The organism is Pseudomonas sp. Irchel 3H9, assembly GCF_900187495.1.
Taxonomy (GTDB): Bacteria; Pseudomonadota; Gammaproteobacteria; order Pseudomonadales; family Pseudomonadaceae; genus Aquipseudomonas; species Aquipseudomonas sivasensis.
This window is the reverse complement of the sequence record NZ_FYDK01000012.1, coordinates 1-56,317: the sequence shown is the minus strand read 5'-3', so window position 1 is coordinate 56,317 and position 56,317 is coordinate 1. Positions and strand designations below refer to the sequence as shown.

Genomic DNA, 56,317 nt, shown 5'->3' with positions numbered 1-56,317 from the left:
ATTGTTTGTTCAATAAAGCAACGGGTTGCTTTAAAGGCACTTCGAACTACGGCTACGCTGGGTAATACGCAACTATCCATTCAAAAAAATAAATCCATTTGAATGCTTTTCGCGGGGGTAGTGACTTAAGGAGTGTTTCCTTCATAGTGCTAGTCAACGGATTGACGATGTTGCGGGGTATGCAGGATAGACGGGTTAATCAGTCTTTTTATCGGCATTTTATTGACATTCCTTGTCCGAACACTCGGTGATGGGGTGTGTTTTTGAGTGTAGGAATAAATGTGAGATTTTTCCTGCTTAACGGGAAAACCTTTTTATGACCGAGGTAGGAAAGGGGGACAAAGAGGGCGTGGCAAGGCGCACTAAGTGCCTTGCCACTGGGGCTTTCGCGGGATTAGAAGTTGCCTTTCAAACTCACCGAAAAATTACGCGGTTCGCCATAAAAGTTTCCCCAAGAGGCGGTACCCACGGTGTTGTAGTAGGTTTTATCAAACAGATTGTTGCCGTTGAGCGCTACGGTCCAGGTGTCATCCACGCGGTAGGCCAGGCGCGCATTCCAAGTGGCGTAACCGGGCTGTTCGAGCTTAATGGTCTGCACACGATAGTTGCTGCTCTGGGCGTTGACCCCAGTGCCGACGCTCCATTTCGATAGCGCGCCGTCGAGTTGGTAATCGCCCCACAAACGCAGCATGTGGCGGGGCACGTAGGTGTTGGAAACGCCACCTTCCTTCGCGACTTCGATGTTGCTCAGGGACTTGGTCTGGGTGTAGGTATAGCCGCCGAACAGCTGTAGGCGTTCCAGCACTTCACCACTGATTTCGGCCTCTATGCCCTGGGCGCGCACCTTGCCTTTGTCGGTGTAGCAATAGCCATCGGCGGAGGTCGCGCATTGGGTGGTGTAGTCGGATTCGGCGCCGTTTTTCTCAAGGGCGCGGAACAGCGCCAGGGAGCTGTTGAGGCGTCCGTCGAACCATTCGCCCTTGATGCCCAACTCGTAGTTGTCGCCGATCTTCGGCTTGAGCGCAGCGCCGTCGACGGTAGCGTAGGAACTCTGCGGCTGGAAGATATCCGCATAGCTGGCGTACACCGACAGGTGCTCATTGAGGTCGTAGATCAGCGCGGCAAACGGTGTGACTTCGCCGGTTTCCCGAGTGCGTGCATCCTGCGAAGCCCATTCGCCCCAGGCCAGGTTGTAGGATTGGCGACGGTTTTCGTACCAACTGACGCGGCTGCCGACGATTAACATCAGCGGCTCGGCCAGGCGCAGGCGCAATGTGGCATAGGTGCCGTATTGGGTGGCGGTCTCCTTGACCGTGCCGCCACGGTACATGTTCGGCCAGAAGGTGCTGTCGGCCGGTTCCGGGAAGTGACGATTAGGTTGGTAGATGCTCTGGCGCAAGGCCAGGCTCTGGATCGCGTAGAAATCGTCCTGAGTGCCACGGCTGCCGTTGGCGCCGAGGATCAACTCATGTTCCAGGCCGAAGGCTTCGAACGTGCCATCGACGTAGGCGTCGAGGCCGAAGTCCTTGTGGTTGTAGTCCATCAATGCGGCATAGGAACCGGCCGTGGGTGCCGGATCACCGTAGGCGATCGTGCCTTCGCTGGCAGCGTACTTGGTGTCTTGCAGATTGCGGCTGTGCACCGCCGACACCTTGAGTTTCCAGTCATCGTTGAATTGATGGGTCAAGTCGGCAAAGAACGTGGTACGCCGGCTTTGCCAGTCGTTCCAGGACTGGCCCAGACAAGTGGAGCGGCTGAGGTTGGCGCTTTTGCCATCGGCGTAGCGGGGCAGGCCGCCCCAGCACGGTGTGGCGTCCACGTCTTCGTAACTGGCGCCGACGCCCAGGGTGGTTTCGGGGCTGAGGTCGATGTCCAGCGCGCCGTAGAACGCTTGGTCCTGGCGCTTCTGGATGTCCATGTAAGAGCCGCGCTCCTGCTGGCTGATCGCTGCGCGGCCGCGAATAGTACCGCTGTCATTCAACGGGCCGCCGGTGTCGACGTCGGCGCGGTAGTTGTCCCAGGTGCCAGCGGACAACGACAGGCTGCTGGTGGGATTGGCCTGGGGCCGCTTGCGCACGAAGTTCACCGCGCCGCTGGCGGTGCCGGCGCCCTTTAGCATCCCGGCCGCACCCTTGAGCACTTCCACTCGGTCGTAGATCGCCATGTTGGCGCTGAAACTGTCGGCTTGTACGTAGTCTTTGCCCATGTCCAACGGCACGCCGTCGTACTGGTATTGGCCGAGCATCTTGAAGCCACGGGAATAGAAGTACTTGCCGCCCATGGGCGACTCGTAGGTGGTGATCCCCGGCGTGCGTTCCATCACATCGTCGATGGTGGTGAGGTTCTGGTCATCCATGAGTTGGCGGGTCAGCACACTGACCGATTGCGGCGTTTCCCTCAGGCTGTGTTCGCCTTTGCCAATGGTCACTGCGCCGGTGGTGTACGAACCGGTGCCGTCGGTGATGACGCCCAAGCGCTCGCCGGTGACCATCGTGGCGCCCAGGTTCAGAGCGCCGGTTTCGGCCACTTCGGGCAGCAGCAACCACGTGTTGTTGCCCTGGCGCTGGGCTTCCAGGCCTTGGCCTCGCAACAACTGGCCGAGGGCCTGTTGCGGGTCGAAGCGGCCGTTGAGGCCTGGGCTGGCCTTGCCGGCGACGCTGGTGGCGTCATACGACAGGCTGATACTGGCCTGACGGGCGAACTGGTCCAGCGCATCGGCCAGGGGGCCGGCGGCGATATGCCAGTCGCGGGCCTGGATGTCACTGGCTGGGGTTTGAGCCATCACGGCCAATGGCACAGCCGCGCCACTCAGGCAGGCGCCGAGCAAAGCGGCCTGCGCTGCGCGCTTGAGGGGGGAACGTTGGGAGGGGAACGCTTGCATGACCGCGGGATGCTCCTGAAGGAAGTGAACAGAACCGGCCTGTTGATCGGCCTTTCCTAACAGGTCGAGCGGTAATGCGAATTCACCTCATTTATTTTTGAAGGGTTATACGCGGGGTGAAACAGTCACCCAATAACGGCTGCGGTAGGTGACGTCGACCTTGAGTGAATGCGCCACCAGGCTGAGCACTTGATCGGTATCGTCCAACTGATAGGTGCCCGACACGCGCATCCCGGCCACCGCTTCGCTGCACCGCAGCAGGCCGTTTCGATAGCGGCCCAGCTCGGCGAGGAAGTCATCCAGGCGCATGTTGTGGGCGCTGATCACGCCATCGCTCCAGGCCCAAGGGTCGAGTCCATTGGCGAGGGGAGGGCGGATGCCATTGCGGTCGAACAGCACCTGTTCGCCCGGCTTTATCAACTGCTGTGCGTGGGTGTCGTGACGGTCGGCAAACAGCGCCACGCTGCCCTGTTGCACGGCGAGCAATGTGCCTTGGGCGTCTTCGCGTACCAGGAAGCGGGTGCCAATGGCGCGCAAGTAACCGTCGCGGGTCTGTACCCAGAAAGGTCGGCTGTCGACGCCGGTATTGACCAGGATTTCACCCTGGCGCAGGTGCACCAGGCGCCGCTCTTGATTGAACGCCGTATCGAAAGCGCTGGCGCTGTTGAGCTGGATGTTGCTGCCATCGTTCAGCGCCACCCAGCGTCGTTCGCCGGTGACGGTACGGTAATCGGCCATCAGGGCCGGCAGCGGCGTGTAGTCGCGGCCAAGCCAGGTCAAACCGGCTGCGCCGGCCATCAGCCCGAGCAGTTTCAAGCCATCACGACGGCTGATGCGTTGGCGCGCACCCCGCAGGGCATGGCGCCCGACCTGGGCCGGTAGTTGGCTGAAGTCGTCATTCATCGTCGCCACCCGCTGCCACACTTGCTGGTGTTCGGCGCTGGTGTGCAGCCAGCGGTCAAATGCGGCGGTGCTGGCGTCGTCGGCTGTGTTGAAGCGCAGCGTGATCATCCACTGGATGGCCTGGTCTACGAGGCGCGGGTCATAGTTCGGCATAACGCAACCGATAACAGGCGTGCAGCGCCTTGGACAGGTCGCGCTCCACGGTCGCTTTGGACACGCCCAGACGCAGGGCGATCTGGGCGCAGGTCAGGCCATCAAGTTGGGCCAACAGGAACGCTTCGCGCACGCGCGGCTTGAGTTGGTCGAGCAGGCGGTCGATACGTTCGAGGCTGTCGAGGATCAGCCGCCGGGTTTCCTCCGACGGCACTTCAGCCTGCGGAAAATGCGCGAGGCTTTCGAGGTAGGCACGCTCCAGTTCACGGCGCCGGTACTGGTCGATCATCAGGCTGCGCGCGATGCTGCTCAGGTACGCGCGCGGCTGCTGCACCGTCTGCTGCTTGCGCGCATTGAGCAGGCGCACGAAGGTTTCCTGGGCCAGGTCGGCGGCATGCTCACGGCAACCGGTGCGCCGACTCAACCAGCCGCGCAACCACGAATGATGGGCATGGTACAGCTGGCCGATGGCGGCATGGTCCAGTGGGTGATCGCTCGACATGGGCATCCTGGCGCAGCAGTCTTAATTGATAATGTTTCGCATTCTAGACGTTGGTCGTGGCGTTGAGCAATCACTGGCAAGCAATGTATCCAGCACAATTTTTTGTTTGCCCAAAGCGCGCCGATTAGTCTGCGGGCTTTCCTGGTGGAGGGCTGAGCATGATCGACGTGGCGACCCTGGCGATATTTTCCGGTGCCGTGGTGCTGTTGTTGCTATCACCGGGGCCGAACATGGCTTTTGTCATCAGCCATGGCGTGACCCACGGCTGGCGCGGAGCAATGGCGTCGGCGTTGGGCATCTGTGTGGCGGACCTGCTGCTGACGGTATTGACTGCCAGCGGGGTGACGGCGCTGGTTGCCAGTTGGCCGCCATCCTTTGATGTGATCCGCTATGCGGGAGTGATCTACCTGCTGTGGCTGGTGTTCAAGACCTTGCAGAAAAGCCCTGGCCTGGACATGGCTCACATCAACCGCGTGGCCTTGGGCCAAGTCTGTTGGCAGGCGATGCTCAACAGCTTGCTCAACCCTAAGGCGTTGCTGTTTTTTCTGGTATTCCTGCCGCAGTTCGTAAGGCCCGAGGCCGGGCCCATTGCCATGCAGCTGATGGTGCTCGGCGGGGTGCTGACCGTGATTGCCGGTGTATTTCACGTACTGCTGGGGTGTTTTGGCGGGGCGCTCAGCCGATTCTTTGCCAGGCGTTCGAACAGCGCCTGGCTGCAGAAGTGGGGCTTGGCGACGGTACTGATGCTGCTGGCGGTGCGCCTGGCAGTGATGTCTCGTCCCAACTGATCTTGGGCGGCGGGGAGCCCGCCAGGCAGAGCTAGCGGCGCGCGTCCATGTCAGCCCAACCGCGCCGCCGCCCGTGCGGTGATCTCACCGCGCACCCTGCGCGATTCCAGCGTGCGCTTCTTCGCCTCTTCCAGCACATGCGCAGGCGCCGTCTGCGGGCTGCCCGAATCGAACGGCGGTGCCGGTGCATATTCGATCTGCAACTGCACCAGTTGCGCCGCCGCTTCGCTGTATAACTCGGCCGCCAGCACCAGCGCGAAGTCGATCCCCGCAGTGATTCCACCCCCTGTAAACAGGTTGCCGTCACGCACTACGCGCTCCTGCACCGGGATAGCACCGAGCGGGGCAAGCATGTCGTGGTAGGCCCAGTGGGTGGTGGCCTTGCGGCCGCGCAGCAGACCCGCCGCGCCGAGTACCAGCGAGCCGGTGCACACCGAGGTCACATAGCGTGCGGTCTGGGCCTGGGTCTTGAGGAAATCCAGGGTGGCCGGGTCTTCCATCAGCGCACCCACGCCGGAACCGCCAGGCACGCAGAGCACATCCAGGTTGGGGCAGTCGGCGTAGGTGGTGGTCGGTGTAAACACCAACCCAGTGCTGGAGGTGACCGGCGCCAGGTCTTTCCACACCAGGTGCAATTTCACGTCCGGCAGCGAACCCAGCACGTCATAGGGGCCGGTCAGGTCCAGTTGCTGGATGCCGGGAAACAACACAAAGCCGATCTGCAAGGTCATCAGGGATGCTCCGATAAAGAGGTGGACGGCTTCACTCTAGAGGCCTAGGCTTTGGCGAATACGCCATTGAACCCACGAATTACGCCAATCATGCCCAGAATTGTCCACGTCCTCGCTTTCGATAACGCCCAAGTGCTTGACGTGACCGGGCCGTTGCAGGTGTTCGCTTCCGCCAATGACTTGGCCCGCCAGCGCGGCCTGCCGCTGCCTTATGCGGTCTCGGTGATCGCTGCTCAAAGCGCGCCGGTGATGACCTCTGCCGGGCTGGCCCTGGTAGCCGAACCGCTGCCCGCCGTCGATGCGCCTTGCGATACCTTGGTAATCGCTGGCGGCTGGGGCGTTTATGGCGCCTCCGAAGACTTGGCGCTGGTGGACTGGGTTCGGGAAAAGGCCCGGCATACCCGACGCATGACCTCGGTGTGCACGGGCGCATTTTTGCTGGCCGCCAGCGGCATGCTCGATGGCTGTCGCGTGGCGACTCACTGGACGCGCTGCGAGGAATTGGCGCGCCGGTTTCCTTCGCTGACGGTGGAGTCCAATCCGATCTTCATCCAGCAGGGCGCCGTGTGGACGTCGGCCGGCGTCACCGCCGGCATCGACTTGTGCCTGGCCTTGGTGGAGGAAGATCTCGGCGGCGCGGTAGCGCTGGAAGTGGCGCGGCACCTGGTGGTGTTTCTCAAGCGCCCCGGCGGCCAATCGCAGTTCAGCGTGACCCTGTCCCTGCAAAAGGGCGACAGCCGCTTCGCAGAACTCCACGCCTGGATGGCCGAAAACCTCACTCTGGAATTGAACATCCCGACCCTGGCCGCCCAGGCCGGCATGAGCGAGCGCAGCTTTGTGCGCCACTACCGAGCCGAAACCGGGCAAACCCCAGCGCGCGCCGTCGAGCTGATCCGCGTCGAAACCGCCCGCCGGCAATTGGCAGACAGCAATGCGTCAATCAAACGTATTGCCGTGCAGTGCGGTTTTGGCAGTGAAGAAACCCTGCGCCGCAGCTTTTTGCGGGCCTTGTCGGTCACGCCCCAGGCCTACCGCGAACGCTTTTGCGCACTGGCCTGAACGAAAAGTACACAGTTGAACCAAGGTGCTATGTTGGCCTCCCACCCACAGCGGGCGGGGTTTTTATCGAAGCCTACGGCGGCACCCTCCGAGCTGAGAGCGAGGAGGGGCAGGGCAGCGTGTTCAGCTTCAGGATTGCCGCAGAGCCTTAAGCCCTATCGAGTAGCTCGATGATCGCTGACAGGGTCGCTTGCGGTGCTTCCTGGGGAATATTGTGGCCCACGCCGGGCAACACCTGACGTCGGTAAAAACCGCTGAAGTGCTCCACGTCATCGTCCTCTTCCGGCGGTGGGCCTACGCCGTCATCGGCACCGCACAACGAGATGCTCGGCACCGAGATCGCCGGTTGCATCGCCAACGCCTGCTCGATGGCTTCCAGCGCCGGATCGCCGGGCGCATACATGAAACGGTGGCGGTATGAGTGAATCACCACCTCGACAAAGTCCGGGTTATCGAAGGACGGCGCCGTCTGCCCATACAGGTCCGGCCCCTCGGCCCATGACGGCGACCACAGCGCCCATAGCAATTGGCAGAGCTCGCGACGGTTGGCGGTCAACCCGTCCACACCGCGCTGGGTGTGAAAGTAATACTGGTACCACAACCGATGCTCCGTCACCGGCGCCCGAGGCTTGAGCGACTTGGCGATGTTCTGGATGTTGTAGCCATCCCCGGTCACCAGCCCGCGCACCCGCTGCGGCCACAGCGCGGCGACGATACACGCGGCGCGCCCACCCCAGTCATAACCCGCCAGCGTGGCTTGCGCGATACCCAGCGTATCCATGAACTCCAGCAGATCCTTGGCTAACGCGGCCTGTTGCCCGGAACGCATTACCTGCGCATTGATAAAACGCGTGGGGCCATAACCGCGCAGGTACGGCACCAACACCCGGCAGCCGCGCCCGGCGAGCACCGGAGCAATGGCGTCGTAAGCGCGCGGGTCGTAAGGGAAACCATGCAGCAGGATCACCGGCTCACCGTCGGCAGGGCCGTGGGCTTCATAGGCGATGTCGAGCATGGAGGTTTGCGCGTGGAGCAATGGGGCGGTCAGGGTCATGGTTGGGCTCCGTGGTTGGCCAGCGTTAGCACATTTGAAGGGACGCAAGGCCCTTGTGGTGAGCGGGCTTATCCCGCGCTGGGCTGCGACGCGGCTCTAAAATCAGGCGCCGCGTTCTGTCAGGCAGAATGCGGCGTTTTGATTGGGCCGGTTTCGCCACCCAGCGCGGGGCAAGCCTGTTCGCCACAGCAGTATGTGTCAGCCTTTGCGTTTTTGTAGAGCACAGGCCGCTATTTGGACCGCAGTGAGTCAGTGCCTTACCGGTCACCTCTCAAGGTTGCCATACCGTTTTCTCCCCACTCAATTTACGGTCCAGGAATGTCGCCGCGCTGATCAGGGCCAAATGGCTCAACGCTTGGGGCGTATTGCCCAGATGCCGCGCCTGGCTGTCGAACTCTTCGGCATACAACCCCAGTGGGTTGGCGTAGCGCAGCAATTGTTCGAATTCCAGGTGGGCCTTTTCCACCTGGCCGGCGCGGGCCAGGCATTCGACGTACCAGAACGAGCAAGCGGTGAATGCGCCTTCGGTGCCTTGCAGGCCGTCGATCTGGCTGTCGTCGTTGCGATAGCGGTAGACCATGCCGTCGCGCACCAGGCTTTTCTGGATTGCTTCCAGGGTGCTCAACCAGCGCGGGTCGGTGGCGGCGACGAAGCGCACCAGCGGCATCAGCAGCATCGAGCCATCCAGTGCCGTGCTGCCGATGTGCTGTACAAAATGCCCGCGTTCTTCGTTCCAGAAGTTGCTCCAGATGTCGGCGTAGATCGCCTGGCGCGTCTGGTCCCAGCGTGCGAACGGCGCCGGCAGCGAGCGTTTGGAGGCCAGGCGGATCGCACGGTCCAGGGCCACCCAGCACATCAATCGGGAATGCAGAAAGTGGTGCTGCTCACCGCGCATTTCCCAGATGCCCACATCTTTCTGGTTCCAGATTTCGCAGACCTGATCGGCGACTTCCACGGTGTGTTTCCAACCCTCGTGGGAGATGGCTTCGCCGTACTTGTTGACCAAGTACACCGCGTCCATCAACTCGCCATAAATATCCAGCTGGATCTGGTCGACGGCCTCATTGCCGATGCGCACCGGCCGGGCGCCACCGTGGCCGCTGAAGTGGTCCAGCTCGGTTTCTGGCAACTCCTGACGACCGTCGATGCCGTAGAGGATGTTGATTTTGGTCGGCTTGCCGCAGCAGTCGCTGACGCGTCCTTTGAGCCAACGCATGTAAGCATTGGCTTCGTCGATGAAGCCCAAGCGCATAAAGGCATAGACGGTAAACGAGGCGTCACGGATCCAAGTGTAACGGTAGTCCCAGTTGCGCTCGCCGCCGGGTGCTTCCGGCAGCCCGAAGGTGGCGGCGGCGATAATTGCGCCGTGTTTGCGCGAGGTCAGCAGCTTCAGCGCCAGGGCCGAGCGGTTGACCATTTCGCGCCAGCGCCCACGGTAGTTCGATTGGGCGATCCAGCCACGCCAGAACTTCAACGTGTGGGCCAGCGCCAAGTCGGTACACCTGCTGTCGACGCGTTCATCGTTTTGGCCGCCGAGGACAAATTCGGCGCCTTCTTCCTGAGTCAGGGTAAAGCTCGCCACGGCAGTGTTGTCTTCGAGTTGCAGTGGATGGCTGCTGGACAAACGCAGGCCAGGCTGGCCGTCGGCGCTGAAGCACACGGTGCCGTTATCGAGGGAGGCGGCGGTTGGCGTGCGTGCGTAGTCATGGCGCACGGCGCAGCGCAGGTGGATGTTGGCTTGGCCGCTGACCACGCGTACCCGGCGGATCAACAGCGGCAGGTCATCGGCTTCTTCGCTGATGGTCAGCAGGTCCGTGATTTCCACCACGGCTTCATCGCTGAGCCAGCGGGTTTGCAGCACGTTGGTGTCGGGCAGGTAGATCTGCTCGCGGCGGGCGTTGGGCAAATCCGGGGCGAGTTGGAAGATACCGGCATCGGGGGTGTCGAGCAGCGAGCAAAAGATCGAGGGGCTGTCGAATTCCGGCCAGCAGAAAAAATCGATGCTGCCTTTATCGTTAACCAGCGCCGCGCTGCGCATATCGCCGATGATGCCGTGGGCGTCAATGGCGCTCTGTGGTTCGTTTCTCAAATCAACCTTTTTCAAATCAACCATTGTCACGAAACTCCGGATATAGGCTCATGCCGCCGTCAATGAACAAGGTACTGCCGACCACATAGTCGGAGGCATCGCTGGCCAGCCAGACCACGGCGTTGGCGACGTCTTCCACATCGCCGACCCGGCCATACGGGATCAACTTGAGCAGTTCTTTTTCCGCCGCGCCTTCGGTGGCTGCGCGGTTGATCGCCGTCCGAATCGCCCCTGGCGCAATCCCATTGATGCGGATGCGCTGCTCGCTGACCTCTTGGGCAAGGCTGCGCATCAGCATTTCCACGCCGCCTTTGGACGCGGCGTAATTCACATGCCCGGCCCAAGGGATCAGTTGGTGCACCGAGCTCATATGGATGATTTTGCCCGCCGCCCGGGACACGCCTTCACGGATGCCCTGGCGGTTGAAGATACGCAGGGCGGCGCGGGCGCAGAGGAACTGGCCGGTGAGGTTGACGCCGATCACGCTGTTCCAATCGTCGAGGGTCATGTCGACCACGGCAGCGTCCTTCTGCATGCCGGAGTTGGCCACCAGGATATCCAAGTGGCCAAACGCATCGAGGGTCTGGGCAAACAGCCGTTCTACATCGGCCTCTTTGGACACGTCGGCGCCAATGGCAATCGCCCGCCCGCCGTCGGCGTTGATCTGCGCCGCCAGCGCTTCGGCGGGGGCGGCTTGGCGGTTGTAGTTCAGCACCACGGCAGCCCCGGCCTGAGCCAGAGCCTTGGCCGCACCAGCACCGATTCCGGAACTGGCGCCCGTCACCAGTGCTACTTGTTGCTCTAACGAGATGTGCATTGCCCACCCAGCCTATTAATTCATGAGTTCAATTAGCTGACTGATGGCGCGCAACGGAAGTTCATCCGTGTGGTAGCTGGGAGAAATTGAGCCGACTCGCACTGGTTGTTGTGCGGGTGCTTATATCGACGTATCCGTATCAAACCGCGCGCAATGTGGACGCCATTGAGCGCCAGCGTTTCGACGTGTGGCGCACTGAGAACTCAGAACACCACTATGAGTTCGACCAGTAGCACTACACCCGCTCCAGCGACAACACTGCGGGTTTATACCTGGGCTAGCCGTGTACGTTCTTTTTACAGGCCAGCGTCGGGTTCTAACCAGTATCGTTTGGGAAAAGTCGCAGCTCAGCGAGGGGCTTTGATTTTTTTGGCTATTTCTTACATCCATGCAGCGCATATTGCGGCTGACACAGGAACCGGTACCGACGAAAGCACCACGCATGGGAAAGCTGATGGGCTTCGACGTTACGTTGGAGCGACAAGCTGAAGATCGCGCCCACCGCAATGGAGAAAACTTATGTCGGTATCGATGTCCGATACACACGCTGCTGCTTCATCAACCTCTGCTCGTTCGCAGGACAATGTTGCGCCTCAAGGCAACGCCGAACGGCAGGCGCCCGACCCGAACGGCAACGCGGCTGCGAACGTCAGGTTCCTGTCGCCGGAGAGCCAGGGCGGGCCGGTATTCGGCGATCGCCAGTCGTTGCCGGCCCGTCAGAACCCTTTTGAACGTATGGAGCCTTCTTACAGCGCGCCGGCCACGTCGAATTTCGTGACCTCTTTCAAACACTGGGTAGGCCATTGTTTTTCCGGCTATCGACCACCCTTTCCCGGTTGCAGCAATCCACCACCGAGGCCAAACCCAGGCTGCAGCAATCCGCCACCAAGGCCAAACCCTGGTTGCAGTAATCCGCCACCGAGGCCAAATCCTGGCTGTAGCAATCCACCCCCACGACCCAACCCCACCCCCTGCAGACCCTATCCGATGCCTCCATGTAGGCCTGATCCGCAGTACTCGTTGAAAAACAACGAACAGTTGGCGAAGCAGTTGAGCGACAACTTCAACGCCTTCAGGGACCGCAATAACCCTGGGTATATAAGCGTTGATAGTATCCATGCGATGGCCAAAAAAGGCTGGTCTCCCGATCCCGTCACGAACGCGAACATTCGCCTGGCCAACGAGTTGCTACGTCGTCCAGAACTGATGAGCGCCCTTGACCGGAATACCTCCACCGGTGCGTTGGATGGCCTGATCAATCGGCAAAATGTGAATGCTGTAATCAAGGGAGAAAATTACTTCAAATACAAGAGCGACAAGGAGTTGGCCGGGGAAATGCTTAAGCACTTCAACGAGTTGAAAAGTAATCCCAGGGCCGGCGAACTGAGCTTCCATGACCTCAGGCGGTTGGCGTCACAGTCTCAGACGGGCGATTCTTCCAAGGATCACCTTGTCCAGCTTGCCCAGGAAATTCTCAGACGCAGTGACGTGTTGAAGAAAATGGACAATCTCGCGGGCCGTGATAACGACGGTCGCATCAGCTGGCAAGCGCTCTACCAGCTTTCCCGTTAACCGAAACTCAGACGCCGTTATTGAATGACGGCGTCTGCTTCAATTGTGTCAGGAACTGTTTACGCCGATTTACCACATAGGTCATATGCACCGTCTTTCAAATTCCAAGTGGAGGGCTAGCAAATGACGTCAACCTCGTTTCACTCATCTCAACCCAGCTGTCATGAGTTGTTTCGTGATCCCCATGATGGCGACTCAACTCTGTCCAAAGGCGACATAGCGACGCAAGAGTCCCTGGCCCTGCAGACTGCGCATGCTGTCGAAGCCAGGCGCATGAGGACATTCGCAGGTCAGCACAAATTCCAGGCGCCCGTAGAGGAAGATTTTTGCAGGGGACTGCTCAAGTCCAACCACGCCTCTAGTGATAACGCCAAGCCACTTAAACACTCCAGGCTGATGAATTACCTGACAGCCTGGTGGAGTCGGTAAAGGCGCGCTCGTGGTTTTTTACATGCTGTCATTGGAATTCATTGGTCGTAAGGAACTGTCGTATTCGTCCAGCCACACATGAGGTGCTTGCCTGAGTGGAATCCATTCGATGATTTCGGCCGCCAAGGGGGCGATCACCGTACAGGCAGGGATCGGGAAAAAGTTGGAGAAAACCCATGAAAATCGAGGGTGTACTACCTCATGGTGGGCCTCTGGCACTGGACGGGATGGTTTCGAGACCCACAGCGCCAGCGTCGCTCACCCACGCTGAAACCTGGAATGACGCTCGCCCAGCGCACCCGGAAAACGCGTCGCGCGGGCGATTGCCGTTGCGCGGTACATTGTCGGTGCTGCATCACCGAGCACTGCAGAACCTGTCAGTGACGCGCGCCAATCTTTCGCCTCCCGGGGTGGCGTCCACGGACAGCCAATTAGCAACGGCCCTGGAGAAAGATTTTGGCAGGCTGCACCCATTCCTGAACGAAGGACGTTTGACCTGGTCGTCATTGCGGCGCGTTGCCGCTGAACGTACGGGTCAACACGAGGAGTTGGACCGAACGATTCAGGTGGTCAGTGAAATTCTGAAGCGACCGCGATTGAATGACGCGATCTTGAGCCGCGACGGTGATATTACTCGTGACAGTCTCAGGGCCGCCGCCCAAACATTGCAGGGCAATAGTTCTCCGAGCGTGTTCAGCCAGGATCCGTTCCATGCCCAGAGTAACACCCAGGTGGTGCAGGCCCTGCAGGGCCACTTCGAGCAACTGAGAGACAAATCCCAGGACCGGACGTTTCTGTTTGAGCAGCACCAGTACGTCGAAATCGCCACACTCAAGGCGGTCATGCAGGACCCGTATGCCGTTGACCCGCAGGGTATCCCAGTGCTGGAGCCGTCCACCGGCATGCCCAGGCCCAAGTACAGCGAGCTTTGCGTCTACACCGCAAAGAACATTCTTGAGCGGCCAGGGTTACTGCCTTCACTGGAGCGCGCGAACGGAACGCGACTATTTGGGCCTCCTCAAAAGGAAGGCTGGCTCAGCAACAAAAGTCTCGATCGTTGGCTGGAACAAGACGAAGCTCGCAAGGCGCGCTGATGGTTTACACCTTGAGAATTTTGCCGCTGAGGGACACACCCGCAAGTAACAATGCGATCAGCACGAAGGCGCTGCTCAGGCTGCTGCCATGTGCGATGAAACCGATCACGGCGGGGCCGGCAAGAATCCCGGCATACCCCAGGGTAGTGATGGCGGGCACGGCGATGTGCTCTGGCATCACTGTCTGTTTACCGACGGCGGTATACAGCACCGGTACGATATTCGAACACCCGGCGCCTACCAATGCGTAGCCCAGCAGAGCGGTTTCCCAGGCTGGAAGCAACGTCGCCAGCAACATGCCGGCGGTGGCCAGTGCGCCCCCGATCACGATCACCCGCGTAGCGCCCAGGCGTCGTACGATGGCATCCCCCGTCAAACGGCCGGCGGTCATGGTCAGGGCGAACGCTGCGTAACCCAGGCCAGCGTAGGCTTCGTCAAGTCCGCGTTCGGCACTGAGGAACACCGCACTCCAGTCAAGCACGGCGCCTTCGGCCAAAAACACGATAAAGCACAGACAGCCGATAAACAGCACCACGCCGTGGGGAACAGCAAATGCCGGGCCCGAACTTTCACTGCCGTAGGGCAGCAAATGCGGACCGGCCTTGAGCAGCGCCACCGCCATGATGACGATCACCACCAGGGTCGCTTGGAGAGGCGACAGCCCCAGTCCCAATAACCCGGCAACCCCCGCCGCGCCGACAATACCTCCCAGGCTGAACAAACCATGGAAGCCCGACATCATTGTTTTGCCACTGGCCCGCTCAACAATCACGGCTTGCAGGTTCACCGTGGAGTCCACAGTGCCCAAGCCCGCGCCAAACAGGAACAACGCGGCGATCAGTAACGGTATCGAGCTGACCGTGGCCAGCATGGGCAGGGCCAGGCAGATCATGATCGTGCCGGCGCTCAGCACGCGTCGGCAACCATAGCGCGATGCCAATGCGCCGGCGGCCGGCATGGCGATGATAGACCCCACCCCCAGGCACAACAGCAGCAGACCCAAGGTGCCCTCACTCAGTTCTGCACGAGCCTTGGCGTACGGCACCAGCGGCGCCCACGCAGCAATGCCGAAGCCGGCGATAAAAAATGCAATACGTGTCGACATCTGCTCCAACCGCCCGGGGATCACGGGCGCGGAGGTGGGAATGGCAGTCATGAAAAATCCTTGGTTTTGCGTTCAACGAACGGTGTCCGACGCGACATCCTTGCACATCGGGCCTTGGGGGGCGAGCCGGGTTCCCCGGAGATGACCTGTACTCAGGTTAATTTTTAAAAACCAGGAACCCTATGGATGTCGGCAGCCACAACAGGAGGTGTTGAGCTCGTAGGAGGCGGCCTGGAAGGTGCGTAATCCCTGTGGGAACCGGTGAACCCCGGGTTTCTCGTGGTGGATTACCACCTTCCAGGCCGCCTCCCACAAACGCTATGTTGTGTAATACGCTGCTTGCCCAGCCTGTAGGCAAGTGAGCGGACGAACCGATGAAAATTGGAAGGCGACTAGCACCATGACCCTGTTCTATGACGCACGAGGCAATATTTATGGCGTGACCAGCCCGGCTTTTTTACGAAACCAGGGCATTGAGGTGCCCGACAGCGCCGTGCAAGCCGTTCGTGCTCGCGAGCGTTGGGCAGCCCAGGCCATAACGGCTGAATGCGACTGGAATTCGACGCCGCGTCCCATCAATGCCAAGCCCCACCGCTGTGATGGTTTGTTGGTTGGCCCGTTCCAGACCGAACCGCCGTTTGACCTATTGATCGTGAACACCGACGGCTCCCTGGCTGAGCGCAGTGGCAATGGGTTGACGATTTTCGCCCAGGCCCTCACTGACCAGGGCTTGATGACTGAGGCGTGTGAATTGCGAGTGCATCATGACAAGCCTGATGCAGTGTCGCCGGTGGTGACTCGTGTCGAGCCTGCCGTCTACGAGCACCTCTCGGGATTTTGGCTGGCCTTGGGTTTGCCTGGATTTGGGCCGTCAGCCGTTGGTGCGCAAGAGGTGGAGCAGACAATTCTGGCCGGCACTGAACTGAGTTACGTGAGGGCGTTGGCGGCGATCGATCCGCGGTGGGCACACAGTCAGTTTGTGCGTGTAGGTAACCCTCATTGTGTGACCTTGGTCGATCAGGTGTCAGCTTTGCCGGATAACCTACAGATGCAGCAACCCGCGTTGTATGAACCCTTGCAGGCGATAGCCTTCGCCCCTCCGGCTGGCAGCGGTCGCCCCTGTTGGGCCGGGATCAATTTGCAATGGGTCGCCAGGCACTCCCGCAACCGAGTTATTGCCCGGGTGTTCGAACGGGGAGAAGGCCCTACGGCGTCCTCCGGAACCAGCGCCAGTGCCGTGGCCTGTGCGGCTTGGCGAGTGGGTTGGGTTGAGGGCGGTGAAGTCGCCGTGGTGATGCCTGGTGGCACTGCGCCGGTCCGCCTGCATACGCAGAACGACACACTGCAGAGCGTCAGTCTGTTCGGGACCGCGCGGCCTCAGGCGTAAAGCTTTTTGAATCGCTGATGCCCAAGGGGGTGTCAGCTGTTTCACGATCAATTAATTGATTAGACGAAAGTTGGTGTAGGGCATTTCTTGTCTTTAAGAAGTGTTTGGTTGAATAGAATTAATATCTTGTAAAAGACCCTTCAAACTTCGTTGTACGAAACTTCTCTTTTATTTTTCCGAGGTCGATTTTTTCCTGAAATCGCTAAGCTTCATGGCGTTCAGGCGCTTTCTCTCGGTAACTTTTCTACGTTTGACGGGGAAAGTATTTCAGTACGGTAATAAATAGATTTGGCGGGTAACAACGGATGGTTAGTGCGTTTTTTTCGTCACGTTTCAATTTGATCCTTCCAGGTATTAAAAGTGACTTTCAAGTGTTGGCGTTCAAAGGCCAGGAGGTCGTTGATCAACCATTTTTTATTCAGGTGCAGGTGGTCAGCGAAAATCCTTCACTGGATCTGGAGGCTTTGCTCCACCAGCCTGCATACCTGGCGTTCGGCGACACGGATACAGGCTTGCATGGGCAGATTTACGCAATTGGCCGCGATGATCCTGGCCGGCGGCTCACCCGCTATCACCTGACGTTGGCGCCGCGCCTCGCCTACCTTGGTCATCGGCGCGACCAGCGGATTTTCCAGCAGCGCAGCGTTCCCCAGATCATCGCGACAGTCCTTGAGCACCACGGCATTCTGGCCGACAGCTATGCCTTTGAGCTGGGGCCGGTGGTGTATCCGCCTCGTACGTTCTGTGTGCAATACGCGGAAACCGACCTCCATTTCATCCAGCGGCTGTGTGAAGAGGAGGGCATTCATTACCACTTCCGTCACAGCGAGGGCGCGCATGTGTTGGTATTTGGCGATGACCAGACCGTATTCCGCCGCTTGCCCGTGCAACGTTATTCACCTGCCGGCGGGCCGCGGGCTGATACGCGGGTTATCCAGCGTTTCGATGTGCGCCTGGGCACCCGCAGTGGGCAAACGGTGCGCCGCGATCATGACTTTGAACATCCCTCCTTGCGCTTACAGACCACCGCAGGCTCGACCGCAGCGCAAACCCTTGAAGACTACTGTTATCCAGCAGGTTTTAGCGGTCATGCACGGGGTTCGCGCCTGGCACGCAGAGGCTTGGAGCGCCATCAACGCGACCGTTTTCGCGCGCTGGGCAAGAGCGACCAGCCGGTATTGCGCAGTGGGCATTTCCTTGAATTGCAGGACTATCCAGACCCGCTTTGCAACGACCTTTGGTTAATCACTTCGGTCCGGCACGAGGGGTATCAACCCCAGGTGCTGGAGGAAGCGATAGAGGAAGTGGGTACATTTCAGGGGTATCGCAATCGCTTCACGGCGACACCCTGGAGTGCGACGCATCGACCGCCCCTCAAACACCCCAAGCCGACCATCAACGGGACTCAGACCGCAACGGTCACCGGGCCTTCCGGTGAGGAGGTGCATTGCGATGCATACGGTCGGGTGAAAGTGCGATTTCATTGGGACCGGTTGGACAAGACCGATGACAAAAGCAGTTGTTGGGTGCGAGTGGCGTCAGGATGGGCCGGTGATGGGTTTGGCGCAACGATGCTCCCACGGGTGGGCATGGAAGTGCTGGTGACCTTCCTTGAAGGAGACCCGGACCAGCCGTTGATCCACGGTTGCCTGCCGAATGCGTTGCACATGCCTACCTATCCTTTGCCGCAACACAAGACCCGCAGTGTCTTGCGCACTCGCAGCACCCTGGGCGGTGAAGGTTCCAACGAGTTGCACCTCGAAGATCGTCGTGGCGAGGAGCTCATCTACGTTCGGGCTCAACGGGATTTTGAGCAACAGGTGGGCCATGACGCTCGCTTGGAAGTGGATGGGGAGCGACGGGAAATCATCCGGGGGTTAAGCACGGTTCACCTGGAAAGTGAGGAGCATCGTCATGTCACGGGTGATCGTAAGGTTGTTCTCAAAGCCAGCGACCACCTGGACGTGCAGGGCGATAGCCAGACGTATGTCCGGCAGACCCTCGTGATCGAAGCTGGCCAAGAGGTGCATCTCAAGGCCGGTGCCAGCTTGGTGATCGACGCCGGCGCACACCTGAGCTTCAAGGCGGGCGGAGAGCACCTGGTGATCCAGGCGGGAGGTATTTTCAGTAGTCGGCCCATTACCCTCGGTGGCACACCGTCCGCGACCGGGTCGGCGAGTTCTGTGTCGATTGCTACAGCCCCTGAAGTCTCCGTTGTCCAGGGCGTCATCATGCACTTGGCCAAGCAACTGGGCGCGGACTTCTGTCCAGTGTGCGAACGCTGCCGCGAAGGCCTGTGCGATATCAGTGAGAGGGCTGCCTGATGGACAACCTTCCAAACCAATGGATGAGCCAGCAGCTGCAGGCAGGGCGCAGGCTGTGCTTGATACTTGAAGGCAGTAACGCAGCCCGCCAGCCGATGTTGGCAGCGCGAGGCTTTCCAGACTATTGCAGCCTCTACGCACAAACCCCGCTGGCGGAAATCGCCACGGCTGGCCCCTTGATCCTGTTGCTGGATCAGGTTGGCGAGCCCGCGCTGCTCGATCTTCTACAAAAGCCGGAGATGAATTGGGGGTGGTTGGGCAGTTTGCCAAACGTGGACCTCACGGACGTGACGCGGCATTGGCGCGACCGGCTGCTGGTCGGGCCCGAGGGGCATCAGGCGCTGTACCGATTTCACGATAATCGTACGCTGGCGCGTGCACTCAACTACCTGAAGGTTGAGCAATGGCCAGCATTCCTTGGCCCGCTGATCAGTGTGTGTTACTGGCATGAAGACCGTTGGCACTATGGCAGTAACCCTGCTCCCGGTGATCATCCGGTGCCCGATCCAGCCCCTTGGCTGAACATACCTAACCCAAATGCCTACGCCATTTTGCACGCCAATATCCTGCGTTACCTGCTGGCGGAGCACAGTGAAAGTCTGGCAGCGCTGGTCGAATTCCAAGACCCCAGGGTATGGCTGACCCAGGTACTCGAACAGGCTCGGGCCTGGCAATGGAACCGGCCGGAGCAGTTGGAATTTCTGGTAGTGCGACGGTTGGAAGAGGCCAGTCGCGCCAGTGTGATTCGATGGCAGCCAACCGTCGGAGAAACCCCTGAAGATCATTTCCAGCGGACGTTGCAGCTGTGGTGCTCGGTGGAGAAAACCGATGAGTAGGCGGATCTTGGGTGTGCTGCTGGCGCTGGGGATGGCGGGGCTTTCGGGGTGTGCGGTAAAGCCGGTCGAAAGCTTTACGCTGCAGGTGGATCTACCACCGGAATTTAAACTTAAAACAGCCGCCAACTACAGGCCCGCCACGGGTGAGACCTGCACCTTGCCAAGGCGTCGAGGCAAGCGGCCAGAGCGGAAGGTCTTTTTTACCGAATACAAACCTGCGGCCAGTCGGGTGAGTTATCAATTGCCGCTAACTGAAACGGTGGAGGGATGCCCGCTGGTGTTGCGTGGCGTGGAATTTGATTTTTATGCGAAATGGGGGAAACGGCATGGGGATGTTGGGGGGGATATTGCGGGTATTTCCATTATCGATCGCCTGGATTCGCCCCGGATGCCTGAGTCCGGTGTTCAGGAGCTGCCGGGTCAATGTCAGTGGTGGTTTCGAACGGTAGGCCCTCTTCATGGGATCAGGAAGATTCTGCGATGCCGTTCACTGGACGCGGCAGGTCAACTGCAAAAAACGCCCGCAGGGGGTGTTGCACAGCGCGATGAGCTACCGGGTAAAACGCTTAGGGTGGTGCTGACTTTAACGGAGGAGGAACAGCCGGCTTTTGACGATAGATGGATAGCTGTTCCAGGCGGGTGGAGGCGTTGTATAGGTAAAAGTTTCGAGGATTTGCATGCCTATTGCGGCAGTAACACTAAGGACTTCAAGCCTATAAAAATGCCAGATGGGCGCATATGTGATGTCTATCCAACGTGCAGTGTAAAGGAGTGAAATCATGGTGCAGGACGCATGGAAGCGAGATTTTTTCAGTGACAGGATGCCCGCGTGCCCGTTGCGAGGAGCATGGGTGAGCTTTGGCTTAGTAGATGAAACAGGTAGTGGCAAACCCTATGGCGGCCTTCCATTTACTATCTACGACAGTGCCGGAGCCCACTACGAAGGACGATTAAATAGTGACGGATTCGCCAAACTTCAGGGCCTTTATTGTGGTCCCGCAGTTCTAAGCTTAGATAATCAATACACTGGGCAAGAAGAGCCCTACCGCGAACTAATGACTCGTAGGACTTACCAGTTGCCGATCTCTGAGCTTCAAATCCGTGCTGAGCGAACGGCTTTTTCAAACACCAACGGTAAGCGAACCGAGAGCAATCGTTCACCGCAGAGCACGGATCAGTTTTATCAAGTCGAAGTGAGCGACTTGGTTCGTCACATTGCCCACCTACCCCCTGTAGCACCTTCAGCCCATCGCCCCCAACGCCACGCCCTAAAAATGATGGCAGACCTCGGCTTCGGCCCACCCCAGCCAGCCTTGTTCGGGGTCGTGCTCTTCCCCAACAACCACACCGTTCTCGAAGTACGCCCGCTTCGAGCCTTGCGCCCAATGCTTTCCACTCAAGACGATTTCTGTGCCTTGAACCTGTACCAGTTGGCATTGTTTGCATCACTGAGTTATTGCAACTTCGGTCAGGTGCCGCCGGAGAAACCCCAGGATGAAGTGCATTTTCCGCTAGACCCAAGTGTCGGAAATCTATTTGCCGAGCAGCTTTCAGGGCATCAGGAAGCGTGGAGAGTTGATCCGGAGCAAACACAGCGTTTCTATCCACTCTATGAGGAAGTCCCGTACTCCAGGCGCTTCGAAATCCTGCCCTTTGATCCTGCGTTATACCCACAGAATCGCCCGGAACTGGGGGATGAACAGGAACACCCCGCGCGCTTGCATTTCTTCGATGACGAAAAAGGCGGCACTGATACTCAGGCGTTCATCACTCACCACGATGAGGTAATTCTGATAGCGGTGCGAGGCACTGCCAGTTCAGCTGATGGGTTGCGAGATGCCAACGCCCACCAGGTGCTTTTCGCGGAGGGTGTTGGCAAGGCGCATGAAGGGTTTTATCTGGCATACCAAGCGGTGCGTGATTTCGTACTACGCTACCTTGATCAGTTTCACACCGGCCAGCGCATTGTGATTTGTGGCCACAGCCTGGGTGGCGCGATTGCGTTGCTCCTGGCTGAAGGGTTACGTCGAATTCCCGATGCCAATTACAACGTCCTCCTTTACACCTACGGCGCTCCCCGCGCCGCCGACTCCGAGTTCACTCGCGGCGCATCCACGCTGGTCCACCATCGCATCGTCAACCACAACGACCCCGTTCCCAGCGTCCCTGCGCCCTGGATGAATACTACCGCCAAGCTCTGGATCCCTGGCGCCGTCACGCTATTCAGCGCGCCCACCGCAGGTGGTCTGCTGTTCGCAGCCGGCTTGGTACGTATTGGCGGCAACCCTTACCAACATCATGGCGAGCAGCAGCACTTTATGCCGATCGTGCTCCCGGATGGCACGCACTCGTCGGTATTGTGGAAGCCTGGTTGTGAGTCCATCGAAGAGGCTGGTCACAGTCGAGCGTTGCAAGTGCGAGGTGACATGCCCGACCGCGAAGGTTTGATCAGGCAACTGGTGCAATACAAACAGCACTTCATGACCGCCAGCTATATCCCTGCTGCCTGGGCGACGTTGCGGCGCTGGCAACAAGCTTTGGATAGCAACGGCCCTCTGGTGACCCAGCGCGAGTTTGAACTGCTCGACCATGCCCTGGCGACCATGCGCAAACAACTGCAAGACAAGCGGCGTGAACTTACCCGACATCGCCCGACCAACGCACGGTCCTATGAATATCACGAGCCCTTGAATGCCGAAATCGACCGCCTGCACACCAGTCGCGAACGCCTGCAAACCCTGCGTTGGCGTCGCCTCGATGCCCGTGATATCTACGGGAGCCACGCCTACTCTGCAGCGCTGCCGCCGAGCCTGAAGCGCTGGTTCCGTCATCGTGAAAACCAGGCACTGCCTCAGGTCGCCAGTATCCCTCCCGCCACGCCAAGCGAGCTGGGGAGGGCGCAATCGCTGGATATCGACTCAGTCGTATGATCCCCGTGCTTACACAAACTCCACCTGCGCGGGCTGGCGCTTCATCAACACCTTGCCGTTGCGAATCGAGTACAGCGGTAGTCCTTGGCTGCGAATCACCTCGTAGTCGCTGTCCGCCGAGAGGATCAACAAATTGGCTGGGCGTCCAGGCTCAAGGCCGTAGCGATCACCCAGGGCCATGGCCTTGGCGCTGTTGTCGGTCACCAGGTCGAGCGCGCTTTGCAGGTTGCGGTAGCCGAGCATGTGGCAGATGTGCAAACCGGCTTCGAGCACCCGCAGGATGTTGCCGTTGCCGAGCGGGTACCAGGGATCGACGATGGAGTCCTGTCCGAAGCACACGTTCATGCCCGCTTCGAGCAGTTCGTTGACCCGCGTGACACCTCGGCGTTTCGGGAAACTGTCGAAGCGGCCTTGCAAGTGGATGCTTTCGGTCGGGCACGAGACGAAGCTGATACCGGAGTGGCCCAGCAGGCGGAACAACTTGGCGCAGTAGGCATTGTCGTAGGAACCCATGGCCGTTGTGTGGCTGGCCGTGACGCGGGCGCCCATGTCGCGGCTGCGGGCTTCTTCTGCCAACACTTCGAGGAAGCGCGAATGGGGGTCGTCGGTTTCGTCGCAATGCACGTCCACCAGGCAACCGGTGCGCTCTGCCAGGTCCATCAGGAATTTCACAGAACTCACGCCTTGGTCGCGAGTGTATTCAAAGTGGGGGATGCCGCCGATCACGTCGGCGCCCAGGCGGATGGCTTCTTCCATGAGCTCGCGGCCGTTGCGGTACGACTCGATGCCTTCTTGAGGGAAGGCGACGATTTGCAGGTCGATCAGGTGCGTGCTTTCTTCGCGCACTTGCAGCATGGCCTTGAGCGCCGTGAGGTCGGGGTCGGTCACGTCGACATGGGTGCGTACGTGCTGGATGCCGTGAGCGGCAAGGGACTGGATAGTTTTCTTGGCACGGGTCCTGGTGTCTTCCTCGGTGATGGTGGCTTTGCGTTCTCCCCAGCACTCGATACCTTCGAACAGGGTGCCGCTCATGTTCCAACGTGGTTCGCCAGCGGTAAGAGTGGCGTCAAGGTGGATATGGGGTTCGACGAAGGGCGGGATTACCAGATTGCCAGCGGCATCCAGGTCGCCAGCCTTCATGACGGGTGGCGTCGCTTGTGGGGTGATGCTGGCGATCCGGCCGTTTTCCAGGTGCAGATCATGCAGGCCTTCACGGTTGCGCAGGCGGGCGTTGATGATGTGCATGGGCAAGTTCCTCTTGGCTAAAAACAATCAGGCAGACAGCCGCCAGATCATCAGGGCAATGCCGATGTCCAGGCGGTCATATGAATTATCCAGCGTCAGCCCGCACAGGGCTTCGATGCGCTGGATGCGGTGGGTCAGGGTATTGCGGTGTACGGCCAGGCGCTGGGCGGCGGCCATCAGGTTACCATTCTCGTGAAACCAGGCTTCCAGGGTCGGCATCAGGCTGGGGCCATGGTGCAGGTCGTGGCGCAGCAACGGGCCGAGGCGCTCATTGAGAAATTGGTCGAGCAGGGCGCGATCACGCACGCCGCTGAGCAACTTGAGCACGCCCAATTCGTCATACACGCACAAGCCGGCCCGCTCGCTGAACCGTCGCGCGGCGGCCAGGGCCTGGCGCGCTTCATCCTGTGCTTGAGCCAGGCGCTCGGCCGGATGGCGCGCCGCGCTCAAGCCGATAAATAGCTTGAGGGGTGCCAGGCGCAGGTTCAGGGGCTTCAGCCACTGGGCCAATTGCTGACGGTTGGCCGAGGCCGCGCCAGCATCCGGCGCCGGTAGCAACAGGGTCCATTGTCCGGCCCGCCCGAGTATCGGCAGCGCGGTCGACAACTGACGCAAGCGGCGACTGATTGCATCGTGCTGTCGGGCCAGTTGCGCCTCCACCCGCGTCGCGTCGTCTTGGGCGAACAGCAATTCACTGCCTTCCAGTTGCAATTGCACAATTTGCCAATGCCCCGCCAGGGACATGCCCAATTGCACAGCGCGGTGCAGCAGCAGATCCAGGGATTGATAGTCACCGGTCAGCAAGCGCTCCAGCACATCATGGCGTGAGCGCCCCAGCTGTTCGGACTGAATCAGTGCGGAGCCGATAGCCTGGGTCACCAGTACCATTTTCAACGAATAAGGCTGTTCGATCAGTGGCATGCCGGCGGCTTCGGCGGCGTCGAGTAAACGCTGGGGTATCGCCTGGATATATGCCGGCCCGGTAAGAATCACCAATCCGGCGACCTGGCGCTGACACGCTTCGTCCAGCAGTTGCAGCAGGTTGGCTTCATCCCGCGGGTGGTTGATGCCGGTGACGAACACCAGTTCGCCGCCCAGTACCCACTCGGCGATCCCGCTGTTTTCCGCCACGTACGGCCAGCGAACGCGGTTATCCAGGCTGGCTTCACCGGCCCGCAGGCGCATGGATTCCAGCCCGGGCAGGGCCAGTACGTCGGCGAGGGTCAGGCTCATGCCTGGGCGTCAGCCAGCGGTACACGCACGCGTAGTACGGCGGTCAGCGCGATGTAGGTCAGCGACGCGGCAGCGATCCCCACCAACGGCGCGACCCAGGGTGAGTTGAATGCCAGCACGGTGCCCACCGCATACGCCACCAGCCCCGGCCAGTTGAACGCCGGCAGACGCGCTTCAGCCAGGCGCGGGTATTGGCCGCGATAGCGGTAGAAGAAGTCCGCCATGATGACGCCACCAATGGGTGGGATCACCGTGCCCAGCAGGATCAGGTAGGGCACCAGCATGTCGTACATGCCGAGCAGCGCCAGCAACGTGCCGATCACCGCACCAGCCAGGGTCACGGTTTTCCGGCGTTTGGTGCGCAGCAGATTGCAGCCGGCCACGGCGAAGTTATAAATGGTGTTGTCCTGAGTGCTCCAAATGTTGAGCAGTAACATGGCCATCGCCGCCATGGCAAAGCCTTGCAGCAGCAATACTTCCACCACGTCCGGTTGCTGATAAACGATGGCGCCATAGGCCCCGATCAACACCATCAGGCCATTGCCGATAAAGAAACCGATCAGGCTGGCCAGCACCGCCACCCTGGCTGAGCGTGAAAACCGCGTCCAGTTAGTGGCCTGGGTCGCGCCACTGACAAAGGTGCCGAACACCAGGGTGATTGCCGTCGACAAGTCCAGTTCAGCGGTCGGCACCACCGCCAGCAACCCGTCCAGCCCGCCGATTTTCATCGTGGCGACCCACATCGACAAAAACAGCAACAGGCCCATGGCCGGCACCGCGATGTAGGACAAAATCTCCAACCCGCGATAGCCCACGTAGGCCGTGGCGCAGAACACCAGGCCGAACAGCACCATCAAGGCCAGCACACTGCCCTGGCTCAGCTCGAAATATTTACCCAGCACCACGGCAGCAGTGGCGGTGCCCCAGGCGTACCAGCCGATTTGGGTGAAACCGAGGATCAAGTCGCTGAGTTTGCTGCCCACTTCGCCGAAGCAGAATCGCCCCATCAACACCGAGTTCAAACCACTCTTGAAGGCAATGTAGCCCAGGCCTGCGGCGTAAATACCCAGCAGCAGGTTACCCAGGGCCACCACGCCGAGCATGTCGGTGAAGCTGAACGCTACTCCCGGCTTGCCGCCGGCAAACATGGTCGCGGTAAAAAACGTAAAGCCCAACAGCACCATGGCGGTTGACGCCAGGCCCTTGCGCGCATGCATGGGGACTTCGCTTAAAGGGTAATCGTTGCCCGTTTCTTGCTGCGTCATGTGCCTTGCTCCCTGAATGAGTGACGAGGCCTATTGCACCGCGCGTGCCAAATCCGCAGCAGTGACGGGCGCACGGCGGCGGCTGTGCACGGTGCACAGTATTTATAGCCAAACAGGGCAGAAGCGCAGAAAAGAATGTTCGCTGTGCCCAGTCGGGCACGAAAGCAGTGCAGGGGTGATACAAAATGGATCAGTCGGACAGCGTGTGTGATCGCTGGGCTTGAGTCCGGCCGTCGGGGCGAGTGCTCCTTACCGTCGGGAAGCGTGGCTGTAAGTGAGGCAGCCACAAAAAAACCACCGCATGGGTGGTTTTTTCACATCGCTGGCTTACTCGCCGCGATAGATACAGCCGCTGGTGCAGGTCTCATGGATGCGAATTGCGCTGAGTTCTGGCAGCAGTGGTTTCAATTCATTCCAGATCCACTTGGCCAGCACTTCGCTGGTTGGGTTTTCCAGGCCTGGGATGTCATTGAGGTAGTTGTGGTCGAGGCGTTCATAGAGTGGCTTGAAAATCGCCTTGATCTCCGAGAAGTCGCGAATCCAGCCGGTGTGGGGATCCAGGTCGCCGCTCAGGTGAATCGCCACCTTGAACGAATGCCCATGCAGGCGCCCGCATTTGTGGCCATCCGGCACGTGCGGCAGGCGGTGGGCGGATTCGAAGGTAAACTCTTTGAAGATTTCCACAGTATTTTCAGCTCGGTCAGGTATCTGGCAGGCGGCGAGTTTAACAGCTTGATCACGCGCCGCGCATACCGCTGGGTCAAAGCGCCTGCAAGCGCTCGCCCAGGCCTCCGTTATCCGCCAGTTGCAGAAACTCATCCCCCAACCGCTGGCTCTCGCTCATCGCGGTTTGCCAGTACTTATTGCGGCTTTTGTCGTCGCCCAAAAAGCGTTTGAAATCGCTGCGGTCCGGCAGTTTGCCGTGGGGCAGGCGGGCCAGGTAGTCCTTGGAGGGCGCCAGCAGCAACACGTCCTGCAATCCCTGCTGATTGCTGCGCCGCCATGGCAGCCCTTTGTCGAACCAGCCGGGGATCACCCGATCGGTAAAGTGCGGGTACAGCACGATGTCATCGCCGTGGTAGGGCAGGTCAAGGTGGTAGTCCAGCAGGCCGCCGTCGCGGTAGGTGCCAGCGCCTGCGCCGGGCAGGTCGCGCACGCCTTGCATCACCATCGGGATCGAGCCCGACGCCAGAAGTGCCTGGCGCAGGTTGCCTGGATCCAGTTCAAGAAACCGCGATGGGAAATCCTTCAGTGGATGCACCGGTGGCAGTTGGCGAGGGTCATGGATGATCAACCGTTCGAAATGCCGCGATAGCCGCGCGCGGCCGCGCAGGTTGTCGGCGATCACCGTTGACAGGCCCAGACCCAGGCGCCCGCGATGGTCGTCGGCAAGCAGGCCGTGGCTTTTGACCACCATGATATTCAGGCGATAGTCGGGATTGTCCAGTACGCGTGCATCGCGGCCGGCCAGCAGGTCGTCGAGCATGCGCTGGCAGCTCTGGGTGACCTCGGCCATGGTCACTCCTTTGGCAAAACGCTGCTCGTTGTACAAGCGGCCGAGGTCCAGCAGGCCTTGCACCGGGTCGGGCAGGCAGGCGCTGGCAAAGCGCCAGGAACCGATGGATGCGCCTATCAGCGCCCGCTCCCGTGGTGCGCGGGGCAGCCAGTCGCCGAACAGCGCCAAGTCCAGGCCCTGGATGCCCAAAGCCTTGGGGCCGCCAGCCGCACCGGGGAGGATGCCTACGTCGGCAGGCTTAAGGCCTTGTTCGCGGATGCGGGCGAGGGCGCGCGTGCCGGCCTTGAGGGTCAGGGCGGGAAACTTGATGTGAATGGCTGTCATACCGGTCTCTGTTGAAGCGAGCGGGGCAGTATAGGAAATCTCGCGGGTTGTGGGAAAAGGCCTTTCCCGAAATTGCCATGGTGGCAATTCAGTTTCAGTTAAGTTGCGGCATATACCGTGGCTGGCGTAGGACTAACTTCGTGTTATGGAGACTTATCATGAAACGCCTCACTGCTCTGGTCGCCGCCGCTATCATCGCCTCCGCGGCGTCCCAGGCCGGAGCCGTGGACCCCGACAAGCCACTGACCGTGCCCGCCACTGTTACAATTGTCGCCTTTGACCAACTGGAAGCCACGGCCCTGGCCCTGCACCCCGGTTCGACGCTGCTGGACACCGATCTGGACGAGGCGTATGGCAAGTACGTCTACGAGGTTGAGTTGGAAGATCGCCACGGCATTGAATGGGATGTTGAATTGGACGCGCTCACCGGGCAGGTTCTCAAGAATCATCAGGATACGTAATGAAGGTAAATTTACGCGCCGGCAGTCGAGTGGCGTTGGTGCTGGTGGTGTTCTGCTCAGGTTTGCAGGCCCGCGATCTCAACCAGGACGAAGCCCTCGCGCTGCGCCAGCAGGGGGTGATCCTGCCGCTGGAGCAACTGTTGCAGCAGGCCATGGCGCGGTATCCCGGCTCCCGTTTGCTGGAAGCCGAGCTTGAGAAAAAACACGGCCAATATGCCTACGAAGTGGAGTTGGTGACCACCGAAGGTGTGGTACGTGAGATTAAACTCGACGCCACCAACGGTGTACTGATCAAAGACGAGGAAGACTGATGCGCCTGCTCCTGGTGGAAGACAACGTACCCCTGGCCGATGAATTGTTGGCCGGCCTGCAGCGCCAGGGCTATGCCGTCGACTGGCTGGCCGACGGCCGCGACGCTGCTTACCAGGGCCGCAGCGAACCCTACGACCTGATCATCCTCGACCTCGGCCTGCCCGGTTTGCCCGGCCTTGAGGTGCTGGCGCAATGGCGTGCAGCCGCGTTGGCCACTCCGGTGCTCGTTCTTACCGCCCGCGATTCGTGGGCAGAACGGATCGAAGGGCTCAAGGCCGGTGCCGACGACTACCTGAGTAAACCCTTTCACCCCGAAGAACTGCACCTGCGCATCCAGGCGCTGTTGCGCCGTTCCCACGGCCAGGCCAACCAGCCCACCTTGCAGGCCGCCGGGCTGCACCTGGACGAAGGTCGCCAATGCGTACTGCGCGACGGTGACGAGATCCAACTGACCGCCGCCGAATTCCGCCTGTTGCGCTACTTCATGCTGCACCCCGAACAGATCCTGTCGAAAAGCCACCTGGCTGAGCACTTGTATGACGGCGAGACAGAGCGCGATTCCAACGTACTGGAAGTCCACGTCAATCACCTGCGCCGCAAATTGGGGCGCAGCGTGATCGAAACCCGGCGCGGCCAGGGTTACCGCTTTGGCGCCAGCCCTGCATGAAGTCGATTCAACGCCGCCTCAGCCTGGGGTTGATCAGTGTGATGGTGATCGTCGGTCTGGTGTTGGCGCAAACCAGTCTGTGGTTGTTCGAAGCCGGATTGCAGCGCTACCTGGAAGCGGGGTTGCGCAACGACGCTGAAAACCTGTTGGTGGCGCTGGTGCGCGGGCCCAACGGCGTACAGTTGGATGAGCAGCGCCTCTCGCCGGCCTATCAGCGGCCGTTTTCCGGGCATTACTTCCGTATCGATTTTGCTGACACCCATTGGCGTTCCCGTTCGCTGTGGGATCAGGAGTTGCCCCGACTGCCCGAAGTGGGGCTCAAGGGCAACCTGCAACTGGGCCCGGAAGGCCAGCAGTTGCTGGTATTGCGCTCGGACTACAAACGCTTTGGCCAATCAATTTCCATCAGCGTGGCTCAGGACTACACACCCGTGCGGGAAAGCTTCCGGCTGATGCGTCAGATCGGTCTGGTGCTGGGGTTAGCGGCGTTGCTGCTGGTATTGATCCTGCAGCGGGTCACCGTACGTCGCGCCTTGCGCCCGCTGGAAACCGCCCGCAACCAGATCGCCCAATTGCAGCAGGGCCAGCGCTCGCAACTCGACACCCAGGTGCCGTTGGAGCTGGAGCCGCTGGTGGCGCAGATCAACCACCTGCTGGCCCACACCGAAGACAGCCTCAAGCGCTCACGCAATGCCCTCGGCAACCTGGGCCATGCCCTCAAAACCCCGCTGGCGGTGCTGTTGAGCGCTGCGTCGAGCGAGGCGCTCAAGGATCACCCTAAACTGAGCAAACTCTTGCGCGAGCAGTTGGAGCAGGTTCAACAGCGCCTCAACCGTGAGCTCAACCGCGCACGCCTGGCCGGCGAAACCTTGCCGGGCGCCTTGTTCGACTGTGAAAAAGAACTGCCCGGTTTGCTGGCCACCCTGAACATGGTCCACGGCGAGCACTTGGACCTCAGTTACCACGCGGCCCCAGGCTTGCAATTGCCTTGGGACCGGGAAGACCTATTGGAACTGCTCGGCAACCTGCTGGACAACGCCTGCAAATGGGCGGATGCCGATGTGCGGCTGAATATCAGTGAAACCGCCAACAGCTACCTGCTGGTGGTTGAGGATGACGGACCCGGTATCCCCGAAACCCAGCGCGATCAGGTATTCAGCCGTGGCACACGCCTGGATGAGCAGATTGATGGCCATGGTTTGGGGCTGGGGATCGTGCGGGATATCGTCGAGGTGTGGGGCGGGGTGTTGCAGTTGCAGGAAAGCGAGCTGGGCGGGCTCAAGGTGCTGATCGAATTGCCCTGTGGAAGGGGCGGTGCGACGATTCGACCGGCTCCCTCCCACATTTGACCCTCTTCAACCCTCAGACGCGGAACTGGTCCATCAACCCCTGCTGCTGATTCGCCAGGCTGTTCAACGCCTGGCTCACCCGCGCCGATTCATTGGCTTGTTCCGACAACGACTCGGTCACATCGCGAATGGTTGCCACGTTGTTGTTGATCTCCTCGGCCACCGCGCTTTGCTCTTCGGCGGCGCTGGCGATCTGCAGGTTCATGTCGCTGATCACTGTGACCGCATCGCCAATCTGGCGCAGGGCCGTCACGGCTTGGCCGACCTGTTCGACACTGCCCTGCGCCTGGCGATAACTGTTGCCCATGGAACCGACTACATCCTCGGTGCCGCTTTGCAGTTGCTCAATCACCAGGCGGGTTTCTTCCACCGATTCCTGGGTGCGCCGCGCAAGGTTGCGCACTTCATCCGCCACCACCGCAAAGCCACGACCGGCCTCACCGGCGCGGGCGGCTTCGATGGCTGCGTTGAGCGCCAGCAGGTTGGTCTGCTCGGCAATGCCGCGAATCACTTCAAGTACCGAGCCGATTTTCTCGCTATTGGCGGCCAGGCCTTCGACCTGGGCCATGGCCGTGCTCATATCCGCCGCCAGGTGGCCGATGTTGGTGGTGGTTTGGTCGATCACGGTCAGGCCGTCGCGGGTGGCCTGGTCGGCATCGCGTGCGGCTTGCGCGGCCTGGGCCGCGCTGCGTGCGACGTCCTGGGCGGTAGCACTCATTTCGTGGGAGGCGGTAGCCACCTGGTCGACCTGGCGGTACTGCTGTTCCATGCCGGAGCTGGTCTGCGTGGCAATCGCGGCGGATTGGTCGGCGGTGCCACGAGCGTCCTGCACCGAGCGTTTCACTTCGGCAATGATCGGCTGCAGCTTGTCGAGGAAACGGTTGAACCAGCCCGCGAGCTGCCCCAATTCATCCTTCTTGTCGTAGGCCAGGCGACGTGTCAGGTCGCCTTCGCCGCTGGCGATGTCTTCGAGCATGTGTGCCACGCCGAGGATCGGTCGCGTCACGCTGCGGGCCATCAGCCATACCAGGATCAGACCGATCACCGCGGCCAGCAGGCCCAGGCCCAGTTCCAGCAACGTGCCACGCGCGTTGTCGGCATCCAATTGCGCCTTCAGTGCTTCGGCTGGGCCGACCAGGACTTTTTCCGGCACATCCAGCAATACGCCCCACAGCTTGCCGTCGGGGATCGGCGCGAACGGCGCCAGCACCTTGAGCTGAAGGTCGGTGCGCAGGCTGCGGATCTGTGGGCCGCTGGCCAATGCACTGAGCACTTTAGGGCCGCTGACGGTGTCGACTTGATCCAGGCGTTTGCTTAATTGAGTGGCATCCGCACTGTAGCCGGCGAGCAAACCGGTGGAGCTGAGGATGCTCACTTGGGTCTGGCCGTCGTACAGTTTTTTGCTGGCCTGTTGGCTCACGGCCTGGAGGCTGTTGAGGTTGATGTCCACCGACAGCGACGCGATGACTTTGCCGTTGACCATCAGCGGGAACACGATGCTGGTCATCAGCACGTTCTGGCCGTTGATCATATAAAAGTAGGGTTCGATCACGCATGGCTTGAGGGTGGTGCGTGGGCAGGTGAACCAGGCGTTTGCCGGTTCACCGCTGGGGCCGATGCTGGTGTCGGCCATGTCGCTTTCCGGCAGCGCCATCGAGGTGAGTGTGCCCGGAGTCGGCTGAGACCAGTACAGGGCGAAGCGGCCCTTGTTGTTACTGCCCAGCTCCGCCTGATCGGCGAACAACTCGTCCTTGCCGTCCAGCGCGTTGGCTTCAAACACCAGGGACAAACCCAGCAAGTCCGGGTTGGCCTGCAGCGCGGCCTTGACCTGGCGGGTCAGGTCTTCGCGGGTGTCGAAGGCATCGAGGAAGCGCTTTTCGGCCTGTTCGCGCAGGAACAGGACCTGACGGGAAAAACCGTGGCCGTATTGGTAGGCATCCATGAACTGTCGACGAATACCCAGCGCCTGCGCTTCGCCCTGGGCTTCGATGCGTGCCTGGGCGGAGGTGTTGAGCATCTGCATGCTGGACGCCTGGACCTGCTCCGAGCTTTGCGCCATGCGATACAGCGACAAACCCACCAGTAGGGTCACGATCCCTAGCAGGCAAAGACCGGCGAGCAGGGTGATTTTCCATTGAATGGAGAGCTGCCTGAGCGACATCGGGACATCCTTAACCTGAAAGCACATAGAGTCAGTTTATCGGCCGCTGTGAAGGCTTCTTTATTCAAACAATCAATTTAAATCTGAAATCGGTGTCGTTTTTTGACATGTAGCCCTACCTGCTGCAAAGTGCGCGCCCTCTAATAAGACCTCCTTAAAGCCTGCACGCGGGTCGCCAGCCAATGGCCACCTGGGCGCGGGCATGCCTGTTTTTTATGTTTCTGCTTGAGGTAACCATGATTAACGCAGTCATCGCCGCGGTCGGCACCATGCTGGTGCTCAGCCTGTCCCGCGTGCATGTGGTCATCGCCATCATTGTCGGCGCCCTGGTGGGCGGGTTGACCGGTGGCCTGGGCATCGAAGCCACGCTCAAAGCCTTCAACGGCGGTTTGGGCGGCGGCGCGACGGTGGCGTTGTCCTACGCATTGCTCGGCGCTTTCGCGGTGGCGATTGCCAAGTCAGGCCTGGCCCACGCCCTGGCGGACAAGGCGCTGCTGCTGGTCGACCGCCAGGAAGCCAGCGGCGGCAGCCACGTCAAATGGCTGTTGATCGGCCTGCTGTGGATAGTGGCGATTGCATCGCAGAACATCCTGCCGATCCACATTGCGTTTATCCCGCTTTTGGTGCCGCCACTGTTGTACGTGCTGACCAAGCTGCAACTGGACCGCCGCCTTGTTGCCTGCGTAATGACCTTCGGCCTGATCACCCCCTACATGTTTCTGCCGGTGGGCTTCGGCAACATCTTCCTTAACCAGATCCTGCTGGCCAATGTGGCCAACAGTGGGGTGGACATCAGTCAGGTCAACGTGACCCACGCCATGAGCCTGCCCGCCCTGGGCATGGTGGTTGGCTTGTTGGTGGCGGTCTTTATCAGCTACCGCAAAAAGCGCGTGTATGACCTGGAAAAAATCGAGCGGGTCGAGCAGGTGGCCGTTCAGTACAACCCGCTGACCCTGATGGTGGCCGGCGTGGCGATTGCCTCGGCGTTCATCATTCAACTGTGGCTGGACTCGATGATCATCGGCGCTTTGGCCGGCTTCCTCATCTTCTCGGTGTCGGGGATTGTGCGCTGGCGCGACACCGACGACCTGTTCACCGAAGGCATGAAGATGATGGCTATGATCGGCTTCATCATGATTGCGTCCTCAGGCTTTGCCGAGGTGCTCAAGGCCACCGGCGACGTGCGCTCGCTGGTGGAAACCTCGGCGGCGTTCATCGGCCACAGCCGTGGGGTTGGTGCGTTGTTGATGTTGCTGGTGGGCCTGTTGGTGACTATGGGCATCGGCTCGTCGTTTTCCACAGTGCCGATCCTTGCCGCGATTTTTGTGCCGCTGTGTGTGCAGTTGGGCTTCAGCCCGATGGCCATCGTGTGCATCGTCGGTACGGCGGGTGCGCTGGGCGACGCCGGTTCACCGGCGTCGGACTCGACACTCGGTCCGACCTCCGGCCTGAATATCGACGGCCAGCATCACCATATCTGGGACACCGTGGTGCCGACGTTCCTGCACTACAACATCCCGTTGCTGGCATTTGGCTGGTTTGCGGCGATGACGCTCTGATCTACAGATTCATTGACGTTGGTCGATAACCTCTCAAGTCGCCTAATAAGAGAGAAAAGCCATGCGTCTGAATTTGAAGGCCAAAGTACTGTCCCTCGCGATCGTGCCGGTGCTGCTGTTTGCCGTGGTGATCAGCCTGACCACCGTATGGATCCTCCAGGGGCAGGCGCGCAACGAGGTGGATGAAACCCGCCAGCGCCTGCTCAACGACGCCAAGGCCACTCTGCAAAGTTATGTAGAAGTGGCCATGACCACCATCAAGCCGCTTTACGACGCTGCCGCACCTGGCGACACAGCGGCGCGCGCCGAGGTGGTCAAGCTGCTGTCCAACACCCGCTACGGCAAGGACGGTTACTTCTTCGGCTACGACTCCGAGACCATTCGCCTGTTCAAGGGCAACAGCCCCGACGGCGTGGGCAAGAGTTTCAAGGACAACCGTGACCCCAACGGTGTCTACGTCAACCGCGACTTGGTCAAGGTCGGTAAGGACGGCAGCCACTACCTGCAATACAGCTCCACCCAACCCGGCCAGACCGAACTGGTGCCCAAGCTCGGCTACACCGAATACCTGCCCAAGTGGGACATGGTCATCGGTACCTCGGTGAACCTGGACGGCATCGAAGCCCAGGTGGCAGTGGTCGAGGCCAAGGTAGAAAAGCGCATGGAAGGCGTGTTGCTGAGCATCCTTGGCGTGGCCGCGGTGGTGCTGTTGGTGATTGCCGCCGTGGGCATGCTGCTGGCCAATACCATCCTGCGTCCGCTGCACCTGATGAAAGCCAACCTTGATGACATCGCGGCCGGTGAAGGCGACTTGACCCGCCGCCTGGCCATCACCAGCCAGGATGAGTTGGGCGAGCTGGCCGGCGCGTTCAACCGGTTTGTCGACAAGATCCACGGCCTGGTGCGCCAGATCACCGAAATGACCGCGCAACTGACCGGGCTGGTGAGCCAGGTGTCCGACCAGGCCCAGCGCTCGGAGCAGGCCATGGAACGCCAGCGCCACGAGACCGACCAGGTGGCCACCGCGATCAACCAGATGTCCTCGGCTGCGCAAGAAGTGGCGCGCAGTGCCCAGGGCGCCTCCGTGGCGGCGCAACAGACCGACGCCGAAGGCCAGGCCGCCAAGCGGGTGGTGGACGGCAGCATCGCGCAGATCCATGCACTGGTGAGCGATATCCGCAGCAGCGGCGTGTCCCTCGACAGCCTGCAGCAGGATGTGGCGTCGATTGTCAGCGTATTGAGCGTAATCCGTTCGATTGCCGAGCAGACCAACCTGTTGGCCCTGAACGCGGCGATTGAAGCCGCGCGGGCAGGGGAGGCCGGCCGTGGTTTTGCGGTGGTCGCCGACGAAGTACGTGCCCTCGCCAGTCGCACCCAGACCAGCACCCAGGAAATCCAGGGCATGATCGACCGCCTGCAAAAAGGCACGGTCGCCGCCGTGGACGCGATGCGCCGCTCCAGCGATGCCGGTGACGGCACTTCGGCCCAGGCCAATCAGGCTGGCGCATCCCTGGACACCATGGCCCAGTTGATCGGCACCATTAATTCAATGAACGCACAAATCGCCAGCGCCGCCGAAGAACAGACCGCTGTGGCCGAAGAGATCAACCGCAGCGTGCACCAGATTGCCGTGGCGGTGGACAGCGTGGCAGACGAAACCCAATTGGGCGCCCAGACCTCTCGCAGCCTGGCGGATCTGGGGCATCGTTTGGGGCAATTGGTCGGGCAGTTCCGGATTTAAACGTCGCGCATCAGCAAGCCGAAGCGCAAGTCCATCTGGGCCGGGAGCGGCACATACACTGTGTGTCCGTCCCCCGGCGCGACCTCGATGGCTTCGCCCTTGGCGTTGCGCAAGTCGGCCAGGTCAAAGTGGAAATTGCCGGCGGGGGTCATCAGCTCCAGGTGATTACCCACGGCAAAGCGGTTTTTAACCTTGACCTCGGCCAGGTCGCCCCGGCGCTCGCCGGTCAACTCGCCCACAAACTGCTGGCGCTCGGATACTGAGCTGCCGTTCTGGTAGTTCTGGTATTCATCGTGCACATGGCGGCGCAGAAAACCCTCGGTGTAGCCGCGTTGGGCCAGGGACTCCAGATTGGTCATCAAGCCGCGATCAAACGCGCGACCAGCCACTGCATCATCGATGGCCTGGCGATACACCTGGGTGGTGCGTGCGCAGTAGAAGTGGGACTTGGTGCGGCCTTCGATTTTCAGCGAATGCACACCCATGTGAGTCAGGCGTTCTACGTGCTGCACCGCGCGCAGGTCCTTGGCGTTCATGATGTAGGTGCCGTGTTCGTCTTCGAAGGCGGGCATCTGCTCATCGGGACGGTTGGCCTCCTGCAACAGGAACACCTGATCAGTCGGTGCGCCCATCCCGAGGGTCGGCTGATACTCCTGGACGATATCTCCCGTGGCGTTCTCCACCGCCGGTGTGGCCTGGTATTTCCAGCGACAGGCATTGGTGCAACTGCCTTGATTGGCGTCGCGCTTGTTCATGTAGCCCGAGAGCAGGCAGCGCCCGGAATAGGCCATGCACAGGGCACCGTGCACAAACACCTCCAGCTCCATGGCCGGCACCTGCTGGCGGATTTCTTCAATCTCTTCCAGTGACAGTTCCCGCGACAGGATCACTCGGCAAATCCCTTGCTGCTGCCAGAACTCCACGCTGGCCCAGTTCACCGTATTGGCCTGCACTGACAAGTGAATCGGCATCATCGGAAAGTGCCGACGCACCAGCATGATCAGGCCAGGGTCAGACATGATCAGTGCGTCCGGGCCCATGGCGATGACCGGGGCCAAGTCCTTGAGGAAGGTTTTGAGTTTGGCGTTGTGCGGCGCGATGTTGACCACCACGTAAAAGCGCTTGCCCTGTGCATGAGCCTCGTCAATGCCGAGGGCCAGGTTGGCGTGGTCGAATTCGTTGTTGCGCACGCGCAGGCTGTAGCGTGGCTGGCCGGCGTACACCGCATCGGCGCCGTAGGCGAAGGCGTAGCGCATGTTTTTCAGGGTGCCGGCGGGGGCGAGCAGTTCGGGGGCGATGATAGGAGGCATGGGCTTGGGTCGCAAAAAGGCGCGAGGGTAGTTGAAGCGGCGCAAGGCTTTATTGATCTGGGTCTACGCTTACCTCAACAAAGATGGCACTCCCAGGAGTTGCGGGGGACTAAGCACCGGGACGCAAACGCGCGCCCTGCTTTTTTGACATGGATCGAACATGAATCAAACCAACCTGCAATTCAAAACCCTGTTGCTGCTGCTGGTCCTGGTGACCATCGCCTTTATCTGGATATTGCTGCCGTTCTACGGTGCGGTGTTTTGGGCCGTGATCCTCGGCATCATCTTTGCCCCCATGCAGCGCCGCCTGCAGCAGCGGTTCGGCTGGAACCGCAACCTTACATCCCTGAGTACCTTGATGGTGTGCCTGGTGATCGCGATCCTGCCGGTGATCATCACCAGCGCCTTGCTCGTGCAAGAGGGCGCGACGCTCTACAAAAACATCGAGAGTGGCAAGCTCGACGTGGCCGGTTATATCGAGCAGTTCAAGCACTTCCTGCCGCCTTACTTCCAGCACCTGCTGGACCGCTTTGGCATGGGTAACCTTGAGGGGCTGCGTGAGAATATCGTTAAGAGCGCGATGCAGGGCAGCCAGTTCTTCGCGTCCCAGGCGTTCAGCTTTGGGCAGGGAACGTTTGATTTCCTGGTGAGTTTTTTCATCATGCTGTATCTGCTGTTTTTCCTGCTGCGCGACGGTCCGGAACTGGTGCGCAAGGTGCGCACGGCAGTGCCGCTGGCCGAGCCGCAGAAGCGCCGGTTGCAGCTGAAGTTCAATCGGGTGGTGCGTGCCACGGTCAAGGGCAACGTGTTGGTGGCCGTGACTCAAGGGGCACTGGGAGGTTTGATTTTCTGGTTCCTGGACATTCCCAGTGCGTTGCTCTGGGCGGTATTGATGGCGTTTCTGTCGTTGCTGCCAGCGGTGGGCGCGGGGATTGTGTGGGGGCCTGTGGCCGCCTACTTCCTGCTGAGCGGTTCGATCTGGCAGGGCATCGTGTTGAGCTTGTTTGGCGTGTTTGTGATTGGGCTGGTGGACAACGTGCTGCGCCCGATCCTGGTGGGCAAAGACACCAGGATGCCGGACTACCTGATCCTGATCTCGACGCTGGGCGGCTTATCGGTGTTTGGCCTCAACGGGTTTGTGATCGGGCCGCTGGTGGCGGCGCTGTTCATGTCCAGTTGGGCGCTGTTTGTCGAAAGTAAGCCTCGGGTCAAGCTGCCATTGCCATAAGTCTCAGGCGTGGAGCCGGAAATTCGAGGCGTTTTGCAGTTGTTTTTCGGCGGCTGACAGGGACGTGAGTGGGCCGCTGATGGTTTCGCCGTCGCGTACCAGGTACCAGCAGGCAAGCAAACCCAGCTCCCGAAGAGGGGCGGGGACGGCGCTGCCGATGACAGACATGATTTGAACAGTTGGCATAAGGGGCCTCCAATCGCTATGGGGGTCACCTTAAGGGGCCTGGCGGCTTAAGAAAAATCACCTGGCTCAATAGTCGACATCAACAAGAGACGTCAGTCGACTACCTGATCGAGCATGCTCACCACTTCCTGCTCATTGAGCAGACCTTTGCGCACGAGGTTTTCCGCTAGCAACGCCAGGAATTTTGCAGTGCGGTGGCCTTCCAGGTGCTTGAGTTCCGTGAGGGCGCTGTAAACCTTGCTGGACGTACAGAGGCCAGCGGTGCGGTGCGGGTTTTGTGTGGGCATGGTCTGTCGTCCTTGTTGTTATTGGGTGGACTGCATCGATAGTGGGAGTGTGTCGTGACACAAACATGACAGCGTGAGCCCCGGTCGGGCAAGTAGACTTTCGAACTGAATAGTGCGCGATTGTCGCTTGGCCATTGTCCTCAGAGCGACCTTGGCACGATAAATCCGGTCGTTGTGTACAAAAAAGGCCTCGCTTGTTGGGCGAGGCCTGTTTCAAACATGAAGATAAGGGCTTACCAGCCGTGACGGTAGTAGCCGTGGGGAGGGCCGTAATAACCACGCGGTGGGCCGTAATAGACGGGGGCCGGGCGGTAATACACCTCTTGCTGCACATACACAGGTGGAGGCGGTGCGTAGTAGACCGGTGGCGGCGCGGCATACACCGGCTGCGGTTGCACGTACACCGGCTGCTGCACATAGACCTCACGGGGTTGGCTGGCAACCACGGAGCCCACCACGGCGGCGCCGACCAGTGCACCCAAGACGGCCGGGCCACCCCATCCACCACCGTGGGCGGAGGCTTGGCCGGCCATAGCGAGTGCACCTACCAGCAAGGCGATCTTGGGGAGTTTACGAATCATGGTCATTCCTCGGTTGGCCCCTGCGCTTGTGGTCTGCAGTCAATAGACTCAAGTAATGTCGCGGGGATACTTTTAAGACAACGTATTTCTGAAAAACAGCACGGCCGCTAGGTAAAGGTTGTGTAAGGTCTGTACCGATTTGCTTACTCAAAGGAGTTATCCATGCAGATGCACCCCAACAAGGACACCCAGCTGTGCATGTCATTGTCGGCCCGCCCCGGGAATTTTGGCCTGCGTTTTCATAACCACCTGTACGAACAGTTGGGTCTGAATTTCTACTATAAGGCGTTCAGCAGCCAGGATTTATCGGGAGCGATAGGCGGTATTCGGGCGTTGGGCATTCGTGGTTGCGGGGTGTCGATGCCGTTCAAGGAGGCCGCTATTGCCTTGGTGGACGAACTCGACGATTCGGTTCAGGCCATCGCCTCCCTCAACACCATCGTCAATACCGGCGGGCATCTGAAGGCTTACAACACGGATTACATCGCCATCGAGCAATTGCTGAAAAAGCACGATGTGCCCAAAGACTCCACGTTCGCCCTGCGCGGCAGCGGCGGTATGGCCAAGGCCGTGGCCAGCGCCTTGCGTGACGGCGGTTATGCCAATGGCGTAATCGTGGCGCGCAATGAAGCAGCGGGCAAGGCGCTGGCGCAGAGCCTGGGGTATGAGTGGCTGGCTGAACTGGGCGACCTGTGCCCGCAGATGCTGGTCAACGTGACACCGATTGGCATGACCGGCGGCGCCGAGGCAGATGCGTTGGCGTTTGAAGCGGATGCGGTTGATAACGCCGAGACTGTGTTCGACGTGGTGGCGATTCCCGCCGAAACGCCCTTGATCGTGCGTGGACGGGCCCAAGGTAAGCGCGTCATTACTGGGCTGGAAGTGATTGCAATCCAGGCGCTGGAGCAGTTTGTGCTCTACACGGGCGTGCGGCCGACCCCGGAACAGTTCGAAAAAGCCGTGGCTTTTGCCCGGAGCTGAAGATCGCTGGTAATCAACTGTGGGAGGGGGCTTGCTCCCGATAGCGCTGAGTCAGTACAAGCTGTTCCAACTGAAGCACCGCCATCGGGAGCAAGCCCCCTCCCACATATTGATCTCCAGGGGGTCAGTTACTTAGCTTTATCTCTACGCATTCACGGTCAACATATTGCCGGACTGGAATCCACTCAACTGTGGGAGGGGGCTTGCTCCCGATAGCGCCGAGTCAGTACAAGCTGTTCCGACTGAAGCACCGCCATCGGGAGCAAGCCCCCTCCCACATATTGATCTTCAGGGGGGCAGTTACTTAGCTTTAACTTTACGCATTCACGATCAACACATTGCCGGACTGGAATCCACTCAACTGTGGGAGGGGGCTTGCTCCCGATAGCGCCGAGTCAGTACAAGCTGTTCCGACTGAAGCACCGCCATCGGGAGCAAGCCCCCTCCCACATATTGATCTTCAGGGGGGCAGTTACTTAGCTTTAACTTTACGCATTCACGATCAACACATTGCCGGACTGGAATCCACTCAACTGTGGGAGGGGGCTTGCTCTCGATAGTGCTGAGTCAGTACAAGCTGTTCCAACTGAAGCACCGCCATCGGGAGCAAGCCCCTTTCACATGTTGATCTTCAGGGGGGCAGTTACTTAGCTTTAACTTTACGCATTCACGATCAACACATTGCCGGACTGGAATCCACTCAACTGTGGGAGGGGGCTTGCTCCCGATAGTGCTGAGGCAGTACAAGCTGTTCCAACTGAAGCACCGCCATCGGGAGCAAGCCCCCTCCCACATGTTGATCTTCAGGGGGGCAGTTACTTAGCTTTAACTTTACGCATTCACGATCAACACATTGCCGGACTGGAATCCACTCAACTGTGGGAGGGGGCTTGCTCCCGATAGTGCTGAGTCAGTAGAAGCTGTTCCGACTGAAGCACCGCCATCGGGAGCAAGCCCCCTCCCACATGTTGATCTTCAGGGGAGCAGTTACTTAGCTTTAACTTTACGCATTCACGATCAACACATTGTCGGACTGGAATCCAATCAACTGTGGGAGGGGGCTTGCTCCCGATAGCAGTGTGTCAGTCAAATCTGATCCAACTGAACCGCCCCCTCCCACAGTTTTTACCGAGTTATGCCTGTTCCAGCTGTGCGAGGCGCTCTTCCAGCGCTGCGATCCGCGCTTCCAGCTCTTCAATACGCTCCACAGACACTCCAGCCCCGCGCTCCACAGGATTCCCTCGCGCCGCGATGATTACCTCGATATCCGCCGGATCCCCAAGCGCATGGGTATACCGATCTTCTCGCTGCCCCGCCTGACGCGGCACCAGCAGCGCCAACCCGCGTGCAATCAGGCGTTCCAGTTGGTGCACCACCTGCTCGGCATCTTCGAAATCATGCATGCGTCCGCTGCGGGTCAGTAGTTCATTGACGGTCTGCGGGCCACGTAAAAACAGCAGCCCGATCAGGATCACCTGCGCCGGTACCAGCTCCAGTGCCTTGTCCACACGGTGTTCCCAACGGTCTGCGCGGCTGCCCATCACCAGGCGGGTGAAGCCTTGGCCTTCCAGTACGCGCAGGCTTTGCCCGACCTGGCCCTGGCTGAGGTTTGTCACTGGTTCACGGCTGGTCTTCTGGTTGCAGGCCAGCACCAGGGCGTTGAGGGTCAGGGGGTAGGTTTCCGGGTTGGTTGCCTGTTTTTCGATCAGGCAGCCCAGAATGCGGATTTCCGTGCTGTTCAGGCGCGGCTCAGGGGTGTCGGTGTCGTGCTCGGCGGTCATCGCGCGTTCCCTATGCAGTGAAGGCCACTAGCGTAATCCTGAAAAAATAAAAGACAAGCGCCGGGCATGGCTATAATCGCCGCTGGTTCCAACCCTGCCATTACCGATGAGACTGTCATGACTATTTCCCTGTACGCCGCCTCCATCCCAGTCTTCAAGCAAATGCTTAACGCCCTCAGCGATGTGCTGAACAAGGCCGAAGCCCACGCTACTGCCAAGAACATCGAACCCAACGCTCTATTGCAAGCGCGTCTGTTCCCGGACATGTTTGCACTGGTGCGCCAGGTGCAGATCGCCGTCGACTTCGCCAAAGGCGTTTCTGCGCGCCTGGCCGAGATCGAAGTGCCTAAATACGAAGACAGCGAAGTGACCTTCGCCGACCTGCAAGCGCTGATCGCCAAGGTCCTGGCGTTTGTCGACACCATCAAGCCTGAGCAAGTCGACGGCAAAGAAGGTATCGAGATCATCACCCGCCCAGGCACCCCGAAAGAGAAGCGCTTCAGCGGCCAGTCCTACCTGCTGACCTACGGCCTGCCGCAGTTCTTCTTCCACGTCACCACCGCTTACGCCTTGCTGCGCCATAACGGCGTTGAAGTGGGCAAGCGTGACTACATGGGCGCGTTCTAAGCTTCCATAAAAAAACCGGGGCAGTTCCCTCTGGAATCGCCCCGGTTTTTTTGTGCGCGAACGTTAAGCGGGTTGCTCTTCCTTGCCCAGGCACGCAGCGGCGGTGAACAGCACATCGGTGGAGGAGTTGAGCGCAGTTTCCGCCGAATCCTGCAGCACACCGATGATGAAGCCGACGGCCACCACCTGCATGGCGATTTCACTCGGAATACCGAACAGGCTGCACGCCAGCGGGATCAGCAACAGCGAACCCCCGGCCACGCCTGATGCGCCACACGCACACACGGCCGCGACCACGCTAAGCAGCACGGCGGTCGGCAGGTCGACATTGATGCCCAGGGTATGCACGGCGGCCAGGGTCAGCACGGTGATGGTGATCGCGGCGCCGGCCATGTTGATGGTGGCACCCAGCGGGATCGACACTGAATAGGTGTCTTCATGCAAGCCCAGGCGTTTGCTCAACGCCAGGTTTACCGGAATGTTCGCTGCGGAGCTGCGGGTGAAGAACGCGGTGATGCCGCTCTCGCGCAGGCACATCAACACCAGCGGATAGGGGTTGCGGCGCAGCTTCCAGAACACGATAGCCGGGTTGACCACCAAGGCCACGAACAGCATGCAGCCGATCAACACCAGCAGCAGGTGCGCGTAGCCGAGCAGGGCGCCGAAACCGGAAGTGGCAAGGGTCGAGGCGACCAGGCCGAAAATACCCAGGGGGGCGAAGCGGATAACTACGCGCACGATCAGGGTCACGCCGTTGGAGAGGTCGTCGAGCACGGTGCGGGTGGTTTCGCCAGCATGGCGAATGGCTATGCCCATGCCGATCGCCCAGGCCAGGATGCCGATGAAGTTGGCGTTCATCAGCGCGCTGATCGGGTTGTCCACGACGCTGAGCAGCAGGCTTTGCAGCACCTCGTCGATACCGCCGGGAGCGCTGACGGCGGCGTCATGGGTGACGAGCACCAACGGCGAGGGAAACCACATGCTTGCAATCACCGCCACCACGGCGGCGGCGAATGTGCCCAGCAAATACAGGAACAGAATCGGTTTGATATGGGTTTCCTGGCCGTGTTTATGGTTGGCTATCGAGGCCATCACCAGCACAAACACCAATATCGGCGCGACTGCCTTGAGCGCGGCGACAAACACTTTGCCGATAAATCCGGTGGCTCTGGCGGCTTCAGGCAACAGCAATGCCAGCAAAATGCCGGCGATCAAACCGATGACGATTTGCGTGACCAGGCTGACGCGTGTCAGCCGTTGGAGGAGGGAAGGGGCAGGAGTCATAAACAGTTGTCTCTAGTTTTTTTAGTAGGGCGCAGCATTGCAGGCGAAAGCGCTGTAGGAAGCAGGCGGCGAGTCTAGCATGCTGTAGGACATGTCCCGTTTAGTGCGGCATTCCGTCACCCACGGCGGCGAGCCTTGTTCAACTCCGGACATACTCTGTTAAGATTCGCCCCTCTCAACTTTCCTATCCGTCAGCGGGCCCTCCGGGCTGTCGTTGATGTCGTTGTTTCTGGAGTTTTCATGCTGTTTCCCATCCTGCTGCTGTCGGCCGCCGGCTTTACCGTGCTGACCACAGAATTCATCATCGTCGGCCTGTTGCCGTCGATTGCCCGGGACCTGAATGTCAGCGTGTCCCAGGCAGGGCTGCTGGTGACGCTGTTCGCGTTTACCGTAGCGGCGTTCGGGCCGTTCCTAACGGCGTACTGCGCTCGTTTCCCGCGCAAGCGCCTGTTTATCACCATCCTGATCATGTTCGCGGCAGCCAACACCGTGGCCGCGCTGGCGCCGAATATCTGGGTAATGGCCGTGGCGCGTCTGATTCCGGCCCTGGGCTTGCCGGTGTTCTGGGCCTTGGCCAGCGAAACGGCGGTGGACATCGTCGGTCCGGAATACGCCGGGCGTGCCATTGAAAAGATCGGCTTCGGCATTGTCTGCGCCACGGTATTTGGCATCCCGGTGGGCACGCTGATTTCCGATATGTTCGGCTGGCGTACCGCGTTCGCCATCCTGGCTGTGGTGGCGTTGGCCAAGGCTTTGCTGCTGTTTATCTACTTGCCAGTGACGAAACCGAAAAACGACGAAGTGACACTGCGCTCGCAGTTCAAGATCCTGCGCAACCCCTTGATGCAGGGTCATATCCTGCTGTCGATCCTGGTGTTCAGCGGCATGTTCACGGCTTATACCTACCTGGCGGACATCCTTGAACGCCTGGCCGGTTTCGACGGGACACTGGTGGGCTGGTGCCTGATGGGCTTTGGTGCTGTCGGGCTGATTGGCAACTCTTTGGGCGGCCGCGCTGTGGATCGCCACCCGTTGATCGCGTCCATGGTGTTCTGCGGTTTCATGATCGCCGGCATGGTTGCATTGGTGCCGGCGATTCACTCCACCGTCGGCCTGGCGGCAGCGATGGCGGTGTGGGGCGTGACCCAAGCGGCGATGTTCCTGGTCAGCCACGTGCGACTGATGAAGGCCGCGCCCCATGCGCCGGCGTTCGCCGCGTCGCTCAACATTGCCGGGGCCAACCTGGGGATTGGCTTGGGGGCGTTGGTCGGCGGGCACGTCATCGACACCTTTGGCCTGGGCAGTCTGGGCTTTGCGGCGTCCGGGTTTATCCTGGTGTCGATCCTGCTGGCGCTGTGGCTGATGACCGCCAAACAGCCGGTCGCGTCCGGGGCCTGAGTCTTCAGGGCAGGGCGGTGAACAGCTCGCGCCTTGCCCCTTCGGTAATCGCCACGATGCCGGGGTGCTTGACCTTGCGTTCCACCGAGATCGCGTAGAACGACTCGGTGACCGCATCGGTCTGACCGATCAGCGCCACGCCGTACTGGCGCACCACCTCCTCGGCGATCACGCTGGGAGCGATAAAAATCCCGCTGCCGGATTGGCCAAACGCCTGCATCAGGGCGCTGTCATCGAACTCGCCGATGATCTTCGGCTGGATCTGCTGCTCGGCGAACCAGCGTTGCAAGCGGCTGCGCACTACCGTCTCCGCGCCTGGAATCAATAGAGGCGCGCCGTGCAAGCACTGTGGGAAATCGCCGCCATGTTGGTCGGCCAATGCCTGAGTGGCAAAAAAGCTGATGCCACATTCCCCCAATTTCTGGCTGTAGCCCTTGATGTCGAGGTGCGACGGCATCGGGCTGTCGGAGATCACCAGGTCCAGGCGCTGGATCGCCAGGTCGGCCAACAGGCGTTCGAGTTTGTCTTCGCGGCAGGTGATGCGCAGCGGCTCGCTCAGCTCCATGGTCGGCGCGATCAGACGGTAGACGATGGACTTGGGCACCACATCCGCCACACCGACCCGGAACACAATCTGCTGTTGATCGGGTTGCGCGCGCAGCATTGCTTCCAATTCATTGCCGGTCTGGAACATGTGCTCGGCATAGGGCAGAGCCTGGCGTCCGGCTTCGGTCAGCTCCAACTGGCGGCCGACTCGTTGAAACAGCGCGATACCGAAGGTTTGCTCCAGCAGGCTGATCTGCCCGCTGATGGTCTGGGGCGTGAGGTTCAGTTGCTCACAGGCGCGCACAATGCTGCCGGTTTTGGCCACGACCCAGAAGTAGTGCAATTGTCGGTAATTGAGCATGGCAGCCATCACTTCGTAAAAACCGAAGTATATGCTAGAAAAATACGAATTTTACTGAAGTGTTCGCGTGCATAGAATGCCTCGCTATCGCGGGGCCACTATTTGGACCCAATGGTTCTAACGAGGAATACATGATGAAGCCCAATTCCCTGGGCGCGGCATCGTTGCTTGCGCTTACCTTGGTAATGATCAGTGGTTGCGATCAGGTCGAGAAAAGTGCTCAGCAGGTCTTGGGCAAGGCCACCGAGTCGGCCAAGCAAGCCATCGATGACACCCACAAGGCTGCCGAGCAGGCATTGAGTGAAGCGACACAAGGCCTTATCAGTCCGCAAAAAAAGGACGATCAGGAAGAAAACGAGTCTGACTCGAACAGTAAAGAAGCTTAATTTCCCGGCACAACCTCAGGACTGACCTATGGATTACCTTTTACAACTGGCCGCCAGCCCCACCGCCTGGGTTGCACTGGCCACCCTGATCGTCATGGAAATCGTGCTGGGCATCGATAACCTGATCTTTATTTCGATCCTCACCAACAAATTACCCGAGCAGCACCGGGCCAAGGCACGGCGCATCGGTATCAGCATGGCGCTGATATTGCGCCTGGGCCTGTTGAGCACTATCGCGTTTATCGTGCAGTTGACGGCACCGGTGTTTGAAGTACTCGGCCAGGCGTTTTCGTGGAAGGACATGATCCTGATCGCCGGTGGTCTGTTCCTGGTGTGGAAGGCCACCACCGAAATCCATCACAGCATGGACCCGGAGCCTGAAGAGAAAGCGTCGGTTGGCAACACCGTGGCCATTGGCTTCGCCGCGGCGATCGGGCAGATCCTGCTGCTCGACCTGGTGTTCTCCATCGACAGCATCATTACCGCTGTGGGCATGACCGAGCACTTGCCGATCATGATCATTGCCGTGGTGACCTCGGTGATCGTGATGCTGGTGGCGGCTGAGCCGTTGGCCAAATTCATCAACGACAACCCGACCGTGGTGATGCTGGCCCTGGGCTTCCTGATCATGATCGGCATGACGCTGATCGCCGAAGGCTTCGGCGCCCATGTGCCTAAAGGCTACGTGTACGCAGCCATGGCCTTCTCGGCGGCCATCGAATGCTTGAACATCGCACGACGCAACCGTCACAAGCGTTTGCTCGCTGCCCGCCAGTAATCGCTGAAACCTGAAAGCCGGCTGTGCTCGCAAGCGCCCAGCCGGCTTTTTGCTGTCTGGTAGACTCCCCCCACTTGTTACTTTGAGGTCCACCATGAACCAGCCGATTCGCCTTACCCAGTACAGTCACGGCGCGGGTTGCGGTTGCAAGATCTCGCCCCAGGTATTGGAGGTTATCCTTGCCGGCAGCGGCGCACAGAACCTCGACCCCAACCTGTGGGTCGGCAATGCCTCGCGGGACGATGCGGCGGTGTATGCCATCGACGACGAGCGTGGTGTGGTCTCCACCACGGACTTTTTCATGCCGATTGTCGATGATCCCTTCGACTTCGGCCGCATAGCCGCCACCAATGCTATTAGCGACATCTACGCCATGGGCGGCGACCCGTTGATGGCCATCGCCATTCTCGGCTGGCCGGTTAACGTGCTGGCGCCGGAGATTGCCCGGGAAGTGATTCGCGGTGGCCGCTCGGTGTGCGACGCCGCCGGTATCCCCCTGGCAGGCGGCCACTCCATCGACGCGCCGGAGCCGATCTTCGGCCTGGCCGTGACCGGCATCGTGCAAAAGCGCCATATGAAGCGCAACGACACCGCCACTGCTGGCTGCCAGCTGTACCTGACCAAGCCGTTAGGCATCGGCATCCTCACCACTGCCGAAAAGAAGGGCAAGCTGCGCGAGGCTGACATCGGCCTGGCCCGCGACTGGATGTGCACCCTCAACAAGCCCGGTAGCCGTTTCGGCAAGCTGGCCGGCGTGACAGCCATGACCGACGTCACCGGTTTTGGCCTGTTGGGCCATCTGGTGGAAATGGCTGACGGCAGTGGCCTGACTGCACGCATCGAATATGAAAAAGTCCCACGCCTGCCCGGGGTCGAGTACTACCTGGACCAGGGTTGCGTACCCGGCGGCACCTTGCGCAACTTTGACAGCTACGCCAGTAAAATCGGGCGCGTGCAGGAGTTGCACAAACGCGTGCTATGCGACCCGCAGACCAGTGGCGGGCTGTTGATCGCCGTCACCCTCGAAGGTGATGCCGAGTTCCACGCTGTGGCGAAGGAACTGGGCCTGAGCCTGGAGCCGATCGGCGCACTGGTTGAGCGACAGACCAACGCGGTAGAGGTGTTTTGATGGCAACTGACATCACCGATTACCGCGACATTTTCCTCAACGACCGGCCGATGATGGATACCCGCGCGCCGGTGGAGTTCATCAAGGGCGCGTTCCCCGGCGTCGTCAACCTGCCGCTGATGAACGATGACGAGCGCCAGCGCGTCGGCACTTGCTATAAGCAGCAAGGGCAGCAGGCGGCAATCGTCCTTGGGCACCAGTTGGTCAGCGGCAAGGTGCTTGAAGAGCGCCTGGCACGTTGGACCGAGTTTGCCCAGGCCAACCCGGACGGTTACCTGTATTGCTTTCGTGGCGGCCTGCGTTCGCAATTGGTGAAACAGGTGCTCAAGGACGAGTCGGGTATCGACTATCCGCGGATCGGCGGTGGCTACAAGGCCATGCGCACGTTTCTGTTGGAGACCGTGGACCAAGCGGTCGAACAGTGTGATTTCGTGCTCTTGGGCGGCCTGACCGGCAGCGGAAAGACCGAGGTCATCAATCAGTTGAACAATGGCCTGGACCTGGAAGGCCACGCCAATCACCGTGGTTCCAGCTTCGGCAAGCGCGCCACCGGCCAGCCGTCCAACATCGACTTCGAAAACCGCCTGGCAGTGGACGTTCTGAAAAAACGCGCACGTGGCATCGAACAGTTTGTGCTTGAGGACGAAAGCCGCATGATCGGCAGCTGCGCCTTGCCGCTGAACCTGCACCGGGGCATGCAGGTGTATCCAATGGTGTGGCTGGAAGAAAGCCTGGAAAACCGTGTAGAGCGGGTATTACGCGAGTACGTGACCGATCTGTGTGCGCAGTTCGCCGTAGCGTTTGGCGAAGCGGGTTTCGAGCGGTTTGCCGAGCGGCTGACCCAGAGCCTGGCCAATATCCACAAGCGTCTGGGGGGCGAGCGCTATCAGCGTTTGCACGCGCTGATGCAAGCGGCCCTGGCTGAACAGGCCCGCAGCGGTAGCGTGGACTTGCATCGGGGTTGGATCGTGGGGTTGCGTGAGTACTACGACCCTATGTACGCGTTTCAACGTGAGAAGAAAGGTGCACGGATCGAGTTTGCCGGGGAGCAGGCAGCGGTGGTGGAATACTTGCGCGAGCGTGGGGCTCGCTCGCGCAACCGCCATCAGCCTAACCACATAACTAAAGAATGACCGCCCCGATCAGCCCACACACCACTCCCACCAGCATGGTCAACCCGGCCACCGTCACCAGCACCCGCGCATCGAAATCCTTACGCAGCATCAACAGCGACGGGAGGCTTACGCTCGGCAGGGTCATCAGCAAGGCCACGGCCGGGCCGGTGCCCATGCCCAGGGCCATCATGGTTTGTACGATGGGGATTTCAGCCGCTGTAGGAATCACAAACAACGTGCCGACAATCGCCAGCGGCACCAGCCATACCAGGCTGTTGGCCATGGCGCCGTCCACATGGGGGAACAGCCATACCCGTGCAGCACCCAGGATCAGCACCGCCAGGATGTAGATGGGGATTGTGTTCCAGAACAGCTGCCACAAGGTGCGCAACCAGCGGCTCAGGAAAGGTTGCGCCTCGATGGTGCTGACGTCGGCGACAGCGTCCAACGCCGCTTCAGGCATCTGGTCCGGGCGAGCAATGCGCTGCGCCACCAGCGACACGCCCACCACCAGCACAATTCCCGCCACCAACCGCAACGCGGTAAATCCCCAGCCGAGCACAAAGCCCATGAACACCAGGGTGGCAGGATTGAGCACCGGGTTAGCAATCCAGAAAGCGAGCGCCGCGCCCACCGACACCTGCTGGCGCCGCATGCCCGCCGCCACCGGCGCCGCGCAGCAACTGCACATCATCCCCGGCAAGGCGAATAACCCGCCGCGCACGGTCGAACCGAGGCCTGCACGGCCGAACAGGCGCAGCAGCCAGTCACGGGGGATCAGCACTTGCAGCAGCGAACCCAGGATCACCGCCAGCACCGCGGCTTTCCAGATCGCCAGGAAATACACCTGGGCATAGGCCAGCGCTGCCGCCAGGGGCGAGCTTTGTTGATCGTTGAGAATCGAGGCGCCGATGCTGTGATTGTCGGCCGCTACAAATGCCTTGAAGTAGTAGGGCGACCACTTCACGTAATAGAGGCCTATGCAGGCCACCAAGAGGAACAGCGCTGGTTTCCACCAGAACGACCAGCCCCGTACGGGCTGGGTGGAGGAGAGTTTAGACATGCTGATGATCCGCCGGTGAGTCAATAGCGACGCATCATACGCTGTCAGCTATCGGCACTCACCTGTGTCGGTTCCGGGCAGGTTTCATCGCCGTCGTTCAAGCCCTGCTTGTAGTTGCGGCTCAGCAGCGAGGCCTTGCCGTTGTGCCAGGTCAGCGTCAGTACATACAGCGTGTCGTAGTCACTGCCCGACCAATCGTCGGTAATTGTGTGTTTTTCGCCGGACGCTTCACTCGCCACCTTATTGATCAACTCCGGCAGGTAACCGTGGGACCAGGCGGTGTAGATGGTGGCGTTGTGGTATTTGTCTTCGACCAGCTCATCGGCGAGGTCGCTGGTGTCATTCGCCGAGAATTTGATATTCACCGGCAGGCCCAACTTGATTGCGCTGGGGCTGATGGTCATGAGTGGGCGGATGTAGCTGTAGGAATTGTCCAGCTCACCTTCCTCGACATTGCGCGTCGGGTTGGCGGCAAACACAAAGTTGGCCTTGCCGAATTTTTCCGGCAGCAGGGTGGCCAGGTTCATCGCGCGGTTCAGGCCCTGGCAATTGAGCTGGCCGAGTCCGCCGGCGGGTTTTTCGCCGTGGCGCAGGAACACCAGGGTTTGCACACCGTCCACCGGTTGGGCGCGGCTTTCACGGGCATCGAGGGCTGCAACCATGGCGCCGCTGACCAGCAGCAGCGGCAACATGACATACGAATAGTGTTTGAGTCGTTGCACAAGGCGCAGAGGCTTGATCTTCATTATAGGTTCGAGTCTTCGTGCGTCACGTTAAGGCGGACAAGCCTGGCCCCAATGACGCCGGTGGCGTCCTGCGGTATTCCGTGTCGTTATAGCGAGGCGCCTCCATTCACCGTTTAAGCGCACTTATGAGTGCCGGCAGGCGTATTGGTTCGCCTGCGCGGGATAATAGCCCGCTAATGTTGCGCATTGATGACCCATGCAGGACACCGGGGAGATGTCTATCATGGGGACTTTCTGCCTAGCCAGGGATTTCCTGATGAACCCACTTGCCGCATTCCCAATCAATAGCAAATGGCCTGCCCAGCACCCCGAGCGCTTGCAACTGTACTCGTTGCCCACGCCCAACGGGGTAAAAGTCTCGATCATGCTCGAAGAACTGGGCCTGCCTTACGAGGCGCACAAGGTCAGTTTCGAGACCCAGGACCAGTTGTCCCCCGAGTTCTTGTCCCTGAACCCCAATAACAAAATCCCCGCGATCATCGACCCCGACGGCCCGGCTGGCCAGCCGTTGGCGCTGTTTGAATCCGGCGCGATATTGATTTACCTGGCAGAAAAAACCAGCCAGTTGCTCTCCGAAGATCCTGCGACACGCTATGAAACGATTCAATGGCTGATGTTCCAGATGGGCGGCATCGGCCCGATGTTTGGCCAGTTGGGTTTTTTCAACAAATTCGCCGGCAAGGCCTACGAAGACAAGCGACCCCGCGACCGCTACGCCGCCGAATCCCGCCGCCTGCTCGAAGTCCTGGAAAAACGCCTGCTCGGTCGCACCTGGATCATGGGCGATGACTACAGCATCGCCGACATTGCTACCTTCCCATGGATTCGCAATCTGATCGGCTTTTATGAATCGGGCGATATCGTAGGCATCGCCGACTTCCCTAACGTACTGCGCGCGCTGGACGGTTTTGTTGCCCGCCCGGCAGTGATCCGTGGCCTAAATATTCCGAGCTGAAGCATGCCGACTTTCGATTTCAAACAACTGGATGTGTTCAGCCGCGTGTCGCTCAAGGGCAACCCGCTGGCGGTGGTTTTGGGGGCCGACAGCCTCAGCGATCAACAGATGGCGGACTTCGCTAAATGGACCAACCTCAGTGAAACCACGTTTTTACTCACGCCGCGCGATCCTCGTGCTGACTACCGAGTGAGAATTTTCACCACTGTGCATGAGCTGCCGTTCGCCGGGCATCCGACGCTGGGCAGTTGCCACGCGTGGTTGACGGCGGGCGGGGTGCCCAAAGGTGAAGAGATCATCCAGGAGTGTGAAATCGGCCTGGTGCGAATCCGTCGTCAAGGTGATGAACTGGCGTTTATCGCGCCGCCGTTGTTGCGTTCGGGGCCGCTGGAGGAAGACCTGCTGGAGCGTATTCGCCTGGGGTTGGGCCTGGAGCCGGGCTGCATCCTACGTAGCCAGTGGGTCGACAATGGGGCGGGGTGGCTCGCCGTGATGTTGGCGGATCGTGATCAAGTCCTGGCGTTGCAGCCGGATTATTCACAGCTGAAGGGGCTGGCCGTAGGCGTGATTGCCCCCTGTAACCCCGAACAAGACGACGTGGATACCCAATTTGAAGTGCGTGGCTTTGTCGCAGGCGACGGCGCGCCGGAGGATCCGGCCACGGGCAGCCTGAATGCAGGCGTTGCCCAATGGTTGCTGGGTGAAGGCCTGGCGCCGGAGCGCTACGTGGTCAGTCAAGGCACAGCCATGGGGCGCGCGGGGCGTATAAGCGTCGAACGCCAGGGCGATGAAATCTGGATCGGCGGCGCTGTTGCGGTGTGCATCGAAGGGCGTCTACAGCTCTAGATCAATACATTATTACGAGCGTCGCAATACACTGTTGGCCCCTTGGTATTTGTGCTGCCGGGGCCTGGGGGCATAAGCTTTCGCCCCAAAGTTTTAGCCTTTATGTCAGGAAAACCATGACCAGCCAGTTCCCCCAAGCCCGCCCACGCCGCCTGCGCCGCTCTCCGGAGCTGCGTGGTTTGTTCCAGGAAACCGAGTTCACCCTCAACGACCTGGTGCTGCCGATTTTCGTTGAAGAAGAAATCGACGACTTCGTACCGATCACCAGCATGCCGGGTGTGCAGCGCATCCCTGAGAAAAAGCTCGCTGCCGAGATCGAGCGCTATGCCCGTGCCGGTATCAAGTCGGTGATGACCTTTGGCGTGTCTCACCACCTGGACGCCAACGGCAGCGATACCTGGAAAGAACGTGGTCTGGTCTCGCGCATGTCCTCGATCATCAAGGACGCCGTGCCGGAAATGATCGTAATGTCCGACACCTGCTTCTGCGAATACACCGACCACGGCCACTGCGGCGTGATGCACGGCGCCCATGTCGATAATGACGCGACCCTGGTCAATCTCGGCAAACAAGCCGTAGCCGCCGCCCGCGCCGGCGCCGACGTGATCGCCCCGTCGGCCGCCATGGACGGCCAGGTCCAGGCCATCCGCCGCGCGCTGGATGACGCCGGTTTCATCCATATTCCGATCATGGCCTACTCCACCAAATTCGCCTCGGCCCTCTACGGCCCATTCCGCGAAGCCGGCGGCAGCGCCCTCAAAGGCGACCGAAAGAGCTACCAGATGAACCCCATGAACCGCCGCGAAGCCGTGCGCGAATCGCTGCTCGACGAGCAGGAAGGCGCGGATGCTCTGATGGTCAAACCGGCCGGTGCCTACCTCGACATCATCCGCGACATCCGCGAAGCCTCACGTCTGCCGGTGGCGGCTTACCAGGTGAGCGGCGAATACGCGATGATCAAATTTGGTGCCCAGGCGGGCGCGATCGATGAGGATCGGGTGGTGCGTGAGACGTTGGGTTCGATCAAGCGCGCGGGTGCGGATTTGATCTTTACTTACTTTGCGATGGACTTGGCGTTGGCTGGGATCTGAGGGCGGCGTTTAACACTGTGGCGAGCGATATTGGTCGCTCGCCATGCGTACTAATAACGGTTGATTATCTTTTTGCTTCGCTCAAGGTTAAATAGACATGTTGTAGCCATAACATCCCATTTTTCCATTCGTGAGGATAATAGTAGTTACAACCTATGCCATAAAAAAGAAAATCTTGAATTTCCTGTTCGGACTGTTCAGCTAACATTAATTTATTGAGCTCTTGCTTTACGTTGGTTATTGTTTCTCTATCTGATTCAGATATAAAGCTCGCAATAACTTCATCTGCGTTTTTATATTCATCTACCCAGTCTTGATGAAAGTAACCAGCTAGAAATTGTTGTAGTTCGGGGAAATCTTTATTCATGGGTTTGGATATCCAGTATGGATTCTGTAGCCGTCTGGCATCTTTTTGTCTCTGCGAATGATAAGGTAAATTTCTTTCCCAGGAACGGTTGTCAGAGAGCCTCTTTTTAGGCTGGTGCCTACACCTTCTTTAACCTCTTGAGTAATGACAATTTGATTATCCTTTCCTCTGAGAAACTTGCTTATTTTTGCGTGGTTTTGGGCGAGCACTTTTGAAATTGCTGACTCAGCTGTTGCACGATCAGGGAAAGTAGACGCGGTAGGCACGTGAGGTTCTTGCTTCAATCGTTCAGCGAGTTGTTCATCCGTCCTGCCAACATGCTTTTGTATGAGGTGTCCGCCGGCCGCTTCGTGGGCGTCCAAGCCCCCACCAGGAACGATTACGCTATACGGGCCTTCAGGGCAGTTAGTGGTCTTACAACTCAACCCTAATGGATCCACCCACCCCGTAGGATTAGGCACGTACTGGTACGCGTTGATCCCCCCCGCCAACTTCACCGGATCCGGCGTCAGGTAACGACCAACATCCGGATTGTAGTAGCGATGCCGGTTGTAATGCAGCCCGCTTTCCTGATCAAAGTATTGACCCTGAAAGCGCAGCGGATTGTCGATTTTGCCTCTGTCGAGACGGCTGATCTGGCCGTAGGCGCGGTAGTGTGCGGACCAGACGATTTCGCCGTTTGGATCGGTCAGTTCCTGCGGTGTGCCGAGGTGGTCGAGTTGGTAGTGGTAGGGCTTGGTTTCCTCAGGACCCAAGCCTTCCAGCAGTGCCAGCGGGCGGAAAC

The 56,317-nt window shown here is 59.9% G+C and carries 50 protein-coding genes and 3 pseudogenes; 27 read left to right on the top strand and 26 right to left on the bottom strand.

Features of this window, described 5'->3' with window-relative positions; translation table 11 throughout:
• Positions 1–394: 394 nt before the first annotated feature.
• The 3 genes from CKW32_RS27335 to CKW32_RS27325 all read right to left on the bottom strand — a co-directional run bounded on the left by CKW32_RS27335 (position 395) and on the right by CKW32_RS27325 (position 4,439).
• The gene (locus CKW32_RS27335) at positions 395–2,881 is read right to left on the bottom strand and encodes a TonB-dependent receptor (RefSeq protein ID WP_095186467.1); all 2,487 of its coding nucleotides are present in this window, start codon (positions 2,879–2,881) and stop codon (positions 395–397) included.
• A gap of 105 nt (positions 2,882–2,986) precedes the next feature.
• Positions 2,987–3,937 carry a FecR domain-containing protein gene (locus CKW32_RS27330; protein WP_032888233.1) on the bottom strand — a complete coding sequence of 317 codons (951 nt, stop codon included), beginning with the start codon at positions 3,935–3,937 and terminating at the stop codon, positions 2,987–2,989.
• Positions 3,924–4,439, bottom strand: a complete 516-nt coding sequence (locus tag CKW32_RS27325; protein WP_032888235.1) for a sigma-70 family RNA polymerase sigma factor — start codon at positions 4,437–4,439, stop codon at positions 3,924–3,926. The genes CKW32_RS27330 and CKW32_RS27325 overlap by 14 nt, the downstream gene beginning before the upstream one ends.
• A gap of 158 nt (positions 4,440–4,597) precedes the next feature.
• Here CKW32_RS27325 and CKW32_RS27320 point away from each other — a divergent pair, with 158 nt between their 5' ends.
• Complete coding sequence (locus CKW32_RS27320; RefSeq protein WP_032888237.1) at positions 4,598–5,227, top strand: LysE family translocator; 630 nt, start codon at positions 4,598–4,600, stop codon at positions 5,225–5,227.
• A gap of 50 nt (positions 5,228–5,277) precedes the next feature.
• On the opposite strand, the gene inhA is transcribed toward CKW32_RS27320, so the two are convergent.
• Positions 5,278–5,958 (bottom strand): isonitrile hydratase, encoded by a 681-nt coding sequence (gene inhA / locus CKW32_RS27315; RefSeq protein WP_032888239.1) that lies wholly within the window; start codon positions 5,956–5,958, stop codon positions 5,278–5,280.
• Between the two features lie 90 nt (positions 5,959–6,048).
• Here inhA and CKW32_RS27310 point away from each other — a divergent pair, with 90 nt between their 5' ends.
• Positions 6,049–7,017: a GlxA family transcriptional regulator gene (locus CKW32_RS27310; protein ID WP_032888242.1), complete on the top strand. Its 969-nt coding sequence runs from the start codon at positions 6,049–6,051 to the stop codon at positions 7,015–7,017.
• Positions 7,018–7,165: 148 nt separating this feature from the next.
• Here the strand turns inward: CKW32_RS27310 and CKW32_RS27305 are convergent, their stop codons facing one another.
• The 3 genes from CKW32_RS27305 to CKW32_RS27295 all read right to left on the bottom strand — a co-directional run bounded on the left by CKW32_RS27305 (position 7,166) and on the right by CKW32_RS27295 (position 10,977).
• Positions 7,166–8,071: an alpha/beta fold hydrolase gene (locus CKW32_RS27305; RefSeq protein ID WP_095186466.1), complete on the bottom strand. Its 906-nt coding sequence runs from the start codon at positions 8,069–8,071 to the stop codon at positions 7,166–7,168.
• A gap of 271 nt (positions 8,072–8,342) precedes the next feature.
• A complete protein-coding gene (locus tag CKW32_RS27300) occupies positions 8,343–10,184 on the bottom strand; it encodes a glycoside hydrolase family 15 protein (RefSeq protein ID WP_095186465.1) in 1,842 nt (613 codons plus the stop codon).
• Complete coding sequence (locus CKW32_RS27295) at positions 10,177–10,977, bottom strand: glucose 1-dehydrogenase (protein WP_032888248.1); 801 nt, start codon at positions 10,975–10,977, stop codon at positions 10,177–10,179. The genes CKW32_RS27300 and CKW32_RS27295 overlap by 8 nt, the downstream gene beginning before the upstream one ends.
• Before the next feature lie 519 nt (positions 10,978–11,496).
• Here CKW32_RS27295 and CKW32_RS28380 point away from each other — a divergent pair.
• Entirely contained in the window at positions 11,497–12,549 is a 1,053-nt protein-coding gene (locus tag CKW32_RS28380; protein ID WP_177434327.1) for a type III secretion effector protein, read from the top strand.
• 605 nt (positions 12,550–13,154) lie between these two features.
• On the top strand, positions 13,155–14,072 hold the full coding sequence (locus tag CKW32_RS28375) for a type III secretion protein (RefSeq protein ID WP_177434325.1): 918 nt from the start codon (positions 13,155–13,157) through the stop codon (positions 14,070–14,072).
• Between the two features lie 4 nt (positions 14,073–14,076).
• On the opposite strand, the gene CKW32_RS27275 is transcribed toward CKW32_RS28375, so the two are convergent.
• Positions 14,077–15,228, bottom strand: coding sequence for an MFS transporter (locus tag CKW32_RS27275; protein WP_032886723.1), 1,152 nt, complete (start codon positions 15,226–15,228; stop codon positions 14,077–14,079).
• 349 nt (positions 15,229–15,577) lie between these two features.
• On the opposite strand from CKW32_RS27275, the gene CKW32_RS27270 reads away from it, so the two are divergent.
• The 5 genes from CKW32_RS27270 to CKW32_RS27250 all read left to right on the top strand — a co-directional run bounded on the left by CKW32_RS27270 (position 15,578) and on the right by CKW32_RS27250 (position 22,654).
• Positions 15,578–16,564, top strand: coding sequence for a diaminopimelate epimerase (locus CKW32_RS27270; RefSeq protein WP_095186464.1), 987 nt, complete (start codon positions 15,578–15,580; stop codon positions 16,562–16,564).
• A gap of 305 nt (positions 16,565–16,869) precedes the next feature.
• Positions 16,870–18,888, top strand: a complete 2,019-nt coding sequence (locus tag CKW32_RS27265) for a type VI secretion system tip protein VgrG (protein WP_095186463.1) — start codon at positions 16,870–16,872, stop codon at positions 18,886–18,888.
• Positions 18,888–19,724 carry a DUF4123 domain-containing protein gene (locus CKW32_RS27260; protein WP_095186462.1) on the top strand — a complete coding sequence of 279 codons (837 nt, stop codon included), beginning with the start codon at positions 18,888–18,890 and terminating at the stop codon, positions 19,722–19,724. Before CKW32_RS27265 ends, CKW32_RS27260 begins: the two co-directional genes overlap by 1 nt.
• A complete protein-coding gene (locus CKW32_RS27255; protein WP_095186461.1) occupies positions 19,717–20,499 on the top strand; it encodes a hypothetical protein in 783 nt (260 codons plus the stop codon). The genes CKW32_RS27260 and CKW32_RS27255 overlap by 8 nt, the downstream gene beginning before the upstream one ends.
• Positions 20,500–20,503: 4 nt before the next feature.
• Positions 20,504–22,654: a lipase family protein gene (locus CKW32_RS27250; RefSeq protein ID WP_095186460.1), complete on the top strand. Its 2,151-nt coding sequence runs from the start codon at positions 20,504–20,506 to the stop codon at positions 22,652–22,654.
• Positions 22,655–22,663: 9 nt separating this feature from the next.
• On the opposite strand, the gene codA is transcribed toward CKW32_RS27250, so the two are convergent.
• The 5 genes from codA to CKW32_RS27225 all read right to left on the bottom strand — a co-directional run bounded on the left by codA (position 22,664) and on the right by CKW32_RS27225 (position 28,237).
• Positions 22,664–23,899 carry a cytosine deaminase gene (gene codA / locus CKW32_RS27245; protein ID WP_032886712.1) on the bottom strand — a complete coding sequence of 412 codons (1,236 nt, stop codon included), beginning with the start codon at positions 23,897–23,899 and terminating at the stop codon, positions 22,664–22,666.
• A gap of 27 nt (positions 23,900–23,926) precedes the next feature.
• Complete coding sequence (locus CKW32_RS27240; protein ID WP_095186459.1) at positions 23,927–25,132, bottom strand: PucR family transcriptional regulator; 1,206 nt, start codon at positions 25,130–25,132, stop codon at positions 23,927–23,929.
• A complete protein-coding gene (codB, locus tag CKW32_RS27235; protein WP_095186458.1) occupies positions 25,129–26,397 on the bottom strand; it encodes a cytosine permease in 1,269 nt (422 codons plus the stop codon). Before codB ends, CKW32_RS27240 begins: the two co-directional genes overlap by 4 nt.
• Before the next feature lie 327 nt (positions 26,398–26,724).
• Entirely contained in the window at positions 26,725–27,081 is a 357-nt protein-coding gene (gene queD, locus CKW32_RS27230; protein ID WP_003173033.1) for a 6-carboxytetrahydropterin synthase QueD, read from the bottom strand.
• A 76-nt stretch (positions 27,082–27,157) separates the two neighbouring features.
• The gene (locus CKW32_RS27225; protein ID WP_095186457.1) at positions 27,158–28,237 is read right to left on the bottom strand and encodes a hypothetical protein; all 1,080 of its coding nucleotides are present in this window, start codon (positions 28,235–28,237) and stop codon (positions 27,158–27,160) included.
• Between the two features lie 158 nt (positions 28,238–28,395).
• Here CKW32_RS27225 and CKW32_RS27220 point away from each other — a divergent pair, with 158 nt between their 5' ends.
• Genes CKW32_RS27220 through CKW32_RS27205 form a run of 4 tightly spaced genes read left to right on the top strand, consistent with a single transcriptional unit; the run spans position 28,396 to position 31,026 of the window.
• On the top strand, positions 28,396–28,698 hold the full coding sequence (locus CKW32_RS27220) for a PepSY domain-containing protein (protein WP_032886703.1): 303 nt from the start codon (positions 28,396–28,398) through the stop codon (positions 28,696–28,698).
• Complete coding sequence (locus CKW32_RS27215; protein ID WP_032886701.1) at positions 28,698–29,009, top strand: PepSY domain-containing protein; 312 nt, start codon at positions 28,698–28,700, stop codon at positions 29,007–29,009. Before CKW32_RS27220 ends, CKW32_RS27215 begins: the two co-directional genes overlap by 1 nt.
• On the top strand, positions 29,009–29,677 hold the full coding sequence (locus CKW32_RS27210) for a response regulator transcription factor (RefSeq protein ID WP_032886699.1): 669 nt from the start codon (positions 29,009–29,011) through the stop codon (positions 29,675–29,677). Before CKW32_RS27215 ends, CKW32_RS27210 begins: the two co-directional genes overlap by 1 nt.
• A complete protein-coding gene (locus tag CKW32_RS27205) occupies positions 29,674–31,026 on the top strand; it encodes a sensor histidine kinase (protein WP_032886697.1) in 1,353 nt (450 codons plus the stop codon). Before CKW32_RS27210 ends, CKW32_RS27205 begins: the two co-directional genes overlap by 4 nt.
• Before the next feature lie 13 nt (positions 31,027–31,039).
• On the opposite strand, the pseudogene CKW32_RS28990 reads toward CKW32_RS27205, so the two are convergent.
• Both CKW32_RS28990 and CKW32_RS28985 read right to left on the bottom strand, forming a co-directional pair.
• Positions 31,040–31,552 (bottom strand): annotated as a pseudogene (locus CKW32_RS28990) (methyl-accepting chemotaxis protein); the annotation flags it as partial.
• A gap of 345 nt (positions 31,553–31,897) precedes the next feature.
• Positions 31,898–32,968: pseudogene (locus tag CKW32_RS28985) on the bottom strand (HAMP domain-containing protein); the annotation flags it as partial.
• Positions 32,969–33,426: 458 nt separating this feature from the next.
• On the opposite strand from CKW32_RS28985, the gene CKW32_RS27195 reads away from it, so the two are divergent.
• The 3 genes and pseudogenes from CKW32_RS27195 to CKW32_RS28975 all read left to right on the top strand — a co-directional run bounded on the left by CKW32_RS27195 (position 33,427) and on the right by CKW32_RS28975 (position 36,487).
• On the top strand, positions 33,427–34,746 hold the full coding sequence (locus tag CKW32_RS27195; RefSeq protein ID WP_163034952.1) for a Na+/H+ antiporter family protein: 1,320 nt from the start codon (positions 33,427–33,429) through the stop codon (positions 34,744–34,746).
• Positions 34,747–34,807: 61 nt separating this feature from the next.
• Positions 34,808–35,629 (top strand): annotated as a pseudogene (locus tag CKW32_RS28980) (cache domain-containing protein); the annotation flags it as partial.
• A gap of 36 nt (positions 35,630–35,665) precedes the next feature.
• On the top strand, positions 35,666–36,487 hold the full coding sequence (locus tag CKW32_RS28975; protein WP_371260722.1) for a methyl-accepting chemotaxis protein: 822 nt from the start codon (positions 35,666–35,668) through the stop codon (positions 36,485–36,487).
• Here the strand turns inward: CKW32_RS28975 and yegQ are convergent.
• Positions 36,484–37,797: a tRNA 5-hydroxyuridine modification protein YegQ gene (gene yegQ, locus CKW32_RS27185; RefSeq protein WP_032886692.1), complete on the bottom strand. Its 1,314-nt coding sequence runs from the start codon at positions 37,795–37,797 to the stop codon at positions 36,484–36,486. The two genes, CKW32_RS28975 and yegQ, sit on opposite strands and share 4 nt — an antisense overlap.
• 160 nt (positions 37,798–37,957) lie before the next feature.
• Between yegQ and CKW32_RS27180 the strand changes: the two genes are divergently transcribed.
• Complete coding sequence (locus CKW32_RS27180; protein ID WP_032886690.1) at positions 37,958–39,025, top strand: AI-2E family transporter; 1,068 nt, start codon at positions 37,958–37,960, stop codon at positions 39,023–39,025.
• A gap of 3 nt (positions 39,026–39,028) precedes the next feature.
• Here the strand turns inward: CKW32_RS27180 and CKW32_RS27175 are convergent, their stop codons facing one another.
• The 3 genes from CKW32_RS27175 to CKW32_RS27165 form a co-directional block, all read right to left on the bottom strand.
• A complete protein-coding gene (locus CKW32_RS27175; RefSeq protein ID WP_032886689.1) occupies positions 39,029–39,211 on the bottom strand; it encodes a hypothetical protein in 183 nt (60 codons plus the stop codon).
• Positions 39,212–39,303: 92 nt separating this feature from the next.
• The gene (locus tag CKW32_RS27170; RefSeq protein WP_032886687.1) at positions 39,304–39,498 is read right to left on the bottom strand and encodes a hypothetical protein; all 195 of its coding nucleotides are present in this window, start codon (positions 39,496–39,498) and stop codon (positions 39,304–39,306) included.
• Between the two features lie 233 nt (positions 39,499–39,731).
• Positions 39,732–40,085 (bottom strand): hypothetical protein, encoded by a 354-nt coding sequence (locus CKW32_RS27165; RefSeq protein ID WP_032886686.1) that lies wholly within the window; start codon positions 40,083–40,085, stop codon positions 39,732–39,734.
• Positions 40,086–40,241: 156 nt separating this feature from the next.
• On the opposite strand from CKW32_RS27165, the gene CKW32_RS27160 reads away from it, so the two are divergent.
• Positions 40,242–41,060, top strand: a complete 819-nt coding sequence (locus CKW32_RS27160; protein WP_095186455.1) for a shikimate 5-dehydrogenase — start codon at positions 40,242–40,244, stop codon at positions 41,058–41,060.
• A gap of 1,133 nt (positions 41,061–42,193) precedes the next feature.
• Here CKW32_RS27160 and CKW32_RS27155 read toward each other — a convergent pair.
• Positions 42,194–42,841 (bottom strand): YceH family protein, encoded by a 648-nt coding sequence (locus CKW32_RS27155; protein WP_032886681.1) that lies wholly within the window; start codon positions 42,839–42,841, stop codon positions 42,194–42,196.
• Positions 42,842–42,958: 117 nt separating this feature from the next.
• On the opposite strand from CKW32_RS27155, the gene CKW32_RS27150 reads away from it, so the two are divergent.
• The gene (locus CKW32_RS27150; protein WP_032886679.1) at positions 42,959–43,468 is read left to right on the top strand and encodes a DUF1993 family protein; all 510 of its coding nucleotides are present in this window, start codon (positions 42,959–42,961) and stop codon (positions 43,466–43,468) included.
• A 63-nt stretch (positions 43,469–43,531) separates the two neighbouring features.
• On the opposite strand, the gene sstT is transcribed toward CKW32_RS27150, so the two are convergent.
• On the bottom strand, positions 43,532–44,752 hold the full coding sequence (gene sstT, locus CKW32_RS27145) for a serine/threonine transporter SstT (RefSeq protein ID WP_032886678.1): 1,221 nt from the start codon (positions 44,750–44,752) through the stop codon (positions 43,532–43,534).
• 240 nt (positions 44,753–44,992) lie between these two features.
• Here sstT and CKW32_RS27140 point away from each other — a divergent pair, with 240 nt between their 5' ends.
• A complete protein-coding gene (locus tag CKW32_RS27140; protein ID WP_032886677.1) occupies positions 44,993–46,150 on the top strand; it encodes an MFS transporter in 1,158 nt (385 codons plus the stop codon).
• Positions 46,151–46,154: 4 nt separating this feature from the next.
• Here CKW32_RS27140 and nhaR read toward each other — a convergent pair whose 3' ends face one another.
• Positions 46,155–47,057: a transcriptional activator NhaR gene (gene nhaR / locus CKW32_RS27135; protein WP_032886675.1), complete on the bottom strand. Its 903-nt coding sequence runs from the start codon at positions 47,055–47,057 to the stop codon at positions 46,155–46,157.
• 134 nt (positions 47,058–47,191) lie between these two features.
• On the opposite strand from nhaR, the gene CKW32_RS27130 reads away from it, so the two are divergent.
• The 4 genes from CKW32_RS27130 (at position 47,192) to mnmH (ending at position 50,483) form a co-directional block, all read left to right on the top strand.
• A complete protein-coding gene (locus tag CKW32_RS27130; protein WP_095186454.1) occupies positions 47,192–47,443 on the top strand; it encodes a hypothetical protein in 252 nt (83 codons plus the stop codon).
• Positions 47,444–47,471: 28 nt separating this feature from the next.
• Positions 47,472–48,221, top strand: a complete 750-nt coding sequence (locus tag CKW32_RS27125) for a TerC family protein (RefSeq protein WP_032886672.1) — start codon at positions 47,472–47,474, stop codon at positions 48,219–48,221.
• A gap of 94 nt (positions 48,222–48,315) precedes the next feature.
• Entirely contained in the window at positions 48,316–49,350 is a 1,035-nt protein-coding gene (selD, locus tag CKW32_RS27120; protein WP_095186453.1) for a selenide, water dikinase SelD, read from the top strand.
• On the top strand, positions 49,350–50,483 hold the full coding sequence (gene mnmH / locus CKW32_RS27115) for a tRNA 2-selenouridine(34) synthase MnmH (protein ID WP_095186452.1): 1,134 nt from the start codon (positions 49,350–49,352) through the stop codon (positions 50,481–50,483). Before selD ends, mnmH begins: the two co-directional genes overlap by 1 nt.
• Here the strand turns inward: mnmH and CKW32_RS27110 are convergent.
• Both CKW32_RS27110 and CKW32_RS27105 read right to left on the bottom strand, forming a co-directional pair.
• Positions 50,473–51,528: a permease gene (locus CKW32_RS27110; RefSeq protein ID WP_032886670.1), complete on the bottom strand. Its 1,056-nt coding sequence runs from the start codon at positions 51,526–51,528 to the stop codon at positions 50,473–50,475. The two genes, mnmH and CKW32_RS27110, sit on opposite strands and share 11 nt — an antisense overlap.
• A gap of 44 nt (positions 51,529–51,572) precedes the next feature.
• Positions 51,573–52,274: a hypothetical protein gene (locus CKW32_RS27105; RefSeq protein WP_032886668.1), complete on the bottom strand. Its 702-nt coding sequence runs from the start codon at positions 52,272–52,274 to the stop codon at positions 51,573–51,575.
• A gap of 256 nt (positions 52,275–52,530) precedes the next feature.
• On the opposite strand from CKW32_RS27105, the gene CKW32_RS27100 reads away from it, so the two are divergent.
• The 3 genes from CKW32_RS27100 to hemB all read left to right on the top strand — a co-directional run bounded on the left by CKW32_RS27100 (position 52,531) and on the right by hemB (position 55,166).
• Positions 52,531–53,229: a glutathione S-transferase N-terminal domain-containing protein gene (locus CKW32_RS27100; RefSeq protein ID WP_032886667.1), complete on the top strand. Its 699-nt coding sequence runs from the start codon at positions 52,531–52,533 to the stop codon at positions 53,227–53,229.
• 3 nt (positions 53,230–53,232) lie between these two features.
• The gene (locus CKW32_RS27095) at positions 53,233–54,075 is read left to right on the top strand and encodes a PhzF family phenazine biosynthesis protein (RefSeq protein ID WP_095186451.1); all 843 of its coding nucleotides are present in this window, start codon (positions 53,233–53,235) and stop codon (positions 54,073–54,075) included.
• A gap of 116 nt (positions 54,076–54,191) precedes the next feature.
• On the top strand, positions 54,192–55,166 hold the full coding sequence (gene hemB / locus CKW32_RS27090) for a porphobilinogen synthase (protein WP_095186450.1): 975 nt from the start codon (positions 54,192–54,194) through the stop codon (positions 55,164–55,166).
• Between the two features lie 64 nt (positions 55,167–55,230).
• Here hemB and CKW32_RS27085 read toward each other — a convergent pair whose 3' ends face one another.
• Both CKW32_RS27085 and CKW32_RS27080 read right to left on the bottom strand, forming a co-directional pair.
• Complete coding sequence (locus tag CKW32_RS27085; protein WP_095186449.1) at positions 55,231–55,533, bottom strand: contact-dependent growth inhibition system immunity protein; 303 nt, start codon at positions 55,531–55,533, stop codon at positions 55,231–55,233.
• The coding region (locus CKW32_RS27080) for an RNase A-like domain-containing protein (RefSeq protein ID WP_177434323.1) at positions 55,530–56,317 on the bottom strand (788 nt) is incomplete at its 5' end. The genes CKW32_RS27085 and CKW32_RS27080, both read right to left, overlap by 4 nt.

Bases quoted from the DNA above. Each gene is read 5' to 3' on its own strand.
- CKW32_RS27180 (WP_032886690.1), top strand. From the start codon at position 37,958: ATGAATCAAACCAACCTGCAATTCAAAACCCTGTTGCTGCTGCTGGTC.
- CKW32_RS27125 (WP_032886672.1), top strand. From the start codon at position 47,472: ATGGATTACCTTTTACAACTGGCCGCCAGCCCCACCGCCTGGGTTGCA.
- CKW32_RS27150 (WP_032886679.1), top strand. From the start codon at position 42,959: ATGACTATTTCCCTGTACGCCGCCTCCATCCCAGTCTTCAAGCAAATG.
- CKW32_RS27210 (WP_032886699.1), top strand. From the start codon at position 29,009: ATGCGCCTGCTCCTGGTGGAAGACAACGTACCCCTGGCCGATGAATTG.
- CKW32_RS27325 (WP_032888235.1), bottom strand. From the start codon at position 4,439: ATGTCGAGCGATCACCCACTGGACCATGCCGCCATCGGCCAGCTGTAC.
- CKW32_RS27205 (WP_032886697.1), top strand. From the start codon at position 29,674: ATGAAGTCGATTCAACGCCGCCTCAGCCTGGGGTTGATCAGTGTGATG.
- CKW32_RS27105 (WP_032886668.1), bottom strand. From the start codon at position 52,274: ATGAAGATCAAGCCTCTGCGCCTTGTGCAACGACTCAAACACTATTCG.
- CKW32_RS27215 (WP_032886701.1), top strand. From the start codon at position 28,698: ATGAAGGTAAATTTACGCGCCGGCAGTCGAGTGGCGTTGGTGCTGGTG.
- CKW32_RS27110 (WP_032886670.1), bottom strand. From the start codon at position 51,528: ATGTCTAAACTCTCCTCCACCCAGCCCGTACGGGGCTGGTCGTTCTGG.
- sstT (WP_032886678.1), bottom strand. From the start codon at position 44,752: ATGACTCCTGCCCCTTCCCTCCTCCAACGGCTGACACGCGTCAGCCTG.
- CKW32_RS28380 (WP_177434327.1), top strand. From the start codon at position 11,497: ATGTCGGTATCGATGTCCGATACACACGCTGCTGCTTCATCAACCTCT.
- hemB (WP_095186450.1), top strand. From the start codon at position 54,192: ATGACCAGCCAGTTCCCCCAAGCCCGCCCACGCCGCCTGCGCCGCTCT.
- CKW32_RS27130 (WP_095186454.1), top strand. From the start codon at position 47,192: ATGAAGCCCAATTCCCTGGGCGCGGCATCGTTGCTTGCGCTTACCTTG.
- codA (WP_032886712.1), bottom strand. From the start codon at position 23,899: ATGCACATCATCAACGCCCGCCTGCGCAACCGTGAAGGCCTGCATGAT.
- CKW32_RS27165 (WP_032886686.1), bottom strand. From the start codon at position 40,085: ATGACCATGATTCGTAAACTCCCCAAGATCGCCTTGCTGGTAGGTGCA.
- CKW32_RS27160 (WP_095186455.1), top strand. From the start codon at position 40,242: ATGCAGATGCACCCCAACAAGGACACCCAGCTGTGCATGTCATTGTCG.
- CKW32_RS27265 (WP_095186463.1), top strand. From the start codon at position 16,870: ATGGTTAGTGCGTTTTTTTCGTCACGTTTCAATTTGATCCTTCCAGGT.
- CKW32_RS27225 (WP_095186457.1), bottom strand. From the start codon at position 28,237: ATGACAGCCATTCACATCAAGTTTCCCGCCCTGACCCTCAAGGCCGGC.
- CKW32_RS27175 (WP_032886689.1), bottom strand. From the start codon at position 39,211: ATGCCAACTGTTCAAATCATGTCTGTCATCGGCAGCGCCGTCCCCGCC.
- nhaR (WP_032886675.1), bottom strand. From the start codon at position 47,057: ATGCTCAATTACCGACAATTGCACTACTTCTGGGTCGTGGCCAAAACC.
- CKW32_RS27275 (WP_032886723.1), bottom strand. From the start codon at position 15,228: ATGACTGCCATTCCCACCTCCGCGCCCGTGATCCCCGGGCGGTTGGAG.
- CKW32_RS27310 (WP_032888242.1), top strand. From the start codon at position 6,049: ATGCCCAGAATTGTCCACGTCCTCGCTTTCGATAACGCCCAAGTGCTT.
- CKW32_RS27335 (WP_095186467.1), bottom strand. From the start codon at position 2,881: ATGCAAGCGTTCCCCTCCCAACGTTCCCCCCTCAAGCGCGCAGCGCAG.
- CKW32_RS27085 (WP_095186449.1), bottom strand. From the start codon at position 55,533: ATGAATAAAGATTTCCCCGAACTACAACAATTTCTAGCTGGTTACTTT.
- CKW32_RS27095 (WP_095186451.1), top strand. From the start codon at position 53,233: ATGCCGACTTTCGATTTCAAACAACTGGATGTGTTCAGCCGCGTGTCG.
- inhA (WP_032888239.1), bottom strand. From the start codon at position 5,958: ATGACCTTGCAGATCGGCTTTGTGTTGTTTCCCGGCATCCAGCAACTG.
- CKW32_RS27220 (WP_032886703.1), top strand. From the start codon at position 28,396: ATGAAACGCCTCACTGCTCTGGTCGCCGCCGCTATCATCGCCTCCGCG.
- mnmH (WP_095186452.1), top strand. From the start codon at position 49,350: ATGGCAACTGACATCACCGATTACCGCGACATTTTCCTCAACGACCGG.
- CKW32_RS27260 (WP_095186462.1), top strand. From the start codon at position 18,888: ATGGACAACCTTCCAAACCAATGGATGAGCCAGCAGCTGCAGGCAGGG.
- CKW32_RS27100 (WP_032886667.1), top strand. From the start codon at position 52,531: ATGAACCCACTTGCCGCATTCCCAATCAATAGCAAATGGCCTGCCCAG.
- CKW32_RS27295 (WP_032888248.1), bottom strand. From the start codon at position 10,977: ATGCACATCTCGTTAGAGCAACAAGTAGCACTGGTGACGGGCGCCAGT.
- codB (WP_095186458.1), bottom strand. From the start codon at position 26,397: ATGACGCAGCAAGAAACGGGCAACGATTACCCTTTAAGCGAAGTCCCC.
- CKW32_RS27300 (WP_095186465.1), bottom strand. From the start codon at position 10,184: ATGGTTGATTTGAAAAAGGTTGATTTGAGAAACGAACCACAGAGCGCC.
- CKW32_RS28375 (WP_177434325.1), top strand. From the start codon at position 13,155: ATGAAAATCGAGGGTGTACTACCTCATGGTGGGCCTCTGGCACTGGAC.
- CKW32_RS27270 (WP_095186464.1), top strand. From the start codon at position 15,578: ATGACCCTGTTCTATGACGCACGAGGCAATATTTATGGCGTGACCAGC.
- CKW32_RS27140 (WP_032886677.1), top strand. From the start codon at position 44,993: ATGCTGTTTCCCATCCTGCTGCTGTCGGCCGCCGGCTTTACCGTGCTG.
- CKW32_RS27330 (WP_032888233.1), bottom strand. From the start codon at position 3,937: ATGCCGAACTATGACCCGCGCCTCGTAGACCAGGCCATCCAGTGGATG.
- yegQ (WP_032886692.1), bottom strand. From the start codon at position 37,797: ATGCCTCCTATCATCGCCCCCGAACTGCTCGCCCCCGCCGGCACCCTG.
- CKW32_RS27255 (WP_095186461.1), top strand. From the start codon at position 19,717: ATGAGTAGGCGGATCTTGGGTGTGCTGCTGGCGCTGGGGATGGCGGGG.
- CKW32_RS28975 (WP_371260722.1), top strand. From the start codon at position 35,666: ATGACCGCGCAACTGACCGGGCTGGTGAGCCAGGTGTCCGACCAGGCC.
- selD (WP_095186453.1), top strand. From the start codon at position 48,316: ATGAACCAGCCGATTCGCCTTACCCAGTACAGTCACGGCGCGGGTTGC.
- CKW32_RS27250 (WP_095186460.1), top strand. From the start codon at position 20,504: ATGGTGCAGGACGCATGGAAGCGAGATTTTTTCAGTGACAGGATGCCC.
- CKW32_RS27170 (WP_032886687.1), bottom strand. From the start codon at position 39,498: ATGCCCACACAAAACCCGCACCGCACCGCTGGCCTCTGTACGTCCAGC.
- CKW32_RS27240 (WP_095186459.1), bottom strand. From the start codon at position 25,132: ATGAGCCTGACCCTCGCCGACGTACTGGCCCTGCCCGGGCTGGAATCC.
- CKW32_RS27320 (WP_032888237.1), top strand. From the start codon at position 4,598: ATGATCGACGTGGCGACCCTGGCGATATTTTCCGGTGCCGTGGTGCTG.
- CKW32_RS27155 (WP_032886681.1), bottom strand. From the start codon at position 42,841: ATGACCGCCGAGCACGACACCGACACCCCTGAGCCGCGCCTGAACAGC.
- CKW32_RS27305 (WP_095186466.1), bottom strand. From the start codon at position 8,071: ATGACCCTGACCGCCCCATTGCTCCACGCGCAAACCTCCATGCTCGAC.